At 55.4% G+C, this 57,671-nt stretch carries 53 protein-coding genes and 1 pseudogene (2 of these 54 running past the window's edge); 37 read left to right on the forward strand and 17 right to left on the reverse strand.

Annotation, left to right across the window (positions count from 1 at the left end):
- Positions 1-28, reverse strand: partial view of a DNA-binding transcriptional regulator CytR gene (cytR, locus tag H511_RS0100880; protein ID WP_027250613.1) — the 5' portion only. The gene continues 986 nt to the left of window position 1, outside the view; only the first 28 of its 1,014 coding nucleotides appear in the window; it begins with the start codon at positions 26-28; its stop codon lies beyond the left edge, outside the window.
- A 177-nt stretch (positions 29-205) separates the two neighbouring features.
- Positions 206-2,404 carry a primosomal protein N' gene (priA, locus tag H511_RS0100885; protein ID WP_027250614.1) on the reverse strand — a complete coding sequence of 733 codons (2,199 nt, stop codon included), beginning with the start codon at positions 2,402-2,404 and terminating at the stop codon, positions 206-208.
- Positions 2,405-2,633: 229 nt separating this feature from the next.
- Between priA and rpmE the strand changes: the two genes are divergently transcribed.
- Together rpmE and H511_RS0100895 are read left to right on the forward strand one after the other, a co-directional pair.
- Entirely contained in the window at positions 2,634-2,846 is a 213-nt protein-coding gene (rpmE, locus tag H511_RS0100890) for a 50S ribosomal protein L31 (protein ID WP_027250615.1), read from the forward strand.
- 261 nt (positions 2,847-3,107) lie between these two features.
- Positions 3,108-4,355, forward strand: coding sequence for a malic enzyme-like NAD(P)-binding protein (locus H511_RS0100895; protein WP_027250616.1), 1,248 nt, complete (start codon positions 3,108-3,110; stop codon positions 4,353-4,355).
- A gap of 77 nt (positions 4,356-4,432) precedes the next feature.
- On the opposite strand, the gene metJ is transcribed toward H511_RS0100895, so the two are convergent.
- Positions 4,433-4,750, reverse strand: a complete 318-nt coding sequence (metJ, locus tag H511_RS0100900) for a met regulon transcriptional regulator MetJ (RefSeq protein ID WP_027250617.1) — start codon at positions 4,748-4,750, stop codon at positions 4,433-4,435.
- A gap of 188 nt (positions 4,751-4,938) precedes the next feature.
- Here metJ and H511_RS0100905 point away from each other — a divergent pair, with 188 nt between their 5' ends.
- The 3 genes from H511_RS0100905 (at position 4,939) to metF (ending at position 9,700) form a co-directional block, all read left to right on the forward strand.
- Entirely contained in the window at positions 4,939-6,114 is a 1,176-nt protein-coding gene (locus H511_RS0100905) for an O-succinylhomoserine (thiol)-lyase (RefSeq protein WP_027250618.1), read from the forward strand.
- On the forward strand, positions 6,111-8,516 hold the full coding sequence (locus tag H511_RS0100910) for a bifunctional aspartate kinase/homoserine dehydrogenase II (RefSeq protein ID WP_027250619.1): 2,406 nt from the start codon (positions 6,111-6,113) through the stop codon (positions 8,514-8,516). The genes H511_RS0100905 and H511_RS0100910 overlap by 4 nt, the downstream gene beginning before the upstream one ends.
- 281 nt (positions 8,517-8,797) lie before the next feature.
- Complete coding sequence (metF, locus tag H511_RS0100915) at positions 8,798-9,700, forward strand: methylenetetrahydrofolate reductase (protein WP_027250620.1); 903 nt, start codon at positions 8,798-8,800, stop codon at positions 9,698-9,700.
- Between the two features lie 133 nt (positions 9,701-9,833).
- On the opposite strand, the gene H511_RS0100920 is transcribed toward metF, so the two are convergent.
- On the reverse strand, positions 9,834-10,406 hold the full coding sequence (locus H511_RS0100920; RefSeq protein ID WP_027250621.1) for a PadR family transcriptional regulator: 573 nt from the start codon (positions 10,404-10,406) through the stop codon (positions 9,834-9,836).
- 365 nt (positions 10,407-10,771) lie between these two features.
- Positions 10,772-13,405, reverse strand: coding sequence for a phosphoenolpyruvate carboxylase (gene ppc / locus H511_RS0100925; RefSeq protein ID WP_027250622.1), 2,634 nt, complete (start codon positions 13,403-13,405; stop codon positions 10,772-10,774).
- Positions 13,406-13,967: 562 nt separating this feature from the next.
- Here ppc and argC point away from each other — a divergent pair.
- The 5 genes from argC (at position 13,968) to H511_RS24840 (ending at position 19,243) form a co-directional block, all read left to right on the forward strand.
- Complete coding sequence (argC, locus tag H511_RS0100930; RefSeq protein WP_027250623.1) at positions 13,968-14,981, forward strand: N-acetyl-gamma-glutamyl-phosphate reductase; 1,014 nt, start codon at positions 13,968-13,970, stop codon at positions 14,979-14,981.
- 26 nt (positions 14,982-15,007) lie between these two features.
- Positions 15,008-15,787 (forward strand): acetylglutamate kinase, encoded by a 780-nt coding sequence (argB, locus tag H511_RS0100935; RefSeq protein WP_027250624.1) that lies wholly within the window; start codon positions 15,008-15,010, stop codon positions 15,785-15,787.
- A 144-nt stretch (positions 15,788-15,931) separates the two neighbouring features.
- Positions 15,932-17,140, forward strand: a complete 1,209-nt coding sequence (locus tag H511_RS0100940) for an argininosuccinate synthase (protein ID WP_027250625.1) — start codon at positions 15,932-15,934, stop codon at positions 17,138-17,140.
- Between the two features lie 72 nt (positions 17,141-17,212).
- The gene (gene argH, locus H511_RS0100945; RefSeq protein WP_027250626.1) at positions 17,213-19,090 is read left to right on the forward strand and encodes an argininosuccinate lyase; all 1,878 of its coding nucleotides are present in this window, start codon (positions 17,213-17,215) and stop codon (positions 19,088-19,090) included.
- Positions 19,091-19,105: 15 nt separating this feature from the next.
- Entirely contained in the window at positions 19,106-19,243 is a 138-nt protein-coding gene (locus H511_RS24840) for a hypothetical protein (protein WP_169449964.1), read from the forward strand.
- On the opposite strand, the gene H511_RS0100950 is transcribed toward H511_RS24840, so the two are convergent.
- On the reverse strand, positions 19,209-20,660 hold the full coding sequence (locus tag H511_RS0100950; RefSeq protein WP_027250627.1) for a dihydrolipoyl dehydrogenase: 1,452 nt from the start codon (positions 20,658-20,660) through the stop codon (positions 19,209-19,211). The two genes, H511_RS24840 and H511_RS0100950, sit on opposite strands and share 35 nt — an antisense overlap.
- Before the next feature lie 72 nt (positions 20,661-20,732).
- Positions 20,733-21,461: a glutathione peroxidase gene (locus H511_RS0100955; RefSeq protein ID WP_027250628.1), complete on the reverse strand. Its 729-nt coding sequence runs from the start codon at positions 21,459-21,461 to the stop codon at positions 20,733-20,735.
- 161 nt (positions 21,462-21,622) lie between these two features.
- Here H511_RS0100955 and oxyR point away from each other — a divergent pair, with 161 nt between their 5' ends.
- Positions 21,623-22,522, forward strand: coding sequence for a DNA-binding transcriptional regulator OxyR (gene oxyR / locus H511_RS0100960; protein WP_027250629.1), 900 nt, complete (start codon positions 21,623-21,625; stop codon positions 22,520-22,522).
- A gap of 72 nt (positions 22,523-22,594) precedes the next feature.
- On the opposite strand, the gene H511_RS0100965 is transcribed toward oxyR, so the two are convergent.
- Positions 22,595-25,144 (reverse strand): penicillin-binding protein 1A, encoded by a 2,550-nt coding sequence (locus H511_RS0100965; protein WP_027250630.1) that lies wholly within the window; start codon positions 25,142-25,144, stop codon positions 22,595-22,597.
- 143 nt (positions 25,145-25,287) lie between these two features.
- Between H511_RS0100965 and pilM the strand changes: the two genes are divergently transcribed.
- From pilM to dam, 9 genes are all read left to right on the forward strand, one after another.
- A complete protein-coding gene (pilM, locus tag H511_RS0100970) occupies positions 25,288-26,238 on the forward strand; it encodes a type IV pilus biogenesis protein PilM (RefSeq protein ID WP_081669129.1) in 951 nt (316 codons plus the stop codon).
- On the forward strand, positions 26,232-26,825 hold the full coding sequence (locus H511_RS0100975; protein ID WP_027250632.1) for a PilN domain-containing protein: 594 nt from the start codon (positions 26,232-26,234) through the stop codon (positions 26,823-26,825). The genes pilM and H511_RS0100975 overlap by 7 nt, the downstream gene beginning before the upstream one ends.
- A complete protein-coding gene (locus tag H511_RS0100980) occupies positions 26,818-27,441 on the forward strand; it encodes a type IV pilus inner membrane component PilO (protein ID WP_027250633.1) in 624 nt (207 codons plus the stop codon). Before H511_RS0100975 ends, H511_RS0100980 begins: the two co-directional genes overlap by 8 nt.
- Entirely contained in the window at positions 27,438-27,911 is a 474-nt protein-coding gene (locus H511_RS0100985) for a hypothetical protein (protein WP_027250634.1), read from the forward strand. The genes H511_RS0100980 and H511_RS0100985 overlap by 4 nt, the downstream gene beginning before the upstream one ends.
- A gap of 37 nt (positions 27,912-27,948) precedes the next feature.
- Positions 27,949-29,283 carry a type IV pilus secretin PilQ gene (locus H511_RS22095; RefSeq protein WP_051287651.1) on the forward strand — a complete coding sequence of 445 codons (1,335 nt, stop codon included), beginning with the start codon at positions 27,949-27,951 and terminating at the stop codon, positions 29,281-29,283.
- A 207-nt stretch (positions 29,284-29,490) separates the two neighbouring features.
- Entirely contained in the window at positions 29,491-30,009 is a 519-nt protein-coding gene (gene aroK, locus H511_RS0100995) for a shikimate kinase AroK (protein ID WP_027250635.1), read from the forward strand.
- A gap of 20 nt (positions 30,010-30,029) precedes the next feature.
- Complete coding sequence (aroB, locus tag H511_RS0101000; RefSeq protein ID WP_027250636.1) at positions 30,030-31,103, forward strand: 3-dehydroquinate synthase; 1,074 nt, start codon at positions 30,030-30,032, stop codon at positions 31,101-31,103.
- Positions 31,104-31,117: 14 nt separating this feature from the next.
- Positions 31,118-32,713 carry an SPOR domain-containing protein gene (locus tag H511_RS0101005; protein ID WP_051287653.1) on the forward strand — a complete coding sequence of 532 codons (1,596 nt, stop codon included), beginning with the start codon at positions 31,118-31,120 and terminating at the stop codon, positions 32,711-32,713.
- A 134-nt stretch (positions 32,714-32,847) separates the two neighbouring features.
- Complete coding sequence (dam, locus tag H511_RS0101010) at positions 32,848-33,675, forward strand: adenine-specific DNA-methyltransferase (protein WP_027250638.1); 828 nt, start codon at positions 32,848-32,850, stop codon at positions 33,673-33,675.
- Here the strand turns inward: dam and H511_RS0101015 are convergent.
- A complete protein-coding gene (locus H511_RS0101015; RefSeq protein WP_027250639.1) occupies positions 33,653-33,850 on the reverse strand; it encodes a DUF2970 domain-containing protein in 198 nt (65 codons plus the stop codon). The genes dam and H511_RS0101015 overlap by 23 nt on opposite strands.
- Before the next feature lie 171 nt (positions 33,851-34,021).
- On the opposite strand from H511_RS0101015, the gene rpe reads away from it, so the two are divergent.
- The 9 genes from rpe to H511_RS0101060 all read left to right on the forward strand — a co-directional run bounded on the left by rpe (position 34,022) and on the right by H511_RS0101060 (position 44,851).
- Entirely contained in the window at positions 34,022-34,696 is a 675-nt protein-coding gene (gene rpe / locus H511_RS0101020) for a ribulose-phosphate 3-epimerase (protein WP_027250640.1), read from the forward strand.
- Positions 34,696-35,379 (forward strand): phosphoglycolate phosphatase, encoded by a 684-nt coding sequence (locus H511_RS0101025; RefSeq protein WP_027250641.1) that lies wholly within the window; start codon positions 34,696-34,698, stop codon positions 35,377-35,379. The genes rpe and H511_RS0101025 overlap by 1 nt, the downstream gene beginning before the upstream one ends.
- 104 nt (positions 35,380-35,483) lie before the next feature.
- Entirely contained in the window at positions 35,484-36,488 is a 1,005-nt protein-coding gene (trpS, locus tag H511_RS0101030) for a tryptophan--tRNA ligase (protein WP_027250642.1), read from the forward strand.
- 233 nt (positions 36,489-36,721) lie between these two features.
- Positions 36,722-39,070, forward strand: coding sequence for an ExeM/NucH family extracellular endonuclease (locus H511_RS0101035; protein ID WP_027250643.1), 2,349 nt, complete (start codon positions 36,722-36,724; stop codon positions 39,068-39,070).
- A 105-nt stretch (positions 39,071-39,175) separates the two neighbouring features.
- A complete protein-coding gene (locus tag H511_RS0101040; protein ID WP_027250644.1) occupies positions 39,176-39,751 on the forward strand; it encodes an aminodeoxychorismate/anthranilate synthase component II in 576 nt (191 codons plus the stop codon).
- Positions 39,752-40,172: 421 nt separating this feature from the next.
- The gene (locus H511_RS0101045; protein ID WP_027250645.1) at positions 40,173-41,390 is read left to right on the forward strand and encodes an aspartate aminotransferase family protein; all 1,218 of its coding nucleotides are present in this window, start codon (positions 40,173-40,175) and stop codon (positions 41,388-41,390) included.
- Positions 41,391-41,526: 136 nt separating this feature from the next.
- On the forward strand, positions 41,527-42,543 hold the full coding sequence (gene astA, locus H511_RS0101050; RefSeq protein WP_027250646.1) for an arginine N-succinyltransferase: 1,017 nt from the start codon (positions 41,527-41,529) through the stop codon (positions 42,541-42,543).
- Positions 42,544-42,560: 17 nt separating this feature from the next.
- Positions 42,561-44,018: a succinylglutamate-semialdehyde dehydrogenase gene (astD, locus tag H511_RS0101055; protein ID WP_027250647.1), complete on the forward strand. Its 1,458-nt coding sequence runs from the start codon at positions 42,561-42,563 to the stop codon at positions 44,016-44,018.
- A 38-nt stretch (positions 44,019-44,056) separates the two neighbouring features.
- Entirely contained in the window at positions 44,057-44,851 is a 795-nt protein-coding gene (locus tag H511_RS0101060) for a DUF1338 domain-containing protein (protein ID WP_027250648.1), read from the forward strand.
- A 72-nt stretch (positions 44,852-44,923) separates the two neighbouring features.
- On the opposite strand, the gene H511_RS0101065 is transcribed toward H511_RS0101060, so the two are convergent.
- Positions 44,924-45,133, reverse strand: coding sequence for a hypothetical protein (locus H511_RS0101065; RefSeq protein ID WP_027250649.1), 210 nt, complete (start codon positions 45,131-45,133; stop codon positions 44,924-44,926).
- A 181-nt stretch (positions 45,134-45,314) separates the two neighbouring features.
- The gene (gene crp / locus H511_RS0101070; protein WP_027250650.1) at positions 45,315-45,947 is read right to left on the reverse strand and encodes a cAMP-activated global transcriptional regulator CRP; all 633 of its coding nucleotides are present in this window, start codon (positions 45,945-45,947) and stop codon (positions 45,315-45,317) included.
- A 274-nt stretch (positions 45,948-46,221) separates the two neighbouring features.
- Between crp and H511_RS0101075 the strand changes: the two genes are divergently transcribed.
- The 3 genes from H511_RS0101075 (at position 46,222) to H511_RS0101085 (ending at position 47,898) form a co-directional block, all read left to right on the forward strand.
- Positions 46,222-46,626: an OsmC family protein gene (locus tag H511_RS0101075; RefSeq protein WP_027250651.1), complete on the forward strand. Its 405-nt coding sequence runs from the start codon at positions 46,222-46,224 to the stop codon at positions 46,624-46,626.
- A 53-nt stretch (positions 46,627-46,679) separates the two neighbouring features.
- Positions 46,680-46,901, forward strand: coding sequence for a YheU family protein (locus tag H511_RS0101080; protein WP_027250652.1), 222 nt, complete (start codon positions 46,680-46,682; stop codon positions 46,899-46,901).
- 127 nt (positions 46,902-47,028) lie between these two features.
- Entirely contained in the window at positions 47,029-47,898 is an 870-nt protein-coding gene (locus H511_RS0101085) for a phosphoribulokinase (protein ID WP_027250653.1), read from the forward strand.
- Between the two features lie 41 nt (positions 47,899-47,939).
- On the opposite strand, the gene H511_RS0101090 is transcribed toward H511_RS0101085, so the two are convergent.
- Together H511_RS0101090 and H511_RS0101095 are read right to left on the reverse strand one after the other, a co-directional pair.
- Positions 47,940-48,911 (reverse strand): hydrolase, encoded by a 972-nt coding sequence (locus H511_RS0101090; RefSeq protein WP_027250654.1) that lies wholly within the window; start codon positions 48,909-48,911, stop codon positions 47,940-47,942.
- Positions 48,912-48,922: 11 nt separating this feature from the next.
- Positions 48,923-50,323: an aminotransferase-like domain-containing protein gene (locus tag H511_RS0101095; RefSeq protein ID WP_027250655.1), complete on the reverse strand. Its 1,401-nt coding sequence runs from the start codon at positions 50,321-50,323 to the stop codon at positions 48,923-48,925.
- A gap of 130 nt (positions 50,324-50,453) precedes the next feature.
- On the opposite strand from H511_RS0101095, the gene H511_RS0101100 reads away from it, so the two are divergent.
- Complete coding sequence (locus tag H511_RS0101100; RefSeq protein WP_036758312.1) at positions 50,454-51,056, forward strand: LysE family translocator; 603 nt, start codon at positions 50,454-50,456, stop codon at positions 51,054-51,056.
- A gap of 42 nt (positions 51,057-51,098) precedes the next feature.
- Here H511_RS0101100 and H511_RS22100 read toward each other — a convergent pair whose 3' ends face one another.
- Positions 51,099-51,572 carry a TIGR02444 family protein gene (locus H511_RS22100; protein WP_051287655.1) on the reverse strand — a complete coding sequence of 158 codons (474 nt, stop codon included), beginning with the start codon at positions 51,570-51,572 and terminating at the stop codon, positions 51,099-51,101.
- Positions 51,559-53,487 carry an ABC transporter ATP-binding protein gene (locus tag H511_RS0101110; RefSeq protein ID WP_027250657.1) on the reverse strand — a complete coding sequence of 643 codons (1,929 nt, stop codon included), beginning with the start codon at positions 53,485-53,487 and terminating at the stop codon, positions 51,559-51,561. The genes H511_RS22100 and H511_RS0101110 overlap by 14 nt, the downstream gene beginning before the upstream one ends.
- Positions 53,488-53,728: 241 nt before the next feature.
- Here H511_RS0101110 and kefG point away from each other — a divergent pair, with 241 nt between their 5' ends.
- The 4 genes and pseudogenes from kefG to slyD all read left to right on the forward strand — a co-directional run.
- Positions 53,729-54,304 carry a glutathione-regulated potassium-efflux system ancillary protein KefG gene (kefG, locus tag H511_RS0101115; RefSeq protein WP_027250658.1) on the forward strand — a complete coding sequence of 192 codons (576 nt, stop codon included), beginning with the start codon at positions 53,729-53,731 and terminating at the stop codon, positions 54,302-54,304.
- Positions 54,294-56,099 (forward strand): glutathione-regulated potassium-efflux system protein KefB, encoded by a 1,806-nt coding sequence (gene kefB, locus H511_RS0101120; protein ID WP_027250659.1) that lies wholly within the window; start codon positions 54,294-54,296, stop codon positions 56,097-56,099. Before kefG ends, kefB begins: the two co-directional genes overlap by 11 nt.
- Before the next feature lie 45 nt (positions 56,100-56,144).
- Entirely contained in the window at positions 56,145-56,354 is a 210-nt protein-coding gene (locus H511_RS0101125; protein WP_027250660.1) for a YheV family putative zinc ribbon protein, read from the forward strand.
- Positions 56,355-56,440: 86 nt separating this feature from the next.
- Positions 56,441-56,959: pseudogene (gene slyD / locus H511_RS22105) on the forward strand (peptidylprolyl isomerase); the annotation flags it as partial.
- Between the two features lie 91 nt (positions 56,960-57,050).
- Here the strand turns inward: slyD and H511_RS0101135 are convergent.
- Together H511_RS0101135 and H511_RS0101140 are read right to left on the reverse strand one after the other, a co-directional pair.
- A complete protein-coding gene (locus H511_RS0101135; RefSeq protein WP_027250661.1) occupies positions 57,051-57,275 on the reverse strand; it encodes a SlyX family protein in 225 nt (74 codons plus the stop codon).
- 28 nt (positions 57,276-57,303) lie between these two features.
- Positions 57,304-57,671 carry the final stretch of a WD40 repeat domain-containing protein gene (locus H511_RS0101140; RefSeq protein WP_027250662.1) on the reverse strand. It continues 613 nt past the right edge of the window, so 368 of the gene's 981 nt are visible here — the last part of the coding sequence; the start codon falls outside the window, past its right edge; it ends in the stop codon at positions 57,304-57,306.

Here is a 57,671-nt window from a genome sequence, read left to right on the forward strand (position 1 = left end):
GCTGGGCAACATCCTTCATTGTCGCCATAAATAGTTCCTCTCTAAGACATTTCTCTCAATAATGCTGGAGGATCGCAACCAAATCGGTGCAGAAACCTGGTCCAACAAGCCTGTTATTGTAGGCGCTTTATGCGGGTTTAAACATGTGCCAAATAGCATAAATTACATTGGGCTTGTGATCCAAATCGCATTAATTGTCTTATCTTCAGCTTAAATCCTGAGGTTCAACGTCCAGCGACCAGCGCACTTTCCGTGCCAATGGCAGCAAATTAATGGCAGGACGCGCCACAGACAGCAGAGTTTGCAGGGTTTTCCGGTCGGGCGCCTGCAGCAGTAACTGCCACCGATAGCGGCCGGCGCGGCGGGAGAGGGGCGCCGGATTGGGCCCCAGTACCAGAGTGTGGGACTCAAACAGCGGACTGGCTTCCAGAATGCCGCGCACCTGATGGAGAAACTGCTCGGTCAGCTCACTTTGCGCCGCTTCGGCCCGGAACAGAGCCAGGTAGGTAAAAGGCGGCAGCATGGCCTGATGGCGCTCTGTCAGCGCCTGGGCGGCAAAGTGGTCGTAGCCTTTGTAGAGCAGGGCCTGAAGCAGACTGTGTTCCGGATGGTGGGTCTGCAGCAGTACTTCGCCCGGTTTGCTGGCGCGGCCTGCGCGGCCGGCGACCTGGATGAACAGCTGTGCCAGCCGCTCCGCTGCACGAAAGTCATTGCTGAACAGGGCGCTGTCGACATCGACCAGCGCCACCAGGGTCACATCGGGAAAGTGGTGGCCTTTGGCCAGCATCTGGGTACCGATCAGGATCTGGTACTCCTTGTTCCTGACCGCTTCAAGGTAATTGTCCAGGCTGCCTTTGCGGCGGGTGCTGTCGCGGTCAATACGCACGGTGCGGAACTCAGGGAACAAGCTGGCGAGCTGGTGTTCAAGCTGCTCGGTGCCGACCCCGACCGTCTGGAGCTGGGTCGAACCGCATTGCTGGCACTGCGGCATGACCGGGCGCTGGGTCTGGCAATGGTGGCAGCGCAGCTCGCCGGAGTGCTGATGGTAGGTGTAATAGGCATCGCATCGCTTACACTCCGCCAGCCAGCCGCATTCGTGGCACATCAGCGCCGGCGCGAACCCGCGGCGGTTGAGAAACAGTATCACCTGATTGCCGGCGCTCAGGTGCTGACGCATACGGGCAATCAGCGGGGCGGACAGTCCCGCCTCGAGATGGAGTCCCTTCATGTCCAGCACCCCGTGACGGGCGGCCTGAGCGTTACCGGCGCGGCGGGTCAGGTGCAGGTGGTGGTATTTGCCGGTTCTGGCATTGTGCAGGGTTTCCAGTGCCGGCGTGGCTGAACCGAGCACAATCGGAATGTTTTCTTTGCTGGCCCGCAGTACGGCCATGTCCCTGGCGTGATAGCGCAGGCTGTCCTGCTGCTTATAGGATGAGTCATGCTCTTCATCGACAATAATGATGCCGAGATCGGCAAAGGGGGTGAACAGGGCAGAGCGGGTACCGATAATGATGCCGGCCTGATTGTCGCGCCCGGCCAGCCAGGCGCTGAGGCGCTCGGTATCATTCAGACCGGAATGAATGGTGAACAGCGGCACGTTGAAGCGGCGCTGGAAACGGTTGATGGTCTGCGGGGTCAGACCAATTTCCGGTACCAGCACCAGGGCTTGCTTGCCGGCGGCCAGCACCGGCTCAATCAGGTTGAGATAGACTTCGGTCTTGCCTGACCCCGTTACACCTTCCAGTAAATAACAGGCATAACCCGGGTTGGCATTGACGCTGGCAATCGCCAGCGCCTGCTCCTCGTTGAGGCGGGGCTTTTCTTCGGTGACAGCGAAATCCGCTGGCCAGTGGCCGCTGTGCGCTGTGGTGTGAAAATGCTCGACCCAGCCTTTTTCTGCCAGCGTTTTCAGGGTGGCGCTGTTCACCTCCTGATCGAGTAAGGCATCGTGACTGAGCGCGCCGTGGCGCAGCAGCGTCAGCACTTTTGCCTGCCGCGGTGCCCGTTTGAGCGCCGCCAGAGGTTGTTCCTGCCCTTTTTCTGTCAATTGCCAGTAACGAATCTCGGCATTGGCCGGTCTGCCTTTACGTAAGGCCGATGGCAGGGCATTGGCCAGCGTATCGCCCAGCGGGTACTGGTAGTAGCGGCTGGTCCACTCCAGTAACTGAAACAATGGCGGCTGCCACAGCGGTTCGCTGTCGAGAACCGCCTTGAGGGGCTTGAGCTGATCAAGAGGAAAATCGGACTGCCCGGTCAGGGCAATCACTATTCCGGTGAGCTGCTGACGGCCAAATGGCACCCTTACCCGGCCACCGACCACAGGCCGTTGGCCTGATGGGATCAGGTAGTCGAAGCTTTTGTCCAGCGGAACGGGCAGGGCAACCCTGGCGATGGTGGCAGTCATGGGTATTGGCTGATATCACTTATACTTACAGGTAGAGGGCAGTGTACCTTGCACAAGGGGTGAGGCAAAGCAAGACGACACTGCGATTGCTGGTTGATCTGTGTCGGCTGATTGATTATCATACGCCGCCTATTTGTCCAGCGCCGTTGGCCTGGCAGTATTTATTAACCACGTGTGGTGCCCGGCTTTGGATCGGGAGAGCGACACGGCCTTAGCTTAGAGGTTTCCCATGAAACAAGGTATCCACCCAGAATACACAGCTGTAAACGCAAAATGTTCTTGCGGCAACGCATTTGTCTTTAATTCAACGATGAAAAAAGACATCAACCTGGATGTGTGTGACAAATGTCACCCATTCTACACTGGTAAGCAGCGTCAAGTGAGCACCGGTGGCCGTATCGACAAATTCAACAAGCGTTTCGGCGCTCTGTCTAGCAAGTAATTGCGTTAAGACACTGTCGAAAAAAGGGACGCTCAGGCGTCCCTTTTTGCTATTGGCTGCTGCTTCCTGCCTGTAATGACTGATTTATTTGTTGTCATTGATTCACCCCTGTTATCCCCCCGCATATCTTCTGGCCTGTGATGGTCACTGCCTTGGTATTACCAGCTTGTACGAACTAGGATTTTGTGCTGCTATCGAATATGATTGATTGTTCAATACCGAACCGAACAGAACATCCATCCATTCAGGATTCTAATAATTATGTCTGAAGATTTTCGTCAACAAGCACTTCACTATCATGCTTACCCTGTCCCCGGGAAAATTTCGGTTGAACTAAGCAAGCCTGCCAATACAGTAGAAGATCTCGCTCTGGCCTACAGCCCTGGTGTGGCTGAACCGGTACGGGAAATCGCCCAGAATGCAGAGAATGTGTATAAGTACACGGGTAAAGGCAACATGGTTGCTGTGATTACCAATGGTACGGCCATTCTTGGCTTGGGTAACCTGGGGCCGCTGGCTTCCAAGCCGGTCATGGAAGGCAAGGCTCTGCTGTTCAAGCGTTTCGCTGGCCTGGATTCAATTGATATCGAAGTGAAACACCGCACTATCGACGAGTTCGTTGATACTGTGGCCAATATCGCCGATACCTTTGGCGGTATTAACCTGGAAGATATCAAAGCCCCCGATTGTTTTGAGATTGAAAAGCGCCTGATCGAGCGCTGCCAGGTGCCTGTGTTCCATGATGACCAGCACGGTACGGCGATCGTAACGGCAGCCGGTATGCTGAACGCACTGGAGCTGCAGGGCAAAGATATCAAAGAAGCTGTGATCATCTGCCTGGGTGCCGGCGCAGCGGCCGTCGCCTGTATGGAGCTGTTGATCAAATGCGGCGCCCAGCGTGAAAAAATTTACATGCTGGATCGCAAAGGGGTGATTCACACCCGTCGTGATGATATCAACGAGTATAAGCAGCTGTTTGCTAACAACACTGACAAGCGCACCCTGGAAGATGTTATCGAAGGGGCGGATATCTTTGTCGGTGTCTCCGGCCCGGATCTGCTGGCGCCTGAGTCGCTCAAGCTGATGGCCGACAAGCCGATCGTGTTTGCCTGCTCAAACCCGGATCCGGAAATTAAACCTGAGCTGGCTCATGCGGTTCGCAATGATCTGATCATGGGAACCGGCCGTTCGGATTATCCGAACCAGGTGAACAACGTTATTTGTTTCCCGTTTATTTTCCGTGGTGCGTTGGATGTGCGTGCCAGCGAGATTAACGATGAGATGAAACTGGCAGCGGTCAACGCTATCCGCGAACTGGCCAAAGAACCGGTGCCGGTAGAAGTGGCGAAAGCCGCAGGGGTGGATAAGCTGGAGTTCGGTCCGGACTATATTATTCCTAAACCTATGGATCCGCGTTTGTTGCCACGGGTTGCCAAAGCGGTCGCGGTCGCGGCGGTGGAATCCGGCGTTGCCCGTATCGAGATGCCTGTGGGTTACATGGAAGTGTAATGACACACAGTGTGTGCTTCTGATTGAAAAAACCAGCCATATGGCTGGTTTTTTTTTATCTCAGGGCGTTATGTTGATTATTCGTTGATGTCTTCGTACTCAATACCCAGGCTGTCCATGATGGCCTTGGCTTCTGCCGGTAAATCGTCAGGGCGATCTTTACGGATATCTTCATCCGTTGGCAGTGGCTGGCCGGTGTAAGCATGCAGGAATGCCTCGCACAGCAGTTCACTGTTGGTGGCGTGGCGAAGGTTGTTTACCTGACGGCGGGTGCGTTCATCTGTGAGGATTTTCAACACCTTTAATGGGATAGAGACAGTGATTTTCTTGACCTGCTCATTTTTCTTGCCATGTTCCGCATAAGGGCTGATGTACTCACCGTTCCACTTTGCCATTGTTTACCTTCTCAGCGATATAGGGTTTTGAAATATTGTATGGGGGGAATTTTAGCGGCATTTACTGCCACAAGCAAAGACATATAGACGTCTAGAAGTGTTGACGTCTTTTTTAAATCTCGCTAAGGTTGAGGCATCTTACTCTCGTCGGCCTCTGGCCTGGTCCCGGAAACAAGGAAGCAAATTACATGAGTGACAAGAAAACAGCTACTATCGCTGTTCGCAGCGGCATTGAAACCGATCAGCAATTTCGTGCAGTGGTGCCACCTATTTACTTGACCTCAACCTATGGCTTCCCTGAATTAGGGACTTTACCTCAGTACGATTATTCCCGCTCGGGAAATCCGACCCGTAATTTACTGGCAGACACCCTGGCAGAGCTGGAAGGCGGGGCAGGCGGTGTGGTGACCAGCTGCGGTACAGCGGCGATTAACCTGCTGGCCACGGCGCAACTGGGGCCGGATGATCTGGTTGTGGCTCCCCATGACTGCTACGGCGGCACCTACCGCTTGTTCAATACCCGTGCCGGCAAAGGTGACTTTAAGGTGCTTTTTGTCGATCAGGGCAACCCTCAGGCGCTGGCAGAGGCATTAGCGAAAAAGCCGAAACTGGTGTGGGTCGAAACGCCGTCCAACCCGCTGTTGCGGGTGGTCGACGTCGAGCAGCTGTGCCAGCAGGCGCACGATGCAGGAGCGCTGGTGGCGGTGGACAACACTTTCCTGTCACCGGCGCTGCAGCAGCCGATCGCCCTGGGCGCAGACTTCGTGGTGCATTCCACCACCAAATATATCAATGGCCATTCCGATGTGGTTGGCGGGGTGCTGATTGCCAAAGACAGCGAGCACGCCGAGAACTTGTCTTGGTGGGCCAACTGTATCGGCGCCACCGGTGCCCCCTTTGATGCTTACCTGACTCTGCGCGGTGTGCGGACTCTGATGGCGCGTATGCGTGTCCATGAAGAAAATTCTGCCCGGCTGCTGGCCTATCTGCAAACCCAGCCGCTGGTAGGCAAGATCTATCACCCCAGCCTGGCTGATCACCCGGGCCATGAGATTGCGGCCCGGCAGCAAAAAGGCTTTGGCTCCATGCTGAGTTTTGAGCTGGCCGGCAGCATGCAGCAACTGGAAGTCTTTGTGGCGGCTTTAAACGATTTCTCTCTGGCTGAGTCACTGGGCGGCACGGAAAGCCTGATTGCGCACCCTGCTAGCATGACCCACCGTGCCATGTCGGATGAGGCACAGCGCGAGGCAGGTATCCTGCCGTCGCTGCTGCGTTTGTCTGTGGGCCTGGAAGATGCCGATGATTTGATTGCCGATCTGGCTCAGGCTTTTGCCAAAGCGAAAGCGGCGGAGGCCAGTGAATGACCCTGAAACGTCAGCTGCACAAATTTGGCGGCAGCAGTTTAGCGGATGCCAGCTGTTACCGTAATGTCGCCCATATCCTGGCGCAATACTCCAGCGCCGAGGATCTGGTGGTGGTCTCGGCGGCCGGCAAAACTACCAACCGCCTGATTCAGTGGCTGTCTTTACTGAGTAAAGACGGCCGGCTGGCGCATGAAAGCCTGCAGGATTTGCGCACCTTCCAGCAGCATCTCATCGAAGAGCTGCTGGAAGAAACCGTGGCAGATGAGCTGTTAACCTCGCTGCACCTGGAATTCAGCGAGCTGGGACAGCTCACCGACAGTGACATCACCCCGGCCAGACAAGCCTGGGTACTCGGACACGGTGAACTCTGGTCTTCCCGGTTGCTGGCCGCACTGCTGACCCACAAAGGCATGGCGGCACGGGCGCTGGACTCGCGGCGCTTCCTGCGTGCCGAGCGCGCCGCCCAGCCGGAAGTTGACCGCGGCCGTTCACTGCCGTTGCTGCAAAATGAACTGGCGCAGCACAGTGGCCATCGCATGGTGATCACAGGTTTTATGGCCAGCAATCAAGCCGGTGAAACCGTGCTGCTGGGCCGCAATGGCTCGGATTATTCCGCCACTGTGATCGGCGCGCTGGCCGGTGTCAGCCGGGTGACCATCTGGAGTGATGTCGCCGGTGTCTACAGTGCAGATCCCCGGCTGGTCAGTGATGCTTGTCTGTTGCCTTTGCTGCGTCTGGATGAGGCCGACGAGCTGGCCCGTCTGGCGGCGCCTGTGCTGCACAGCCGCACCCTGCAGCCTGTGGCTCAGAGTGCCATTGATCTGACGCTGCGCTGCAGCCTGCAGCCGGAATCTGGCTCGACCCGTGTGGAACGGGTACTGGCATCCGGTCGCGGTGCCAAAATCATTACCTCGCTGGATGAGGTCTGTCTGCTGGAGCTGTCTGTCTCACGTGCCCAGACACTGGAGCAGGTGGAGCGCGAGCTGGCGACTTTGCTGCCGAAAGCACAAGTGATCCCGCTGGCGCAAGCGGTGGAAACCGACAAAGGACAGATTCTGCTGGCGTATACCGCCGAAGTGGCCAACGGGGTGCTGGCACTGCTGCAGGACAGCGGTTTACCGGCCGAGATCCGTTTGCGCGACGGTTTTACTATGGTGGCCGCGGTGGGGGCCGGGGTGGTGATCAACCCGGTGCACTGCCATGGCTTCCAGCAGCAATTAAAAGGCCAGCCGGTCGAGTTTATTGCCGAAGCCGAATCCGGGCTGAGCCTGGTGGCGGTACTGCGTCAGGCCGATACCCAGGCCCTGGTCCAGCTGATCCATCAACATTTGTTCCAGGCGCAAAAGCGTATCGGTCTGCTCTTGTGCGGCAAGGGCAATATCGGCAGCCGCTGGCTGGAGTTGCTGGAAGAAGAAAAGGTGGCGCTGGAAAAACGTTACGGCATGAGCTTTACCCTGATAGGGGTGGCCGACAGCCGGCGCTACTGGCTGGATCTGCAGGGCATTGAGCCGCTTCAGGCACTGACCCGGTTTGATGATGAAGCCACAGACGGCACGGACTGGCTGCCGGCTCTGGGACAGCATGACTATGATGAGCTGGTGGTACTGGATGTCACCGCCAGTAAAGCGCTGTCTGAGCGTTACCCGGAATTTGCCAGCCACGGCTTGCATCTGATCTCGGCCAATAAAGTCGCCGGCTCTGCAAAAGGTAAAGTCTACCGCGCTGTGGTGGATGCGTTCGAGAAAAGCAGCCGCCACTGGCTGTATAACGCCACTGTGGGCGCCGGATTGCCGGTCAACCATACGGTCAAAGATTTGCGCGACAGCGGGGATACGATTATTGCCGTATCCGGCATTTTCTCGGGCACTCTGTCCTGGCTGTTCCAGCAGTTCGACGGCAGCCTGCCTTTCAGTCAGTTGCTTGAACAGGCCTGGCAGCAGGGGCTGACGGAGCCGGATCCGCGCCACGATCTGGACGGCAGCGATGTAATGCGAAAGCTGGTGATTCTAGCGCGGGAATCCGGACTGGCACTGGAGCCTGAGCAGGTCAAAGTCGAGTCATTGGTGCCCGAAGAGCTGGCAGCTCTGAGCCTGGACGCTTTTTTTGAGCACAGTGATGTGCTTGATGAGCGTTTGCAGGCACGCCTGAGCAAAGCGCAGCGGGAGGGGAAAGTGCTGCGCTATATCGCGCGGCTGGACAAAAACGGTCACGCCGTGGTGGGCCTGGAAGCGCTGGAGCCTGAGCATGCGCTGGCGAACCTGCTGCCGTGCGACAACATCTTTGCGATTGAAAGCCGCTGGTACCGGGACAATCCGCTGGTTATCCGTGGCCCTGGTGCGGGCCGGGACGTCACGGCAGGGGCGTTACTGTCGGATTTGAACCGGCTGGCGCGGCTTTTGTAAGATTTTCCCGTTATGAGATAGATCCAAAGGGTAGCCCTGAGCTGCCCTTTTTGTTTCTTGATTCTGTTTTTTCCCAGCATTGGTGCTGCCTGGCGGGCAATCGACACAGTAAAACGCTGGACTTGAATAAAGTGGATCTTGATGTTGAGAAAAATTCATGTTCATGCGGTTGACATTAATTTGGTTACAAGACATTCTGTGGACATATAGACGTCTAAATGGTTGTTTGGCGTCAGGGTTCAGAGGGAAGGCCGCAGGCCAGCAGCAGGAAGGTTTCAATTATGGGTTATTCTTACGCCAGTCACTTGGATGCGTTAAATCAAAACATCGCCGATCTGAACGGTGCCATCAATGTATCATTTGAATTCTTTCCGCCAAGTTCGCCTGCGATGGAAGAAACCCTCTGGTCATCCATCCATCGTCTGAAGACACTGAAGCCGAAATTCGTGTCTGTGACTTACGGCGCCAACTCAGGCGAGCGTGACCGTACCCACTCGATCATCAAAGACATCAAAGAGCAGACCGGTCTGCTGGCCGCGCCTCACCTGACCTGTATCGATGCTACGCGTGATGAACTGCGTGCCATTGCCCGTGATTACTGGAAAAGCGGGATCCGCAATATCGTGGCGCTGCGGGGCGATTTGCCGCCGCAGGGCGGTAAGCCGGACATGTATGCGGTCGATCTGGTCGAGCTGCTGCGTGCGGAAGCGGATTTTGATATTTCTGTGGCGGCTTATCCTGAAGTGCATCCGGAAGCGAAAAGTGCCCAGGCCGACCTGATTAACCTCAAGCGTAAAGTCGATGCCGGTGCCAGCCGTGCAATCACTCAGTTCTTTTTTGATGTCGAAAGCTACCTGCGTTTTCGCGACCGCTGCGTTGCCGCCGGTATTGATGTTGAAATCGTCCCGGGTATCCTGCCTGTGGTGAACATGAAGCAGGCCAAGCGCTTCGCGCAGGCCAATAATGTGAAAATCCCGAACTGGTTGGAGAAACAATATCAGGGGCTGGATGACGATTTACTGAGCCGTCAGATGGTCGGGGCCAGTAACGCAATTGACATGGTGCGGGTACTGAGCCGCGAGGGAGTCAAAGATTTCCACTTTTACACCCTCAACCGTGCTGAGCTGACTTATGCGATTTGCCACACCTTAGGTGTGCGTGCTGAAGCTGAAGCCATTGCCTGATGGCGGTATCGGACAGGAAAAAGAAAAAGCCGCATTGCGGCTTTTTTTGTATCTGGCTGGTACGTGACGAACCGGCCCCTGAGTGGCTGAGGAGCCGCAGGTCACTGATGCCTGTACATCGGGGGTTGCAGGGTTACTCAGCAGCCATGGCGACATTGCTGTCGGCGCTGTCGATATCTTGCAGTTCCACCAGTACTTCTTCTGCCCAGTCAATCCAGGCCTGTCGGTTATGGATACCGCGACGCAGTGTCAGGCGGTCAAGACGCGACTGACGATCCATTTCCTTGTAATTGGCGAAATGGACTTTTTCCAGCTCGTGGTAATGGTTCATCAGGGTGTGTGATTCCTCGATCAGTGCTTCCAGCTGGCGCTGCATCGGCAGCGAGTTGTGAACACCGCAAACCAGTAGCTTGGCGGAGAATTCATCACGAATGGTCGGATTGCGGGCTGGCTCCTGGAACCACTCAAACAGCGCCTGACGGCCCAGTTCAGTGATAGAGTAGACCTTGCGATCCGGCTTGCCTTCCTGAGGTTCCAGTTTGCAGGTAACCTGGTTGTTGGTGGCCATTTTGTTTAGCTCACGGTAAACCTGCTGATGACTGGCTTTCCAGAAATAGCCGATACTGTGAGAAAACTCTTTTGTTATGTCGTAGCCGGTCGCGTCGCGCGAACTCAGCACGGTCAATATGACGTGTGGTAGTGACATCTCTTCTATCCGTTAAAATACTACAAAAAATAAACCGACCAGGCGTAACGTTACCCTTCCGCTCTCAGGCGTTTTTATAATCGTCTTGTTGCAGTGCCCGGTCGAGATCACATAGGATATCATCAATTTATTCTCTGCAACCACTGGAAGCATAAATATTCTATGATGAACAGTGAGCAATTACTTATCTTGTGACGTTCGTCCAATTATGTAGACTGCGCGCAGTGCACAAAGTTTCAATCAAAGTGATTCACAGCACTCATATAGACCTTAGCTGAAATGAAAAAACTCATGCTGTCTAAATTGTGAACAAAAAAACAGGCCACCTGCCGGTGACCTGTTTGATGTTGCGAAGAGGCGAAAAATTAACCCGTATTGCGCATTCCGGCGGCAATACCGGCAATGGTGACCATCAGGGCTTCTTCCAGAATCGGCGACTCGCTCTCAAGCTGGCGGGTACGGTGCAGTAATTCCGCCTGCAGCATGTTAAGTGGCTCAACATACACATTGCGCAGCCGGATAGATTCTGCCCCCCAGGGATCCTGCTCCATCAGGTGGTCGCTGTTTTCTACGTTGAGCACCACCTTGATATCGCGTTGCAGCTGATCGCGAAGTTCCTGTCCCAGCGGCCATAAACTCTTATCGGTCAGCCGCTGATCATAGTATTCGGCAATCTGGATATTGGTTTTGCTGTACACCATTTCCAGCATACCTAGTCGTGTTGAGAAGAATGGCCATTCACGGCACATTTCTTCCAGCAGCTCAGAATGGCCCTGATCGATGACATGCTGAATCGCTTTACCGGCACCCAGCCAGGCGGGCAGCAGCAGACGGTTCTGACTCCAGGCGAAAATCCACGGGATAGCACGCAAGCTTTCTACGCCACCCTGAGGGTTACGTTTGGACGGGCGTGAACCCAGTGGCAGTTTGCCCAGCTCCATTTCTGGCGTTGCTGCACGGAAATAAGGCACGAAGGAGTCATGGCCGCGGACCACCGAGCGATAGGCTTCGCAGGAAACCTCTGACAGCACGTCCATCACATCACGCCATTGCTGCTTAGGCGCCGGCGGCGGCAGTAGGTTGGCTTCCAGAATGGCACTGGCGTACAGGTTCAGGCTGTTGACGGCCACATCAGGCAGACCCAGCTTAAAGCGGATCATCTCGCCTTGTTCGGTCACACGTAAGCCACCTTTGAGGCTGCGCGGTGGCTGAGACAGCAGGGCGGCGTGCGCAGGTGCACCGCCACGGCCAATACTGCCGCCACGGCCGTGGAACAGGGTCAGCTCAACGCCGGCCTCATCGCACACATTGACCAGGGCTTCCATGGCGCGGTACTGCGCCCAGCCAGCCGCGGTGACACCGGCATCTTTGGCGGAGTCAGAGTAGCCGATCATCACCATCTGATGGTTCTGGATGAAACCGCGATACCAGTCGATGTTCATCAGCTGGGTGATCACCGCCTCTGCGTTATTGAGGTCGTCCAGGGTTTCAAACAGCGGGCAGACATCCAGACGGAAGGTGCAGCCGGACTCTTTGAGCAGCAAATGGACCGCCAGCACATCCGAGGCGGTACGGGCCATGGAAATCACATAGGCTCCCAGCGCCTGACGCGGCTGCTCAGCCACTACACGGCAGGTATCCAGCACTTCCTGTACCGCTTCCGATGGCTGCCAGTTACGGGGCAGCAGAGGACGATTTGACGCCAGCTCGCGCACCAGGAAGGCGACTTTGTCCTGCTCGCTCCACTGATCGTAGTCGCCCAGCCCCAGATAGCGGGTCAGTTCAGAAATGGCATTCGAATGGCGTGTGCTTTCCTGACGTATGTCCAGGCGCACCAGGTGGACGCCGAAACACTGAATGCGACGCAGGGTATCCAGCAGCAAGCCGTCGGCAATGATAGACATGCCACACTCATGCAGTGAGCGGTAACAGGCATGCAGCGGTTGCCACAGCTGATCTATGTCTTCCAGGATCGCCACTTTCGGCACACTGTCGCTGCCTTTGATCTGAGCATCCAGCACATCGCGGGTCTGAGTCAGTAAAGTCCGCAGGCCTTTGATGATTTCACGATACGGTTCGTGGGCACCATTGGCCAGTTCGCGCACTTCGCTGTTGCACTCGACCATAGAGAGTTCGCTGACCAGCTCCTGGATATCATTGAGATACAGGTCGGCCGCTTTCCAGCGCGACAGCAACAAGACTTCGCGGGTAATTTCGGCTGTCACAAACGGGTTACCGTCACGGTCGCCGCCCATCCAGGACGAGAATTTGACCGGTGCTGCGTCCAGCGGCAGGCTCTCGCCCAGGTGCTGGTGCAGTTTCTCATCAAACTGACGCAGAAATTCCGGTACTGCCTGCCACAGTGAATTTTCCACCACGGCAAATCCCCACTTGGCTTCGTCAAGCGGGCTGGGGCGTTGTTTACGGATCACATCGGAATGCCAGGCCTGAGCGATCAGTTGCTCCAGGCGGCGCTCGGCTTTCTGACGCTCACTGTGGGACAGCTCGCTCAGCTCGAGTTTGGACAGGCATTTGTTGATTTGCACCAGCTTGTGAATCATGGTGCGACGCGCAATTTCGGTCGGGTGGGCTGTCAGCACCAGTTCGATATTCAAATCGCGGACTGCTTGCAACGAGTCGAGCTCGCTGATCTTTTCGTCTTTCAGCTTGGCGAACAGCGAATCCATTTCATCCGGATTACACACCAGCTCCTCGCAATGGCGAGAGATAGTGTGGTACTGCTCGGCGATGTTGGTCAGGTTAAGGAACTGACTGAACGCATGAGTTACAGGCAGCAACTGATCGTCCGGCAGGTTCTGCAACTCTGTGATCAGCTTTTCCCGGTCATCGCTGTTGCCGGCGCAGGCCGATTTAGACAGTTTCCGAATGGTTTCTACTTTCTCCAGCAGTTCGCTGCCATGGGCGTCCTTGATTGTATTACCCAGCAAGTGACCAAGCATACTGACATTGCTTTTTAACGCACTGTACTTTTCGTTCATATCGCATCCATATCGTAATTTTGTTACATCCAATCGCCAAGGCGTAGCCAACAATCTAGCCTTCATTGGGGCGAAAGGTCAATAAGTGCACCCTTTTTAGACCAAAATCCCGCCAGTTTCTCCTGCATAAGGCCGCTGTGTGTCTCATTCCTGTAATTTACTTTCTTTACCTTTACCGTTTTAGCGTGCGCTTTAACACTGGCTCCGCGTCAGGAAAGGCATTTTTTCTTCTGCTTCTCTTGACACAAAAGGCAGGAAAAGGTAAATATAAAAATTCACATTAAGTGAATAAAAATATTCTTTGCGGTTTTGGGGTTTGCTCGAACCTTTCCCGGCAGAGAATCACGGCTAACAACGCTTTTATCTCAATGACCAGAGGCCATCAGTAGTAGTATGAACCAGGCGATGAATTACAAGCAGTATTCCTTCCGACGACGCTAAGTCTCTATCGCCTGGTGCCACTGGCACCTTTCTATTGCGCCTGCCCGGCGCCACACGCTGAACACACAGCAGTTATATTTTCTTGATAGTGAATTTCACAACGATGACAACGGGATCCAATATGTTGAACACATCTATCATAGGTGCCAGCGGTTATACCGGCGCAGAGCTGGCCGCTATGGTCCATAAACACCCGCATCTGCAATTGGCCGGACTTTATGTGTCCGAAAACAGTCTGGACGCTAACAAGGCGATCAGTGAGCTGCACGGCCAGCTGCGCGGGCAGGTTGATCTGCCACTGCAACCTTTGACGGATGTGGCCGCGGTGGCACAGGCTTCCGATATTGTGCTGCTGGCAACGGCGCATGAAGTCAGCCATGACCTGGCGCCTGTTTTTCTGGCGGCGGGTTGTCAGGTCTTTGACCTGTCCGGTGCTTTTCGGGTGAAGGGCGATGACTTTTATACGCAGTATTACGGGTTTGCGCATCAGCATGCCGACTGGCTGGATGCGGCGGTATACGGTCTGGCGGAGTGGAATGCTGAATCGATAGCCAAAGCTCAGCTGGTGGCCGTACCGGGCTGTTATCCGACCGCGTCACAACTGGCCCTGAAACCGCTGCTGGCAGCGGGACTGCTCGATACCCAGCAATGGCCTGTGATCAATGCGGTCAGCGGTGTGTCAGGTGCAGGCCGTAAAGCCAGCATGACCAACAGTTTTTGTGAAGTCAGCCTGATGGCATACGGTGTCTTTACCCACCGTCATCAGCCGGAAATTGCCGCGCACCTGGGTACTGATGTCATTTTTACCCCGCATCTGGGCAATTTCAAACGGGGCATTCTGGCCACTATTACCGCCAAGCTGGCACCTGGGGTGACCCCGCAAGCGGTGACAGAAGCGATGGAAGCGGCCTATACCCAGCCGGGCCAGCAGGCGGTGCGTCTGCTGGGCAATAACGCAGCACGTTTGCAGGATGTCGTTAATACTTGCTTCTGTGATATTGGCTGGAAAGTGCAGGGGCAGCATGTGATCCTCACGTCGGCTATCGACAACTTATTAAAAGGTGCATCGTCTCAGGCGATGCAATGCATAAATATTCGTAATGGTTTTGCGCCATTGACTGCGCTGGTTGGTTAAGTCTGGCTGTTGAGAGGAGAACCGGGATGGAACAGTCGCCGTTAGTAATCAAATTGGGTGGAGCAGTGCTGTCGTGTACCGACACGCTGGAAAAAGTATTTGGTGCCATCAATGCCTATCAGGCCAAGGCCAACCGGCCTCTGGTACTGGTCCATGGCGGCGGCTATCTGGTTGATGACCTGATGAAGCAGCTGAACCTGCCGACGGTGAAAAAACAGGGGTTACGTGTGACCCCGGCTGATCAGATCGGCGTGATTGCCGGCGCGTTGGCGGGGACGGCCAATAAAATGCTGCAGGGCCAGGCCATCAAGTCCGGGGTGAAAGCGGTAGGATTAAGTCTGGCAGACGGTGGTCTGTGCCAGGTTACTGAGCTGGACCCTGAGCTGGGCGCGGTCGGCAAAGCCGCACCGGGCGACAGCCACTTAGTGTCCGGCATCATAGCGGCAGGTTATCTGCCGATTGTCAGCTCGATTGGCCTGACGGCTGACGGTGAGCTGATGAATGTCAATGCCGATCAGGCGGCGGTGGCCGTGGCCGCGGCGCTGGATGCCGAGCTGGTGTTGCTGTCGGATGTCAGTGGCGTGCTGGATGGCAAAGGGCATCTGATTGCGTCTTTGAGCGAGCCTCAGGCGGATGCGCTGATCCAGCAGGCCGTGATTACCGACGGCATGATTGTCAAAGTCAAAGCGGCATTTGAGGCAGCCAAAGGGCTGGGACGTGCAGTCGAAATTGCGGGCTGGCGCTACCCGGATCAACTGGTGAATCTGTTTGACGGTGAGCAAATCGGCACCCGATTTGTGCTCTGAACCAGCAGAATTGAGTACAAACGCTGGCGGTAACCCGGTGTTTGGATATAAAGATTACCCTTATTTTGTTTGATGTTTTAAACAGTAAAGATTGATATCGCCTGAACGGGTAGACCGTCGAGCAGGCAACACAGGAGAGTAACAATGAGCAAGGTGAGTAAAGTTGTATTGGCATATTCCGGCGGTCTGGACACTTCGGCCATCATTCCATGGCTGAAAGAGAACTATGACTGTGAAGTGATCGCTTTCGTCGCCGATGTGGGCCAGGGCGAAGAGGAACTGGTCGGTATTGAAGAAAAAGCCCTGGCGTCAGGTGCATCGGCTTGTTATATCGCCGATCTGAAAGAGGAGATGGTCAAAGACTATATCTATCCAAGCCTGAAAACCGGTGCTGTCTATGAAGGGAAATACCTGCTGGGTACCTCAATGGCCCGTCCGATTATCGCCAAAGCCCAGGTGGAATGTGCGCTGGAAGTGGGCGCGGATGCCCTGTGCCACGGTTGTACCGGTAAAGGCAACGACCAGGTGCGTTTTGAAAGTGCCTACGCGGCCCTGGCACCACAACTGACTGTGATTGCCCCGTGGCGTGAATGGGATCTGCGCAGCCGTGAAGCCCTGCTGGATTATCTGGCCGAGCGTAAGATTCCAACCACGGCAACGCTGGAAAAAATCTATTCCCGTGACGCAAATGCCTGGCACATTTCAACCGAAGGCGGCGTGCTGGAAAACACCTGGAACCAGTCTAATGAGCTGTGCTGGGTATGGACCAAAGATCCGGAAGATGCACCGACCACCCCGGAAGAAGTGTCTGTACTGATCGAAAAAGGCGAAATTGTGGCAGTCGACGGCAAAGCCATGTCGCCGTATGAAGCCCTGGTGTATCTGAACAAGAAAGGTGCCGAGCACGGTGTCGGTCGTATCGATATCGTCGAGAACCGTCTGGTCGGTATCAAGTCCCGTGGCTGTTATGAGACACCGGGAGGCACCATCATGATGGAAGCCCTGCGTGCCGTCGAACAACTGGTACTGGACAAAGAGTCGTTTGAATTCCGTGAAAGTATCGGCCTGAAAGCCTCGCACCTGATTTACGATGGCCGCTGGTTCACGCCTCTGTGCCGTTCACTGCTGGCCGCCGCCAATGAGCTGGCGCAGGACGTCAATGGCGAAGTGGTGCTGAAACTGTACAAAGGCCAGGTAACGGCCGTTCAGAAACGTTCGCCGAACAGCCTGTACTCGGAAGAGTTCGCTACCTTCGGTGAAGACGAAGTGTACGACCACAGCCATGCGGGTGGCTTTATCCGCCTGTACTCGCTGGCAAGCCGTATCCGTGCCCTGAACGAACAGAAAAAATAACCTAACTAGCGTAAAGCGCATTACTAATAAAGACATGTGAGCAAGTCGGTCGTACAGCAAAGGAGAAGTACCATGGCACTATGGGGCGGACGTTTTAGTCAGGCAGCAGATACTCGGTTCAAGCAGTTTAACGATTCCCTGCGTTTTGATTACCGCCTGGCGGAGCAAGACATCGTTGGCTCGGTGGCCTGGTCCAAAGCGCTGCGTCAGGTCGGGGTACTGACCGAAGAGGAGCAGCAGAAGCTGGAGCTGGCACTCAATGAGCTCAAGCTGGCTGTGATGGAGGATCCGCAACAGATCCTCCAGTCTGATGCCGAAGACATCCACAGCTGGGTTGAGCAGCAGCTTATCCATCGTGTGGGGGATTTGGGCAAAAAGCTGCACACCGGCCGTTCACGTAACGATCAGGTGGCGACCGATCTCAAGCTGTGGTGCCGTCAGCAGGGACACCAGTTACTCATGATGCTGGATCACCTGCAAAGCCAGCTGACTACGGTGGCCCGTGAACATCAGGCCACTGTGCTGCCGGGATACACCCACCTGCAGCGTGCCCAGCCGGTGACGTTTGCCCACTGGTGTCTGGCTTATGTGGAAATGTTCGAGCGTGACCATTCACGTCTGAGTGATGCGCTGCACCGGTTAGATACCTGTCCGCTAGGGTCCGGTGCACTGGCCGGTACGGCTTACCCGATTGACCGTGAAGCCCTGGCTCACAGTCTGGGTTTCCACCGCGCCACCCGCAACAGTCTGGATTCTGTGTCGGACCGTGACCATGTGATGGAGCTGCTGTCGACGGCGTCGATTTCCATGCTGCATCTGTCCCGTCTGGCAGAAGACATGATTTTCTACAATTCGGGCGAGTCCAACTTTATTGAGCTGGCCGATACCGTCACCTCAGGCTCATCGCTGATGCCGCAGAAAAAGAATCCGGATGCGCTGGAGCTGATCCGTGGTAAGTGTGGCCGGGTCTACGGTTCGCTGGCGGGCATGATGATGACGGTTAAAGCGCTGCCGCTGGCGTACAACAAAGACATGCAGGAAGACAAAGAAGGCTTGTTCGACGCACTGGACACCTGGCACGAATGCATGGAAATGGCCGCGCTGTGCTTTGACGGTATCAAGGTCAACAAAGACCGGACACTGGAAGCAGCGATGCAGGGCTATTCCAATGCCACCGAGCTGGCCGATTACCTGGTGGCCAAGGGCATTCCGTTCCGTGAAGCACACCATATCGTCGGCGTGGCTGTCGTGGCGGCTATCGAGAAAGGCTGTGCGCTGGAAGAGCTGTCGCTGGAGGAGATGAAAGCCTTCTCGCCGGTGATTGCTGAGGATGTGTATCCGATCCTGACCATTGAATCCTGTCTGGAGAAACGCTGTGCTCTGGGTGGTGTGGCGCCCAATCAGGTCGATCACGCCATTGCGCAGACGGAGAAACGCTTGTCGAAACGCCATGCGCCGGGAGTGAAGGTACGGGGGGCGCGGCTGACCGATCTGGATGCCATTGAAGGCATGGTGGCTTACTGGGCCGGACTGGGCGAGAACCTGCCGCGTCCGCGGAACGAACTGGTGCGTGATATCGGCTCATTTGCGGTGGCAGAAACCCAGGGGGTGGTCACAGGCTGTGCGTCGCTTTATGTCTACGACTCAGGGCTGGCGGAAATCCGCTCGCTGGGTATTGAGGCCGGCTGGCAGCACCAGGGGCAGGGCAAGGCACTGATTCAGCATTTGCTGGAAAAAGCCAGTCAGATGGCCATCAAGCGGGTGTTTGTGCTGACCCGTGTGCCTGAATTTTTCATGAAGCAGGACTTTATTCCGACCTCAAAATCTTTGTTGCCGGAGAAAGTGATGAAAGACTGCGATATGTGCCCGCGTCAGCATGCCTGTGACGAGGTGGCACTGGAAGTCAGATTGGATCAGCAGCATGTGATTCCGAGCGTCAACGTCGCCTGATCGTCAGGTGTTTGAATGAAACATAAAAAAGCGCCGGTGATCCGGCGCTTTTTTGTCACCCCTAAACCACCGCCTATGGCGGTGGTGATTGTTTCCCGTCAGTGTCATTGGGACTGCATTAACAGCCTGGACCACAGTCCATGCAGTGCTTGATCATTTCTGGCCCCAGATGCAGTTTGGCGTTGAGATCACGCAGTGCGGTTCGGACACCTTCCTCGATCACCGGATGGTAGAAGGGCATATCCAGCATTTGCGCCACTGTCATCTTGCTCTGGTGTGCCCAGGCCAGTAAATGCGCCAGGTGCTCAGCGTTGGGCCCCATCATCTCAGCGCCCAGAAAACGGCCTGTGCCATGTTCGCCGTACAGGTTCAGTATGCCTTTATTGCGCAGCATCACTCGCGAGCGGCCTTGATTTTCAAACGAAACAGTACCGACCTCAAAGCAGCCGCAGTTACCCAGCCGCTCAGTGATTTCGCGGCGACTTTCCCCCACCATGGCAATTTGCGGTTCGGTGAACACCACGGAAATTTTCGAGCGACGCAGCCCGGCGCGAATATCCGGGAAGCGGCCGGCGTTGTCACCGGCGATCCGGCCCTGATCGGCCGCTTCATGCAGCAGAGGCAACTGGTTGCTGGCATCACCGGCAATGAAAATCGACGCCACCGAGGTTTGCAGGGTGAAATGGTCGGCAATCGGTACGCCGCGTTCATCCAGCGCCACACTGGTGTTGTCAAGCGCCAGCTTGTCGGTATTCGGCCGACGGCCCGTCGCAGCCAGCACATAGTCGAACGTCTGGGTTTCCAGCTCGCCCGATTTGTTGAGGAACTGAATCTCAACATGGTCGCCAACACGCTTCATGCTTTCGACCCTGACATCGGCATCCAGGTACAGCTCGTCATTGAAGGCGGTATTGGCATACGCCATGACTTCATCGTCGGTCAGCGGGCCGACCTGACCGCCGAGACCGAAGATTTTGACCTCAACCCCGAGGCGGTGCAGCGCCTGACCCAGCTCCAGTCCGATCACACCCGGACCGAAGACTGCCACCGAGGCCGGCAGATCATCCCAGGCAAAGACATCATCATTGATCACCAGGCGATCACCCAGCTCATGCCATGCGCCCGGATAGGCCGGACGGGAGCCGGTGGCAATCACAATGCGCTGGGCTTCAATGCGGGTGTGGCCGTCGACCTCGAGCGTTGTGTCATTGATAAATCTGGCATAGCCGCTGATTTTGTCTTCTGCGGCAATCTCATCGACGCTCTCCAGCACGAAGCCGACGAAGCGGTCACGTTCGCGCTTGACCCGTGCCATGACTTCACGGCCGTTGATCTGAATCTCGCCTTGCGGATGAATACCAAAGGCGGGGGCTTTTTCAATGTTGTGGACGCTTTCGGCCACCGCAATCAGCAATTTTGAGGGCATGCAGCCCACACGGGCACAGGTGGTACCGTAAGGGCCACCTTCTATCATAACCACGCTGTCTGTGTGCGCTTTGGCGGCGCGGTAAGCGCCCAGACCTGCCGTACCACCACCAATGACGGCTACATCCACGGTTAAGGTTTTCATCTTTTCTCTCCAACGACATTCAGTTCAGGGGCATACCGGCAGGGCGCTCAGCCCTGCCTTTGGAATGGGGGATTAACCCAGGTAGGCTTCCAGCTCTTCGCTGCCACCGATGTGCTTGCCACCAATAAACACCTGAGGCACAGTGCTGCGGCCAGAGACAGCGCGCAGGCTGACCGTGGTGGCATCTTTACCCAGGATCACTTCTTCAAACTGCAGGCCTTTGTCGATCAGGTTCTGTTTCGCCTTGGCACAGAAAGGACAGCCGGGTTTAGTGAAAATGGTGACCGACTCCTGCAGTTTATGGTCAGGGGCGATGTAGTTCAGCATAGTATCAGCGTCAGAAACATTGAACGGGTCGCCCGGTTCATCGTTCTCAATAAACATTTTTGCGACCACGCCGTTTTTCACCAGCATGCTGTAGCGCCATGAACGGTCACCGAAGCCCAGATCGTTTTTCTTCACCAGCATCCCCATGCCTTGCGTGAACTCTCCGTTGCCGTCCGGGATGAAAGTGATGTTGTCTGCATCCTGATCGGCTTTCCAGGCATTCATCACAAAGGTATCGTTGACCGAGACACACAGGATGTCATCCACACCGTGCGCGGCAAAGACAGAAGCCAGCTCGTTGTAACGCGGCAGGTGGCTTGACGAGCAGGTCGGCGTGAACGCACCCGGCAGGCTGAATACGACAACGGTTTTGTTGCTGAACAGCTCATCGGTGGTGACATCAACCCACTGATCGCCCTGACGGGTACGGAAAGTAACCTGTGGAATCGTTTGACCTTCTTTTGATGTAAACATGTTGTTCTCCTGATGGATGTTTTGATTTCAATATTTTGTGGAACATTTTTGTCTTGTTCCTGTTGATGGAGCCAGTATGCAAAATTTGGATTGATAGCTCTAATCGTTTACTGTTATCTTATTAATCGTTAATTTCTATTAAATGAAATGGGAACCGATCGATGAATATCCGAGATCTCGAATATCTGGTGGCGCTGTCAGAGCATCGTCATTTTCGTAAAGCGGCAGAGGCGTGCTTTGTCAGCCAGCCGACCCTGAGCGGGCAGATCCGTAAGCTGGAAACCGAGTTAGGGGTGTCTTTGCTGGAGCGGACCAGCCGTAAGGTGCTGTTTACGGATGTCGGGCTCAGTCTGGTGACTCAGGCAAGGAAGGTACTGCACGAGGTCAAGGTACTGGCAGAAATGGCCAGTCAGCAGGGGGAAAGCATGGCCGGCCCGCTGCATGTCGGCTTTATTCCCACGGTCGGGCCTTATTTGCTGCCCCTGATTATCCCGGCGCTTAAAGCGGCGTTTCCCCAGTTAGAGTTGTATCTGCATGAAGCACAGACGCAGGTACTGGTGCAGCAATTAGAAGAAGGCAAACTGGACTGCATCATTCTGGCTGCGGTAAAAGAAAGCGAGCATTTTAAAGAGCTGTCTCTTTACCATGAGCCTATGGTGCTGGCGGTGCCAGAAGGGCATCCCTGGGCGGACAAAAGTGAACTGCCAATGCAGGAGCTGAATGGTCATACCCTGCTGATGCTGGGTGACGGACACTGCCTGCGCGATCAGGCGATGGGGTTTTGTTTTGCCGCCGGCGCGAAGGAAGACGGCAGTTTCAAGGCGACCAGTCTGGAAACCCTGCGCAATATGGTGGCGGCCGGCAGCGGCATTACCTTGCTGCCTAAGCTGGCAACACCTCACACGGCCAAACGTGATGGTGTGTGCTACCTGAAAGCCTGTGATCCTGAACCGAGCCGTTTGATTACGCTGGCGTACCGTCCCGGCTCACCGCTCAAAGGGCGTTATGAGCAGCTGGCGGAGCAAATCAGGCGCAGTATCAGTCTGCATCTGGACAGTTAATTCACAAAAAACAAGCGCGCCCAGAGGCGCGCTTGTTTTTCCTTATTCAGAATCCCTGTTCCGCACAGTGGGTCAGAACAGTTCGTCCGAGCTGTCGGATTCAAACAGACCGCCGTCGCTGCCCCCTTCACCGACATACTCTTTCGGTTCACTTCCCTGAATGAAGTACTCGAACATAGAGGTAAAGTCATTTTTCTTGGTCAGCTTGCCCGTGTCACGGTCGATACGCACCTGAACAATGTTGGGCGGCAGCTGCTTGCGTTGTTCAGGCACATCCTGCAGCGCCTGCTCCATAAAGCCAATCCAGGCGGGTTGCGCCGTTTTGGCTCCGGCTTCCGCGCCGGCGGTTTGATCATCAGTAATGTTGGGGTTAGTGCTGGTGCGGCCCAGTTCGCGGCTGTGATCATCAAAGCCGACCCAGGCGGTGGCGACGATACCCGGCCCGAAGCCTGTATACCAGGCATCTTTGGAATCGTTGGTGGTGCCGGTTTTCCCCCCGATGTCACGGCGTTTCAGTACCTGGCCCCGCCAGCCTGTGCCGTTCCAGCCACTGCCGTGGCGCCAGTCGCCGCCGCCCCAGATATTGCTTTCCAGCATTTCACGGACCAGAAAAGCATTCTGCTCGGTGACGACCTGGGGTGCGATGCGAATCGGCTGCTGATCCGCAGCCGTTGCATTACCCGTCGGGCCCAGCTCTTCTTCACTGATGGCGATGTCATGCATCACAGCACGGCTGGCTACCACATGGTTGCCGGCCAGCTGTTCTTTGCGCTGGCAATCATCATTACAGACCACATTCGGATGGGCCTGATACACCAGATTACCGTAGGCATCTTCCACCCGTTCGATGAAATAAGGCTCAACAAAGTAGCCGCCGTTGGCAAACACAGAGAAGCCCTGCGCCATTTCCAGCGGAGTCAGGCTGCCGGCACCCAGAGCAATAGCTTCTGCCCGGGGGATATCTTCACGCTTGAAACCAAAACGGGTCAGGTAGCTGATGGTATCGTCGAGCCCGACGTCCTGCAGGACGCGGACCGCCATCACGTTTTTCGACTGTGCCAGGCCGATACGCAGGCGGGTCGGGCCATTGTAGGTCGGTGGTGAATTTTTCGGACGCCAGGCGGTGCCCATGCTTTTATCCCAGCTGTTCACCGGTGCATCGTTGATCAGAGTCGCCAGCGTCATGCCCGAGTTCAGGCCGGCCGAATAGATAAACGGCTTGATGCTGGAACCTACCTGGCGGATGGACTGGGTGGCACGGTTAAATTTGCTGTGTACGAAGTTAAACCCGCCCACCATGGCCTGCACGGCACCATTGTATGGCGAAATGGCCACAAAGGCGGTGTTGGCATCGGGCACCTGGCTCAGCACCCAGTGCTCGCCTTTGTGCTGTACCCAGATCTGCTGGCCGGGTGCCAGGATCTCTGTGGCCGACTTCGGTGCCGGGCCCTGACTGGAGTCGGTGATGAAGCGGCGTGCCCACTTCATGCCGTCCCAGTCCAGACTCTGGTGCTGGCCGCTGCGCAGGATGACCTCCGCGTTGTTCGCGCCGACCTTAACCACCACAGCGGGTTCCAGCTCGCCGTAGCTTGGCTGTTTGGCCAGATGATCCAGGATCATCTGCTCATCCCATACCGCCTGTTCCGGCATCCACAGAGTGGCCACTGCACCACGGAAACCGTGGCGCTGGTCATAATCCATCAGGTTTTGTACGGCGGCATGTTGTGCCGCCTGCTGCAGCTTGGGATTGACAGTGGTGAAGACCTTCATCCCGGAGGTATAGGCATCTTCGCCGTAGCGATCCAGCATCCAGGCTCTGGCGCGTTCGGCAAAGTAAGGGGCATTGAGCGCAATTTCCGCCCCGTGATAGCGGGCTACGATTGGCTCCGCTTTGGCCTGTTCGAATTCTGTGCGGGTGATGTAGCCTTCATCCAGCATACGGCTCAATACCACATTGCGGCGTGTGGTTGCCCGATCCAGCGAGTAGATAGGGTTCATGGTGGACGGTGCTTTCGGCAGACCGCCAATGATGGCAATTTCACTCAGTGTCAGCTGGCTGACGTCTTTACCAAAATAGACCTGTGCCGCCGCACCGACACCGTATGCCCGGTAACCGAGGTAAATTTTGTTCAGGTACAGCTCCAGGATTTCATCTTTGCTCAGCAACTGTTCAATGTGAACGGCGATGAAAATCTCTTTGATTTTACGCATGATTTTTTTCTCATTGCTGAGGAAAAAGTTACGCGCAAGCTGCTGGGTAATGGTACTGGCGCCTTGCTTGGCCGATCCTGAGGTCGCCACCACAAAGGCCGCGCGGGCGATGCCGATCGGGTCAATGCCCGGGTGGTCATAATAGCGGCTGTCTTCAGTCGCGATCACCGCGTTGATCATCTGCTGAGGAATTTGATCCAGAGTCAGCGGGATACGGCGCTTCTCACCAAACTGGGAAATCAGCTGGCCGTCAGCACTGTAGACCTGCATAGGTGTCTGTAACTCAACGTTTTTAAGCGTTGCGACATCAGGGAGATCCGGTTTCAGATACAGGTAGAAACCAAAAATCGTGCTGACTCCAAGAATGATGCAAATGATTGCAAAAATAAATAATCGCTTTATGAACTTCACTTGAGAATTCCCGTTACACCTTCGTTTGGCCATCCGCGCTATTTCAGTCAGTAGTATAAAGATAACTCAAATAAATTTAACGCCGTCAGAGGTGTTTAATCGAATAATTTTGCCTTGTCTTTACCAGAGGAGCATACCACGCCATGTTGCACAAGCCAGTCTGGACCGGGATAGATATCGGCCACCATAGTGTAAAGGCGGTCGTGCTTAAGCAAAATAAAGGGCGGCTTGCGTTATTGCATTACGCTGAAGTCGCTTTGTCTTCTGCAGAACATACCGGGGCGTCCCCCGGTGGCGGGCTCCATCACAATAGCCTTTCCGGACCTATCTTGTTGTCAGCCTTGCGTAAAATACGGACGCTGCTTCCAAAGCGATCTGCCCGTACTGTGCTGTCACTGCCTGACAGCGAAGTGGTGCAGCAAGAACTTACGCTGGAGCAACGCTGGGGACAGGATATCGGAACCGAACTGGCAAAGATACTGGCGGGTACCTTGTCGATGGAGCCCGAAGCACTGAGCCTGGACTATTATCCCGCCCCGCTTTCCGAGCAGGGGGAGACGGACAGCGGATTGCGCTTTCAGGTCTTTGCGGCAAAAACCTCAGCGCTTGAAGCCCGGACCCAGAGTGTGCGTGAGGCCGGTTTTGATCCTGTGATCATGGAATTGCAGGCGCGTGCACTCTTGTGGCTGCTGGCATACTGTCACCGGCAGGCAATCACGGCAATGGGAGTAAACCCGGCGCTGGTTTGTTTGGGGGGTGAGGAAGCGGATCTTGCCGCCGGCTTTTCGCACAGTCTGCCGCTGCATCGCACCTTTATGCTGAGCCGCTCTGGTAATGCACCCTCATCGGAACTGCTCCGGCAACTGCTGCATTATCATTCCCTGTCGCCGTTAACCGGGCTGTGGCTGACAGGACGCGCTTTGTCTGATGAGGAACTGGCCTGGTGGCAGCAAGCGTGCGGACTGCCCGTTGCTCTTTTAACCCCCGGGCAGGTATTTCCTTTGCAGCACCGCTCACCGGCGGTGGCTGTGCCGCACGATACCGCCTGGGCCAGAGCGGCGGCTCTGGCTGTCAGAGGGGCGCTCTCATGCTGATCCCGGTCAATCTCTTGCCCTGGCGTGACGCACAGTTTATTGCACATGCCCGCCGGTTTTGGTGCTGCCTGACGGTGACTGTGGTGCTGGCGGTGCTGATCATGGGGAGCTTACGGCTTTATCACGGAGAACGGGTGGCGCACCAGAAAAGCAGTAACGAGCGTATCCAGCAGCAAATACTCGCGCTGGCGCCCGATCTTGCCAAACTGGCTGATTATCAGCACCAGCATCAGTTGTATCAGTCTCGCTTGGCGGCGGTAAGCCGCTGGCATCATGCGCGTTTTCCCTTGATTTATCTGCTCAATGACTTGCCAGATCTCCTGCCGCTGTCCGCCGGGCTGGAGAGGCTGACACTGAAAGACAATGCCATAGTGCTGGCCGGTCAGACCCGGCAACTGGCGGTTTTACCGGACTTGCTGGCCCGGATCGAGCGCCAGGAGTGGGTGAGCCACAGTCAGCTGCATTCAGTGCAACGCGATAATCCGGCGGGACTTAGTGATCCGCTCACAGCCGGCGACGGAGCCTTTCAGCGATTTTCCGTCACTATGACTTTAGTTTCGCCGCTGTTGGAGGATATTCATGACTGACTGGCGGGATCTGACACTGGAGTCTATGCCCAACTGGCCACTGCGTTATCAGCTGGCGGCCTGCCTGGGGCTGCTGGTGATCTTATGTCTTCTGAGTTGGCATTGGAGCATTAAAGCGCTGATCCAGCAACAGCACGGGTTGCAAGATCAGGCCCGGTCACTGAGGGCGCAGCTTACCCGGCAGCGCACACAGGCGGAGTTATTGCCGGACTGGGCGGCGCGGACAGATAAGATGATGACCCTTTACCGGCAGCAATCGGCCCGGTTGCCAGATACATCGGCCTGGCCGCAAGTACTGGCTGATATTGAAGCACTCAGTGTGGAGGCCGGCGTAGCCTTGCAGCACCTCATGTGGGGAAAAAGGGAAAATCACCCGTGGTACAGTGTGCAGCCTGTGCGCTTTGCCTGGCAGGGCAGCTATGACTCATCAGGGACATTGTTAGCCCGGCTGGCATCCATGCACCGGCTACTGCTGGTCAATGAACTGACGATGCAGCCTGTCGACAGGCAATCGGCTGAGCTGCGGGTTACAGGAAGTGCGCACCTGTATCAGATGCCGGTGCCGTCCGGTGATCCGATTCTGACGGATGACCAGAGACAGGAGAGAGGACAGTGATCAGTTTTTTCCTCCGCCATTTTTCCCTTCACCCCTTTTTTTACAGCATGGGCCGCGTTGCTTTGCTGTTGGTGGCTGTGCCTGCCACAGGGTTCAGTCTGGCAGACGCACCTGTGTTTAGCCCCAGTCTGCTAGGTTCACCGTTTCAGCGCTTTGAGGTGATGGAGGCTGAATCCGTCGCGTGTCAGAGAACGGCTAAAGACATGCTGGTTAAGGGACTGATGATGAAGGGCAGCGTCAGGGATGAGCACGGATGGGCGGCGCTGCTGAGCGCTGAGGACGGGCGACTGTTCAAAGCCAGGCCCGATCAGGTTATCGGACCCGGAGTCAGGGTGCTCAGCGTGGATGCCGGGCAAACAGGACTGATTTTACAGACCCGCGGCGTGCCCGGCTGCCCGGCTGTGACTCATCATATTCTTCAGCTGTCCCGGCGGGGTGTGCGGTTGAGCGCGCCAGACAGCCTCGCCTGACTCCGGTCTGAGCAGCATTATTCAGGAAAGAAAAAACATGCAGATTTTTTGTGCACTGTTCATGCTGACATACTGCATGATCTCTGTGCTTGGTACTGGCTTGGCTATGGCAGAGTCTGAGGGTGTATCTCCAGCGAATGGCAAGCGATTGTCGCTTAACTTTCAGGATGTTCCGGTGCGTCAGCTGTTACAGGTGATGGCCGATCACCAGCAGCATAACTTGGTGGTTTCCGATGAAGTACAGGGCAATATTACCCTGAACCTCAAAGATGTACTCTGGTCTCAGGCGCTGGATACTGTGCTGCAGATGAAAGGGCTGGCCTACCAGCGTCATGGCAATATTATGGTGGTGGCACCAAAAGCAGCAATGGCCGCTCAGGAGCCGCAGAGTATCCGCCAGCCCCCGCAGGGCAGGGAGCTCAAAACCGAAGTGATTCTTATCCGGTACGCCAAAGCCACGGATCTGGCGGACATGCTGGCAGGTAAACCCGGGCAGTCGGGGTTGCTGACCGAGTATGGCGCTTTGCATGTGGACGACAGAACGAATGCTCTGGTGGTCAAGGAAGTGGCGGACAGCATGGATAACCTGCTTGCTATCATTGACGCCCTGGATAAACCGGTCAAGCAGGTGCAGATAGAAGCGCGCATTGTCAGTATGAATGAAAAGGATATCACGGATCTTGGCGTACGTTGGGGGATGTTAGACACCAGTGGCAGCGTGACGCTCGGGGGTTCCATTGAAGGAAACCTGGCGGCGTTGGGAGCCGATAACCCTGAGCCGGATGTCAGTGATTATCTCAATGTGAACCTCGGCGCTCAGGCTGGCGCCGCCAGAATCGCCTTTCAGGTGGCAAGATGGGGCGATCAGCTGCTGGATCTGGAATTGTCGGCTCTGCAGGCTGAGGAGAAGGCTGAAATCATTTCCAGCCCCCGACTGGTCACGACAAACAAAAAAATGGCCTATATTGAGCAAGGGACAGAGATCCCCTATCTCGAAGCCTCGTCAAGTGGTGCGGTGTCTGTCTCCTTCAAGAAAGCGGTGCTGAGTCTGATGGTGACGCCGCAGATCACCCCGGATGACAAGCTGGTACTGGATCTTGAGGTCACGCAGAACAAGCCCGGCGAGACGGTGATGACAGGCACAGGGGAAGCGGTGGCGATTGATACCCAGCGGATTGGCACCCAGGTGCTGGTGGACAACGGCGAGACCATAGTGCTGGGCGGCATTTTTCAGCACCAGTTCAGTCAGGCCGTTCGCAAAGTGCCTCTGCTGGGGGATATCCCCCTGCTGGGCAGTTTGTTCAGGCAAGAGCTCGACCGTGATACCAGACGTGAATTATTAATTTTCGTGACCCCGAAAATCCTCCGATAGTGAGGCCGGGCGCAGGCGCAGGGGGTGTTTATTTTGCTGAGATTAGACGCTTGACTGAGACTGGCTATTGCCAAACAGCAGTGAGTCCTGAGATAATTTTCGGTCTTATCACGAATGAAATGTGAGGAAGTTGGCGCCTCAGGCATGCAAATCAATAGCCTGTGGGCGGTTTTGTCTATTTTTTAATCGCGCGTATATTTGCTAAACATGGCTGAAAAACGAAATATTTTCTTGGTAGGACCAATGGGAGCCGGTAAGAGCACCATTGGCAGACACCTTGCACAGCAGTTACATATGGAGTTTCTTGACTCAGATACTGTGATCGAAGAGCGTACCGGCGCCGACATCAGCTGGGTCTTCGACGTAGAAGGCGAGGAAGGCTTCCGTGCCCGTGAAGAAGCGGTCATCGACGATCTTACCCAGGAGCAAGGCATAGTCCTGGCGACCGGGGGAGGCTCGGTGAAAAGCAAAGAGAGCCGAAACCGTCTGTCAGCTCGTGGTATCGTGGTGTATCTGGAAACCACCATTGAGAAACAGCTGGCACGTACTCAGCGTGACAAGAAGCGCCCTCTGCTGCAAACCGATAAACCTCGTGAAGTGCTTGAAGCGCTTGCAGAAGAGCGTAATCCATTGTATGAAGAAGTAGCGGATTACACAGTACGTACCGACGACCAGAGTGCTAAGGTCGTTGCTAATCAAATTATCAAAATGCTGGAAGAGCGTTAACGACGGAGAAACAACGAGTCATGGAGCGGATTACAGTCAGTCTGGGTGAGAGAAGTTACGATATTTCAATTGGCACCGGATTACTGTCTGATCCGGACTATTTTACCTCTGTGACTGGCCGGCGGGTTGTTATCGTCAGTAATGACACTGTCGCCCCTCTTTATGCCGACACACTGCAGGCCACGCTCAGTCCACTGGCAAAGGACGTGGCCCTGCTCAACCTCCCTGACGGCGAGCAGTACAAAACCCTCGATACTTTTAATCAAATCATGACATTTCTGCTGGAAGGCAGTTATGGCCGCGACGTGGTGCTGGTGGCACTGGGTGGGGGCGTGATTGGCGATGTCGTGGGTTTTGCCGCTGCCTGTTTCCAGCGTGGGGTGGATTTTATTCAGGTTCCGACCACCCTGCTGGCGCAGGTGGACTCATCGGTCGGCGGTAAAACGGCCGTCAATCACCCTTTGGGTAAAAACATGGTCGGGGCATTTTATCAGCCTCAGGCGGTGATCATTGACACCGACTGCCTGAAAAGCCTGCCCGCCCGCGAGTTTGCAGCCGGGATGGCGGAAGTGATCAAATACGGCATTATCGTTGATCAGGATTTCTTCCAGTGGCTGGAACAGCATCTGGATCAATTGCGTGCGCTGGATGCCAACGCACTGAGCCAGGCGATTGCCCGATGCTGCCAGATCAAAGCAGATGTGGTTGCCGCTGACGAGAAAGAGTCAGGTGTGCGCGCGCTGCTGAATCTAGGTCACACTTTTGGTCATGCGATTGAAGCTGAGATGGGGTATGGTAATTGGCTTCACGGTGAAGCTGTTGCTGCCGGTACGGTACAAGCGGCGCAAACGGCTTGTCTGTTAGGTTTGATGACATCAGCAGAAGCGGAAAAAATCCGTTCATTGCTGGTGCAGGCTGACCTGCCGGTCGTTGCACCGGAAACTATGAACTTTGACCATTATATCAAGCACATGATGCGGGATAAGAAAGTGTTGTCAGGTAAGCTCAGGCTGGTATTACCGACTGGAATTGGTCGTGCCGAGGTCGTTTCTGATGTACCGAATGACATCCTGCGTCAGGTGATAGAACCCTGATGTTGTAATAATACATGACGATAGCCGCTTCTCTGACGTCTTTGGATCTGGACAGCCAGATCCAATTGCTTTCCCGGGTACAGTTTCTGACCCGATTCAGCTCCCATTTGATCCAAATCAGCGGCGAACCCGGGGCCGGTAAATCCTGGCTGGCACAACGTTATCTTGAGCAATGGGCCGACTCGGACGGTATTACCCATACCCGACAGGCCTTGCTGATGTGTCACCCGGCACAAAATGACAGCCAGCACAGAACCATATTGCTTAACCAGCTGATTCCGGGCGCCGTGTTTAACGAGAGTGATCCCCTGCATCAGAGTGTCGAGCGTCTGCTGGCCGGGAAACCGGTTGAGTTGCTGCTGGTGATCGATGATGCGCATATGCTCAGTCCGGCACTGATTGGCGAGCTGTGGGCTTTGGTGGTGAAAGCACAAGAATCAGCAGACTGGCAGGTGAATGTACTACTCTTTAGTCAGACTGGCCGGTTAACCAAAGCCTTGCATCAAGTCTCTCATGGTCAGGGGCAGACGCCGCTGGAGCTGGAAATTCCAATGCTGCCTGAACAGGAAGTACAGGCGTTTCTGGAGTTGGTTCTGGCCGCCCATTCCCTTGATGCCAATCAACGTCGGGCGCTCAAAGCGCAGGCGGCTGATGTGGCGCCGACACCCGGTGCATTATCGGCACTCAATCACACGGAGGTGGCGAATATGACCAATACACACTCCCGAGCCTTTTCCCCGGCCGCACTCTTGCTGCTGTTGCTGGTTATTGCAGCGGCGGGCCTGGTGTTCTGGTACTTCCCCGATCAGACAGCATCATCTCAATCTGATACGGAATCACTCAGCCCTGAGATGGCGGCAGCAGATGAAACACTGGCACAATCGGCTGATGGCCTTGCGGCGTTACCGGATGGGAATACCGCAAGGCCACTTTCAGCGGATAGCCTGACTGATGGGCCTGCAGACAATAGCGATAGCCAGGTAGCAGAACCGGGATCGACCGCCTTTGCCGGGGAAAACGCGGAGACCTTACCCGAGCCGGTCACCATTGAAGGATTGACCGTTGGCCGCAGTAATACCGCCGGCCAGCGCGTGGTGGTGCCCTCGGATGTGGTGGATGCCATGATCACCGAGCAGGAAACCGGTGGCTCAGGCGAGCTGGCAGTGGCCGCCCAGGAGGCTCTCAGTCAGGCGGCTGACACTCCCGCGGCTTCGGCGCCCGAGCAAACGCAAGGTGCTGAACCTGTCAGTACAGCACCGGCAGAAGCGGCTCCAACAGCACCGCAACTGACCGGCCTGCAGGCAGCCATGGCTGAAGATAAAGATACCCTCAAGGCGGTCAATAGCCGTCATTATGCGCTGCAGCTGGCCGCTATGCATTCGCTGGATGCCACCCGCAGTTTCCTCAATGAATACGGGATTGCTGATATCGCCCAGGTGTATCAGACTCAGCGGCAGGGCGTGCGCTGGTATATTGTGGTCACTGGCGATTACAGCAGCGTGGCTGCCGCCCGCCGGGCACAGGCGCAATTACCGGCGAAAGTGCAATCGGTGCAGCCCTGGGTGAAATCTTATACCCAGATCCACCGCGAAATTGACCGGGTTCAGTAACCGCATGGCGCCCGGTCGGCAGTAATTGAGTTGTTGGGGGGATAATTGTCCCCAAGCAGTATGGGTCAGGTGAGAAATAGGTTACAATCCGCCACCTTTGAAAAGACAGTCGTTATGGGTGGTAGGTTAACCAAATGAAAAAGCAGCGTGCCTTTCTGAAATGGGCCGGAGGCAAGTTTTCTCTGGTCGAGGACATCAGACGACATCTGCCACCTGCACGAAAACTGGTTGAACCTTTTGTCGGTGCGGGTTCTGTATTTCTTAACACGGACTACGACGACTATCTGCTGGCTGATATCAATCCGGATTTAATCAATCTTTACAATGTGATTAAGCACGAACCCGAGCGTTATATCGAAGATGCGCGGCAGTATTTCACCCCGGAATATAACCAGAAAGGTGCCTATCTGGCTATCCGCGAAGCGTTTAACCAGACTCAGGATACCTACCTGCGTTCTCTGTATTTTCTTTATATGAACCGCCATGGCTTTAATGGCTTGTGCCGTTACAACAAGAAAGGCGGCTTTAATGTGCCGTTTGGTTCGTATAAAAAGCCTTACTTCCCGGAAGCTGAAATGTACCACTTTGCAGAAAAGGCCAAAAAAGCGACCTTTATCTGTGAAGGCTATCATCAGACCTTTTCCCGCGCCCGCAAAGGCAGTGTGATTTATTGCGATCCGCCTTATGCGCCGCTGTCCACCACGGCCAATTTTACCTCCTATTCCGGTAATGGTTTCAGTCTGGACGATCAGGCAGCATTGGCCGATGTGGCAGAAAAAGCGGCGACAGAAAGGCAGATCCCGGTACTGATTTCCAATCACGACACCACACTGACCCGCCGCCTGTATCACGGTGCGGAATTGTCAGTGGTGCGGGTGAAACGCACGATCAGCCGAAATGGCGGTGGCCGCAATAAAGTGGACGAACTGCTGGCGCTGTTCAGCCCGCCACAAAACGACTGATGATCACCAGCATTCCGACAAACAGCACAATTGCGACCAGTCCGGCCAGAATGAAGGGCAGGGCACTGGGCTGGCTGAAATCCTGTTGCCGGCTGTGATCGGACTGAACACCCAGCAGAGCAGCGCCTACGCTGCGCCACAGGTTGGGTTTCTTGGATGCGGGTTTGTGCTTCATGAATAACTCCTGTCGTCTGCGCTTCCTTATGCTTAGCTTAGCCTGTAAACCCAGAAAGGACCGCGGAACAAATCGGTAAGACATCGGGGTGGAGATCGGGTAGAATTTTGCCCATTTACTGCCCCGTATAGGTATACCGCGCGGGAACCCATTCAAGTACAGAGGCTGAACATGACGGATTTTCTGATCGCTCCCTCCATTTTGTCTGCCGATTTTGCCCGTTTGGGTGAAGAGGTTGAAAAAGTGCTGGCCGCCGGTGCCGATGTTATCCACTTTGATGTAATGGATAACCACTACGTCCCTAACCTCACCTTTGGTGCCCCCATCTGTAAAGCACTGCGTGATTATGGCATTACTGCGCCGATTGATGTGCATTTGATGGTCAAGCCGGTGGATCGCATCATTCCGGATTTTGCCAAGGCCGGCGCGACCATGATCACCATCCATGCCGAAGCGACAGAGCATCTGGACCGAAGCCTGCAGCTGATCAAAGACCACGGCTGTCAGGCCGGTGTGGTCTTCAATCCGGGCACACCGCTGCATTACCTTGATCATGTGATGGACAAGCTGGACATGATTTTGCTGATGTCGGTCAATCCGGGTTTTGGCGGACAGTCTTTCATTCCGCATACCCTGGACAAGCTGCGCCAGGTGCGCGAGCGAATTGAGGCCTCTGGCCGTGCAATCCGGCTGGAAATCGACGGTGGGGTGAAAGTGGAGAATATCCGTGAAATCGCTCAGGCCGGTGCCGACATGTTTGTGGCCGGCTCGGCGATTTTTGGTCAGCCGGATTATAAAACCGTGATTGACGAGATGCGGGCAGAACTGGCCAAGGTGAAGCGTTAATGAAAATTGAAGGTATTAAATTCATCACGTTTGATTTGGACGGCACCTTGCTCGACAGTGTACCGGACCTCGCCGATGCTGCCGATAAGACCATGCAAGCGCTGGGCTTACCCGGCGTGACCGAAGCGCAGACCCAGACCTGGATAGGCAATGGTGCTGAGACTCTGATTGGCCGCGCCCTGAGTCAGAGCATTGAGCTGGACCCGGCGCTGGATCCCGAGCTGCACCAACAAGCACTGGTGATGTTCAACCGTTTTTATCGCGAGGGCGGCCACAAAAAGACAGTGCTGTACCCGGGGGTGACAGACACGCTGGAAACCCTGCATCAGGCCGGGATCCCTATGGCGATTGTTACCAACAAACCCTCACAGTTCGTGCCGCACATTCTTGCAGAGTACGGGATCAGTCAGTATTTTACCGATGTGATCGGCGGCGATACCTTCCCGAAGAAAAAGCCGGACCCTTACGCGCTGCACTGGCTGATGGAAAAACATTGCCTGAGTTGCAGCGAGATGTTGATGGTCGGCGACTCCCGCAACGATGTTCTGGCAGCTCAGGCGGCCTCATGCTATGTTGTCGGCCTGACTTATGGCTACAACTATGGCCTGCCGATCAGCGACAGTCACCCGGACCGGGTGCTGGATCAGTTCAGCCAGTTGCTGGATGTGGTGGCTATCGCCTAACCGCAGCGTTGACCCGATCGGCGTCAGGTTTAGCCGGTCACTTATTGTTTTCAGGCGGCACAGGTGCCGCCGGATATGTTTAGGAAAAACAGGAATATCCCATCATGAGTAAACCCATTGTATTTAGTGGCGTACAGCCTTCCGGTGAGTTAAGTATTGGTAACTACATGGGTGCGCTGCGTCAGTGGGAACAAATGCAGGATGAGTACAACTGCCACTACTGTGTGGTGGACCTGCATGCCATCACAGTCCGTCAGGATCCGGTCGCGCTGCGAGAAGCTACGCTGGATGCGCTGGCGCTGTGTCTGGCGGTGGGTGTCAGCCCGGAAAAGAGCACCCTGTTTGTTCAGTCTCATGCTCCTGAGCATGCGCAGCTGGCCTGGGTACTGAACTGCTACACCCAGATGGGTGAGCTGAACCGGATGACGCAGTTTAAAGACAAATCACAGCGCCATTCGGAAAACATCAATGCCGGTCTGTTTTCTTACCCTGTGCTGATGGCGGCAGATATCCTGCTGTACGGCGCGCACCAGGTGCCTGTGGGTAATGACCAGAAGCAGCACCTTGAGCTGGCCCGTGACATCGCGATTCGCTTCAACAACCTGTACGGCGATACCTTTGTGGTGCCTGAACCTTACATTCCGCCAGTTGGCGCGCGCGTCATGAGCCTGCAGGATCCGCTGAAGAAGATGTCCAAGTCAGACGACAACCGCAACAATGTGATTGGTCTGCTGGAAGACCCGAAAGCGATCACCAAGAAGATCAAGCGCGCGGTGACCGATTCCGAAGAGCCGCCACGCGTGGTGTTTGATATCGAGAACAAGCCTGGGGTGTCGAACCTGATGGGCATTATGTCGGGTGTGACAGGCAAGAGCCTGGCCGACATTGAAGCCGAGTACAGCGATAAGATGTACGGCCATCTGAAGAAAGATACCGCTGAGGCGGTGGTGGCGATGCTGGAGCCGCTTCAGGCGCGCTATCACGCATACCGTGAAGATCGTGCTTTCCTGGATCAGGTAATGAAAACCGGTGCCGAGAAAGCCTCTGCGCGTGCCGCCGAGGTGCTGAAGAAGGTCTACCAGGCCGTGGGTTTTGTCACCCGCCCGTAATCGCCAATCTCATTAAGCGTACAAATGTAAGCAGAAGGCAGCACCTTCTGCTTTTTTGTCTCCGTTTGCCGCAAATTCCCCCTGCTGATTTTTAGAGTAAGATCACTAAAATGACGTCACATGATGCATATGTGTGGTGTTTGTTAATGCTGTCACATTTATGAGATGTATAAGTGTTAAATAATGCATTCCTTTTTAGATATAGCTCTCAATAAATGTAAAGGATTGCAGACATGTTACGAACCACACTTTTGCCATTGGCGGCTGCCATGGGCTTATTGCCTGTGCCGGCAATGGCCGACACCTTTAGCTGTGACACGCAAACCCTGACCCCGATTTATCAGCTTCAGGGAGACGGCCTCAAGAGCCCAGTGATCCCTGACGGCCAGTACACCAGCTCAGAGGCCTATTACGTGCGCGGGGTGGTGACGGCCAAAACGGACAGCCTCTATAAAGGCTTCTTCATGCAGGACCTGCAGGGTGATGACAACCCTGACACTTCTGACGGTATCTTTGTCTACACCGGCACTAAGGTGGCGGCGGACGTGCAGCCGGGCATGACGGTGTGCCTCAAAGCCAGGGTTAAAGAGCATTACGACCTGACGCAGTTGCTGGCCGAGCAGGACCAGCTGGCGATTGAGGCCCCGGGCGTTGTACCGGCACCCGTTGCCATTAGCGTCAGAGACGGTGAGCAGCTGGCCGATGCCATGGAGCGCTATGAAGGCATGCGTGTCCGGCTGGTGGCAGACAGCCAGCTGAAAGTGACCCGCAATTTTGGTTTCGATTACTCCTCGTACCGTAACAATATGGTGCTGTCACACGCGGCGCCGTTAATGAAACCCACTCAGCTCTATGTGGCCGGCAGCGAGCAAGCCAAAGCCCTGGCGGCAGCGAATGTCCGCAATCAGCTCTACATTGATACGGATGCCAAGGCACCGGATGGCGTGATGCCTTATTTCCCGGCACTGGATGCCGAGCAGGGCTATATTCGGGTGGGCGATACTGTCGTGAATCTTGAAGGGGTGATTGGCTACAGCTACGGCGAGTACCGTCTGCTGCCCACCAACACCCTGTCGGCAGCAGATTTTATCCACCATCAGGATCGTACCCCGGCCCCGCAGGCGGTGCCGGATACGCAGCTGAAAGTCGCCAGTTTCAATGTGCTCAATTTCTTTACCAGTGACAGTGACATAGGCGGCGCGCTGAATGCGATGTGTAAAGATCAGGCCGATGCCGATGCGGCCAGTGGCTGCAACCGCGGTGCTAAAACCCTGAGTGATTTCCAGCTGCAGCGCAGCAAGATAGTCAATGCGCTGACGGCCATGAATGCCGATATCGTCGGTATCATGGAAGTGGAAAATAACGGCTTTGATGATGACAGTGCGCTGGCCAATCTGGTCACTACGCTGAACCAGCAGTTCAGTGATCCGGCGGATCACTATAGCTTCATCACTATTGAGCAGGCTGACATGCACCAGGGCCGGTTTCTGGGCTCGGATGCCATCACAGTGGCGCTGATCTACCGTCCGGGCAAAGTACAGCCGGCGTCAGCGGCGCAGGTGATCCGCATGCCGGAGCAGCACCTGTCCGGGGTGAATCCTCAGGGCGAGACGAAACAGCTGGATAAGTACCAGCGTGACAGCCTGATGCAGACTTTCGCGGTGCAAGGCGCGGCGGACGCGCAGCCATTAACCGTAGTGGTGAATCATCTGAAATCCAAAGGCTCAGGTTGCTATGAAGACTGGATCAATGGCGAGTTTGACAGCGATCCGGCGGATTTGCAGGGCCACTGTAATGCGTTCCGGGTCTCTGCCGCTATGGTGCTGGCTGAGACGCTGAATACTATCGACGGCGATCTGCTGGTGCTGGGCGATATGAATGCGTACGCCAAGGAAGATCCTATCCGTGTCCTGACCGACTATGATCCGGCCAGCGCAGAGCGCAAGATACTGTCGGCGTCCGGCACCTCAGTGGCCGGCAAAGTGCTGCATGAGCAGGGCGTCGAAGCGGGCAAAGGGCTGGGCCTGGTGAATCTGGCCGACAAAGGCCATGACGCGCCGGCTTATTCCTACAGCTATGAGGGCGAGCTGGGCAGTTTGGATCACGCGCTGGCTAACCTGTCGCTGGCCGGGAAAGTGGCGGGTATCGAAGAGTGGCACATCAATTCACTCGAAAGTACCTTGTTTGAATACTCAGATAAGCACACAGGGGATCTGGTGAAATCGGCCGGGCCTTATTCTGCCTCAGACCATGATCCTGTGGTGGTCAGCCTGCGCTATCCACAGCCGGCCCCCCGCCGTTTCCAGCTGACCTTCAAAAACAAGAGTGCCCATCCTGTCTATCCGGTATTTAATCGCTGGTACTGGGACAGCACGCAAACATGGCTGATGCCGGGCAAGCAGCGTCGCTACCGTGAGGACAATGTGTTCTTAAACCATGTCGGCATTGCTGCCGGCGATCAGGTCAGTCTGAGCCTGCTGGCTTACGGGGTGTTCGAAGTGCCTTGCAGCTACACGCCGCTGCGCTTAACCGGCCGCCTGAAAGCGGTGTATAACGGTGACAGCTGTCAGATGAAGCACTGATCCCGCGCTTTTGACGTGAAAAAGGCCGGCAGGAGGCAATCCTGCTTGCCTTTCTCCCTCCCTGTTGCAAAATAGGGCGCCGATTTTGCCAGGGCAGGGAGACTTATGCTGTTGATCATTGATAATTACGACTCTTTTACCTACAACCTGTATCAGTATTTCTGTGAACTGGGTGCTGAGGTGAAGGTGGTCCGTAATGACGAAATTGATCTGGCGGGGATTGCCGCGCTGGCACCGTCCCATCTGGTAATTTCCCCCGGCCCGTGCACCCCGGATGATGCCGGTATTTCCCTGGCGGCGATTGCCCATTTTGCTGGCAAACTGCCGATCCTCGGGGTCTGCCTGGGGCATCAGTCGATGGCGCAGGTCTTTGGTGCCAAAGTCGTGCGCGCCCGGCAGGTTATGCACGGCAAAACCTCCCCGGTGCGGCACAATAACCACAGTGTGTTCCGCGGTCTGAACAATCCCCTGACGGTGACCCGTTATCACTCGCTGGTGGTGCAGGCCGATAGCTTACCTGACTGTTTCGACGTCACGGCATGGACAGAAAAAGACGGCGAGCCGGATGAGATTATGGGTATCAGCCATCGCACTCTGCCGCTGGAAGGGGTTCAGTTCCACCCGGAAAGTATTCTTACTGAGCAGGGTCATCAGTTGCTGGCCAATTTTCTGCGTCGCTGAAACCGGCTTTTATCCCTCCTGTTACCTGCCCCTTTCTTTCTCTTTTTTCGCTGCCAGGCCTTGTCAAATGTGGCCTGGCTAATGAGTCATTAGTCTTTCTAATGGGTGTTTTTGGCGATTTTGGCTGTCTCACAAGCGCGATCTGCATCACTTTTCTTAACATTGGCCGAAAAATATTCATCCGTCCTTTGTCGCAAGCTTATGCACTTGGCCAAATCATGAACAGGGGCATTGATTCCTACAGGGAAAAACACCTTTCCTTAAAATCGTCTTAATAAGTTTTCCTTACTCGCGCATAAATATGTATCCATCGCAGTTATATGACGCACTTTCCGCAAAGGAAAAACATTTTCTGCTATTGGAATCGGTTAAAATTATGTAAATACTATGCGCAAAGCGATATACACAGAAGGAAAGTATAATGGCGACGGATCAAAAAGTAGGACGTCAAACCTTTGATGAGGTCATGGTACCTTGTTATGCCCCAATGCAAATCATCCCGGTGAAAGGTAAAGGTGCCCGTGTGTGGGACCAGGATGATCGTGAGTACATCGATTTCGCCGGTGGTATCGCGGTGAGCTGCTTGGGCCATTGTCACCCGGCTATGGTGTCAGCACTGAAAGAGCAGGGTGAGAAAATTTGGCACCTGAGCAACGTCATGACCAATGAGCCGGCACTGCGCCTGGCGAAAAAACTGACGGAAGTCAGCTTTGCCGAGAAAGTCTTCTTTGCCAACTCTGGCGCCGAAGCAAACGAAGCCGCGCTGAAGCTGGCGCGCCGTTACGCGGCCGACAAATTCGGTCCGGAAAAAGACGAGATCATCGCCTTTAAACAAGGTTTCCACGGCCGTACTTTCTTCACCGTGACCGTAGGTGGCCAGGCGGCCTACTCTGACGGTTTCGGTCCTAAGCCTCAGGCGGTGACGCACCTGCCTTACAACGATCTGGATGCGCTGGCCGCACACATCTCTGACCGCACCTGTGCTGTGATGATGGAGCCGCTGCAAGGCGAGGGCGGTATCGTCTCTCCGACCCAGGAATTTATCCAGGGCGTGCGTGAGCTGTGTGACAAACACAACGCACTGCTGGTTTTCGATGAAGTACAAACAGGTAACGGCCGTACCGGTGAGTTCTACGCGTATCAGGGGCTGGGCGTGACGCCTGACATCCTGAGCACAGCGAAATCGCTGGGTGGCGGCTTCCCGATTGGCGCCATGCTGACCACCACTGAGCTGGCACAGCACCTGAAAATCGGTACCCACGGTTCGACTTACGGCGGTAACCCGCTGGCCTGTGCCGTGGCCGAGGCTGTGGTTGAGGAAGTCAGCAAGCCGGAAGTGCTGGCCGGTGTCAAAGAGCGTGAGCAATGGTTCCGCGACGGGATTGAGAAAATCAATGCCCAGTACCCTATCTTCTCCGAAGTACGCGGTAAGGGCCTGTTGCTGGGCGCAGCCCTGAATGCTGACTGGCAGGGCCGTGCACGTGATGTGCTGCTGGCGGCCGGCGAAGAAGGTCTGATGGTGCTGGTAGCCGGTACCAATGTCGTGCGTTTCACGCCTTCTCTGGTGATTGAAAAATCGGATGTCGAAGAAGGTCTGGCCCGTCTGGAACGTGCCATTGCCAAGCTTTACAACCAATAATAAGACAAGGGCAGGCACCATCGCTTGCCCTGCTTGCTGCCCCGGGTGTCACCCGGGGTAGTTTTTAGAAGAGAAAGAAATAACAGATATTCAGAGTTAGCAACCTGTGTTGCTACCTGCATCAGGAGGGAGTTCGATGCTGGTTATACGTCCCATTACAAAAGCTGATTTACCTGCACTGATGATGTGCGCCGACGAATCAGGTCACGGCTTCACATCATTGCCGGTTAACGAGGAGATCCTCAGCAATCGGATTGCGCATTCAGTGGAAAGCTTTAATAAAGACGTCACTGCACCGGGTCCGGAAGGCTACCTCATGGTGGCGGAAGACACTGAGACAGGCGAAATTGCTGGTACGACCGCCCTGGAAGCGGCAGTCGGACTGGATAACCCATTCTATACTTATCACCTCAGCACCCTGGTCCATAATTCACATCATCTGGATGTGCACAAAGTGCTGAAGGTACTGACGTTCGGTAATGACTACACGGGTGTGAGTGAACTGTGCACCTTATTCCTGCGTCCTCAGTGGCGTCAGGGACTGAACGGCAAGCTGCTGTCCAAGTGCCGTTTCCTTATGCTGGCCGAGCACAGCCACCGTTTTTCTGACACTGTGATTGCCGAAATGCGCGGTGTATCAGATGAGCAGGGAAATTCCCCGTTCTGGGAATGGCTGAAAGAGCACTTTTTCTCGATTGATTTCGTCGAAGCCGATTACCTGACAGGGATCGGCAAGAAAGAATTTATTGCCGATCTGATGCCGAAATTGCCCATTTACGTCAACCTGCTGAGCAAAGAGGCCCAGGCCGTGATTGGACAGGTGCACGACAATACGCGCCCGGCGCTAAAATTGCTGGAAGCGGAAGGTTTCGTCAACCGTGGCTATGTCGATATTTTTGATGCCGGCCCCACGGTGGAGTGCGATCTTCGCCATATCGAGTCGGTCCGTGCATCTCAGCGCTGTACAGTTGAGATCGGCGAACATCACAGCTCGCATAATTACATCATCAGTAATACCCGTTTTGCCGGTTTCCGTGCAACGGTAGGTAAAGCGGCACTGGATGGTGAACGTAATCTGGCCATCATTTCTCCGGAAATGGCCAAGGTGTTAGAAGTGAAAAACGGGGATCAGGTTCGCCTGATTGCTCAATAACTAGGGTGGAATACAAAATGACACAATGGATTGCAGGCAACTGGCAAGCCGGTCAGGGCGAAGCGATGCAGTCGCTGAACCCATTCAGCGGTGAAGTGATCTGGGAAGGTAAGAGTGCCACAACCGAGCAGGTTGAGCAGGCTGTGGCCAGCGCACGTCAGGCACTGGTGACCTGGCGTCATACCCGCCTGGAAGAGCGTCAGGCTATCGTTGAGCGCTTCGCTGCCCTGGTCAAAGACAACAGCGAGCACATTGCCCGCACTATCGCCGAAGAAACCGGTAAACCGCTGTGGGAAACGCGCACTGAAGCCGGCGCCATGGTGGGTAAGATTGCCATTTCTCTGCGTGCTTACAATGAGCGTACCGGTGAGCGTGAAAAAGACGTGGCCGGAACCAAAGCCGTACTGCGTCACCGTCCGCTGGGCGTGATGGCGGTATTCGGTCCGTATAATTTCCCTGGCCACCTGCCAAATGGCCATATCGTACCTGCGCTGCTGGCGGGTAACACTGTGGTGTTTAAGCCCTCTGATCTGACGCCGAAAGTGGCGGAAGAAACCATCAAGCTGTGGGAACAGGCGGGTCTGCCAGCCGGTGTGCTTAATCTGGTTCAGGGTGCGCGGGCGACCGGTGAAGCCCTGGCACAGTCGGCCGGTATCGACGGCCTGCTGTTTACCGGCAGCGCCAATACAGGTCATATCCTGCACCGTCAGTTTGCCGGTCAGCCGGGCAAAATGCTGGCACTGGAGATGGGCGGCAACAACCCTATGGTCATCTCCAAGGCCTACGGCGACCTGAAATCCACTGTGTACACCATTATCCAGTCGGCTTTCATCAGTGCCGGACAGCGTTGTACCTGTGCCCGTCGTCTCTATGTTCCTGCAGGGGCAGAAGGTGATGCCCTGATTGCGGCGCTGGTCGAAGCGGCCAAAGCCATCAAGGTGGACGGCCCGTTTGCCGAGCCGCAACCTTTCATGGGCCCGCAAATCTCGACGCTGGCCGCCGATAATATCGTGGCAGCCCAGCAGCGTCTGATTGATATGGGCGGTGAGCCGCTGCTCAAAGCCGAACGCGGCCAGGGCGCCATCGTGACCCCGGGCATCATTGAAGTCAGTAAGATTGCCGAACTGCCGGACGAAGAATACTTCGGACCACTGCTGCAGGTGGCACGTTACCAGGAGCTGCCTCAGGCGGTCGAGATGGCCAACAACACCCGTTACGGATTGTCAGCCGGTCTGGTCTCTACTGACGACAGTGAGTGGGAATACTTTATCGATCACATCCGTGCGGGCGTCGTCAACCGTAACCGCCAGTTGACCGGTGCCAGCGGCGATGCGCCGTTCGGTGGTCCGGGTGCCTCGGGTAACTTGCGCCCGAGTGCTTACTACGCGGCGGATTATTGTGCATACCCAATGGCATCTATGGAAGGTGAGGCAACCGAATTGCCGGCACAGCTGTCTCCAGGGATCCAACTGTAACTCATACTTAACCCGTATTTTCGAAGGGGAACCGCATCATGGAAAGAGTGGAAAAATTGTTTGAGGCCCTGTGGCAGGACTTTACGACCCGTCTTTGCCCGTCGGCGGCGCAGGTACACGATCTGCTGACAGAGGAAGAGCCTCTGCAAAATGATCATATTGCGCTGCGTACCTTTAATCTGCCTGGGGTCAGCCTGGATGTTCTGGCTGCGCCTTTTATTGCCATTGGCTACAAGCCGTGCGGCACCTACCATTTCGAGCAGAAGAAACTGTACGCTGAGCACTTCGAGCACCCGAATCCGGCTGCCCCGAAAGTGTTCATCAGTGAACTGCTGGTCGGTCAGTGCTCTGCACAATTGCAGAACACGGTACGTGCGCTGGTCAAGCAGATCCCTGACGGGGCAATGAATGATGCGTCCTTCCTCTATAACGGCCGTTTATGGGAGCTGGATTTTGCGACCTATGAAATGCTGGCCGCGGAAAGCGAGTATGCCGGCTGGGTGGCCGCTCACGGTTACGGTGCCAATCACTTTACGGTGAGCGTCAATCAGCTGGAGCAGTTCACGGAAGTGGCGGCGGTTAACAGCCTGCTGCGCCACAACGGGTTCAGCATCAATGAAGCCGGCGGCGAAGTGAAAGGCAATCCGGAAGTGATGCTGGAGCAGTCATCCACTATGGCTGATCGTGTGGATGTGTCCTTCACCGACGGCGTACGTACTATTCCAGGCGGTTTTTATGAGTTCGCCAAGCGCTACCATCAGGCAGACGGGGAACTCTATCCGGGCTTTGTCGAAGCCTCAGCCGACAAAATCTTCGAAAGTACCAATATGTGATGCAGCCTGGCTGACAAACACCTTAAACAGCGGCCTTCTGGTCGCTGTTTTTTTAGCTTTGGTATCTTGGTGTCAGTGCTGCTGATCCAAAGGCAGCATCCAGGCATCACTGTCACGACTCAGGATCCCGGCGTGCAGACCGGCTTCCTGTTCCAGTAACTGGCGCGGCGACTGAAACCCTGTCATCTCCACTGATGCTGTGAGAAAACGGCCCATAGTGACCACAGGGCGGGTTGGCAGCTGGCTGTGCTGCGCATTCGGGGCAAAACGTTCGATATCCATATCGCGACATCCACATAAAACTGATATGCCAAATGTAGCAATCGGAATGAGGAAGGCAACTGAAAAACTGTGAGGTGACTAGAGGAACCTGATGCAAAGCCGGGGGATGGTGTGCAAATGCAAGAAAAGCCGCACGGGCGGCTTTTCTGATACTCACATTGGCTGCATCACAGCTGAGTGATCAGCGAGTGCCGTAAACCACTATGGTTTTGCCGTGGGCAGAAATCAGGTTCTGCTCTTCCAGCATTTTCAGGATGCGGCCAACGGTTTCACGGGAACAGCCAACGATTTGACCGATTTCCTGACGGGTGATTTTGATTTGCATCCCGTCCGGGTGGGTCATGGCATCAGGTTGTTTGGCCAGATTCAGCAGCGTCTGGGCAATACGACCGGTCACATCCAGGAACGCCAGGTCGCCAACTTTCTGGCTGGTGACTTGCAGACGGCGCGCCATCTGAGCAGACAGTCGCATCAGAATATCCGGGTTGACCTGGATCAGCTGACGGAATTTCTTAAAGGAAATCTCTGCCACTTCACATGGTGTTTTTGCACGAACCCAGGCAGTACGCTCCTGGCCTTCTTCAAACAGGCCAAGCTCACCGATGAAGTCGCCCTGGTTGAGGTAGGACAGAATCATCTCTTTGCCTTCTTCGTCCTTGATAAGAACGGCAACGGAGCCTTTAACGATGTAGTAGAGGGTCTCTGCTTTCTCGCCAGCGTGGATCAGTGTACTCTTTGAAGGGTACTTATGAATGTGGCAATGAGAAAGGAACCACTCCAAGGTTGGATCTGTTTGCGGTTTACCTGGAACCATATTACTAACTTCCTCTGCAGTGTATTGCCCAACAACGTCATTCCTTGAATTGGGGTTGGGTATAACAATATCATTGTTTGCCAACTAGGATATTCAGTCAACGGCTGGGCTGCAAGCGCATGTGAACATTCAGTCCAAGAGTTTAACTTTTTTCGACACGCATTGCTTGATATTGGGTGACGATAAATGCACATTTTGGACGCATTACTGTGCACATGATCACACAGTTGTGACTTAGTTTTTAAATGCGGGTTTGAGTAGTAAGGAGCATCGCATGCAATCACGTGTTAAATGGGTAGAAGGTTTGACTTTTGTCGGCCAGTCAAACTCGGGCCACAGTGTGGTCATGGACGGCAACGGCGGCAATACGGCACCGAGTCCGATGGAACTGGTGCTGATGGCAGCCGGCGGTTGCAGCTCTGTTGATGTGGTCGACGGCCTGAAAAGTGCCGGCCAGGCCATCACGGCCTGCGAAGCCAACATGACCTCAGAGCGCCGCGAGCAGGCGCCGCGTTATTTTACCTCGGTCAATCTGCATTTCGTGGTGACTGGCCATGATCTTGATGAAGCGCTGGTGGCCAAAGCGGTCGGTGATTCGCTGGAAAAATATTGCTCTGTGTGCCTGATGCTGGGCAAAGGTGTCACGCTGACACATTCTTATGAAATCGTCGCCGCTTAATGGTGTTTCGGGAAAGCCGCGCCGGTTTTCCCCCTTATTTTTCGGTGAGCAGTATGATCATCCCCTGGCAAGAATTGGACTCAGAGACACTCGATAATTTGATAGAACACTTTGTCCTGCGCGAAGGCACGGACTATGGCGAGCGCGAGCTGAGTCTGGCGCAGAAGGTCGCCAGAGTCAGGCAGCAACTGGATAGTGGCGAGGCAGTGATTATGTTCTCTGAACTCCATGAAACGGTTGATATTAAACTGCGCCGTTCACTGAGCGCAGAATAAAGCTGCCATAATGAAAAGCGGCAGCAGAAAACGGAAGCTGACGCCGATGCACGGGCCCGTGAAACTTGACTGCTTTCTCTGGCCCTGTTACTAACTGATTCCGTTAGGATTAACGACAAGGTATGTCATGTCTGCAAAACACCCGATCATTGCAGTAACAGGTTCCTCCGGAGCAGGAACGTCCACCACCTCAGAAGCCTTCCGTAAGATGTTTAACATGTTGAACATTCATGCGGCCTGGCTGGAAGGGGACAGCTTCCACCGGTTCACCCGCCCTGAAATGGATGTGGAGATCCGCAAAGCCAAAGAGCAAGGCCGTCATATCAGTTATTTTGGCCCGCAGGCCAACGACTTTGCTCAGTTGGGCAACTTTTTCCGCCAGTATGGCGAAGACGGCAGCGGCAAGTTTCGCCGTTACCTGCACACCTTTGACGAGGCTGTGCCGTATAACCAGATGCCGGGCACATTCACCCCCTGGCAGGATTTGCCGGAAAATACCGACCTGCTGTTTTATGAAGGACTTCATGGCGGTGTGGTGGACGGCGATGTCAACGTGGCACAGCATGTGGATCTGCTGATTGGCATGGTGCCTATTGTCAACCTGGAGTGGATCCAGAAGATCGTCCGTGATACCCGGGATCGCGGCCATTCCCGCGAGGCGGTGATGGAGTCGATTGTCCGCTCAATGGATGATTACCTGAATTACATCACGCCGCAGTTCTCCCGTACCCATATCAACTTTCAGCGTGTGCCGACAGTCGATACCTCGAACCCTGTCAGTGCCAAAGCGATCCCCAGTCTGGACGAGAGTTTTGTGGTGATCCGTTTTCGCGGCATCAAGAACGTGGACTTCCCGTATCTGCTGGCGATGATCCAGGGCTCGTTTATGTCGCGCCACAATACTCTGGTGGTGCCGGGCGGTAAAATGAGCTTTGCGATGGAGCTGATCATGCGACCACTCATCCAGCAGTTAATTGACACCGGCAAGATCGGTTAATACTGACGACACAACAACGCCTGCTTGCAGGCGTTGTTGTGTTATGCCCCCAGTTTGTCCCGGAACCAGGCCGGCACAGTGTGATCCAGCCAGAAGCTCGGCGCCCGCCAGGTGCCGCTGACAAATCCGACGTGGCCGCCATGCCGGGTCAGGTGGTATTCAATGTGCGGCGGCAGCGGTTGCCTGGGGATCACGGCCTCGGTCATAAAGGGATCGTCGGCGGCATGAATCACCCGCAACGGCGTCGTGACCTGGGCCAGTTTGCCCAGTCCGCTGCAGCGCTGGTAGTAATCTTCGGCATTGCTGAAACCATGCAGGGGCGCGGTGACGGCATCGTCAAACTGACGCAGCGAGCGCAGCGCCGTGATCTGCTCACTCTGAAATGGCAGCACGTCAGGTAAGGACGCCATTTTTTTCAGCATATTCTTCTTCATCGAACCCAGCAGATAGCGCTGGTAGACCCGCGAAAATCCTTGCTGTATCCGGTCTGAGCAGGCCGCCAGATCCAAAGGCGGTGAGATGACCTGAGCGGCAGTGAGTTCCGACGCGGCGCCGGTTTCGGCAAGATAATTGACCAGCATGTTCCCGCCCAGCGAGACACCGACCGCCAGCAGGGGATTGTGGGGAAAACGCTCACGCAGATGGCGGATAAAAAAGGTGGCGTCAGAAGTTTCCCCCGAATGATAGCTTCTCGCCTGACGGTTAATTTCGCCGCTGCAGCCGCGAAAATGCATCATCACTCCCAGCCAGCCCTGCTGTCTGGCGGCAAACAGCAGGCTGTGGGCGTAGGGACTGCGAAAACTGCCTTCCAGGCCGTGAAAGAGGATCATGACGGGTTTCTCCGCCGGGTGATGAGACGGTGTGCCGGTCCAGGCCAGATCGAGAAAATCATCATCCGGGGTCTGAATGCGCTCTGTCAGCGGCTCGAACCGGGCCTGACGGCGGATGATCCGCGGCAGAATGGTTTGTATATGGGCGTTACGCAGGCCAGCGGCGGGCTCAAAATGATGCATCAGCTTCTCTCTCACAGCGGAAAATCAGGGTATGGCTCCTGAGCCAGCAGCTCAGCCAGGATCGCCAGACCTTGTTCAAGTTTATCATGACTGTGCGGCGCGCTGATGGCCAGACGCACCGCCTGGGGTATAGTGCTGCCCGGCGGCGTAAACAGCTCGGCCGATTTGACTATCACCTCTCTGGCTTGCGCCGCGGCGACAAAATCACTCAAGCGCCAGTGGTCCGGCAAGGTGAGCCAGGCATGGAAGCTCTGCGCGTGATGCTGAATGTGATAAGGGTGCAGATAGCGCTCGAGCAACAACTGTCGCTGGGCTATGTCTTGCCGGATCGCGGTCAGCAGCCGATCGGCATCGCCCTGGTGGATCAGCTCGCAGGCCAGAGCACTGAGCAGCGGACTGATCATCAGGCAGTGATGGTGTAGCGCCGTGTTCAGTCTGTCCTGATGCTTGCCCGGCACCTGGATGTAACCCAGCCGCAAGCCCGGCGCGAGGCATTTCGACAGGCTGCCGAAGTGGATCACCAGTTCACTGTCGAGATTGACCAGCGGCGGCGGGGCGTCGACCGGCAACAGGCCATTGACATCATCTTCAATCACCAGCACCTGATGACGGCGGCACACTTCCAGAATCGCTTCGCGCCTTTCCCGGCTCATGACGGCCGTTGTCGGATTTTGCAGGGTGGGCGTGCAGTAAAGCATCCGCGGCTGATACAGGCGGCAGGCGGTATCCAGACTCTCGGGGAGCAGGCCTTGCTGATCCATTTCCACCGCTTTGACATTGAGCTGCATCTGGCGGGCCAGCCCGAGAAAGCCGGGATAGACCACTTGTTCGGTCAGCAGAGTATCGCCGCTGCGGCAGAACACCGACAGTACCAGCTGAATGGCATGCTGCGCCCCAGAAGTGAAATGCATACGTGCCGGGTCGAGCTGAATGCCATAGCGGTTGAGCCAGCGGCAAATCATGTCTCTGTGTTCGCTCAGTCCTTGCGGATCCTGATACAGCATCAGGTGGTTGAGCTGATCCGCCTGCTGCGCGAGCGTCTGCATCGCCTGCGCCAGCGGCGCTGATCTGTCGAGATAAGGCGGGATGTTATAGCCGAAATTGTACTCATCGGGTGCCTGAGTGGGGTAACTGAACACCCAGTCCGGACGGTTACTCTGGCAGACGTACGTACCAGCGCCCACTCTGGCTTCCACCAGTCCCCGGCGTTCGGCTTCGGCATAGGCGCGGGTAATGGTCCCGACCGTAACCCCCAGCTTATCGGCCATGGCTCTGTGCGTCGGCAGCTTGCTGCCGGCTGTCAGCAGGCCGGATTCAATCAGATGTGCCATGGTGTCGGCCAGGCGCCGGTATTTGGGCAGGCCATCGTCACACCGTGCGAAAAAATCTTGCTGAATGGTCTCGATTGTCATGGTGACAATAAATCCTTTGATCGTAAATCTTCCCCTTGATAGTCTGCATTTTGACCGCTTAACGGTGGTAAAAGCAAGTAAAACCTAAAATTGTACCGATACAATTATGATGTGAATCACGGAGTGACAGATGAACCTGGAATGGCAATTTTTGATATCTCTGGCTGCATTTGCGGCCACTATGACCGGGACACCCGGGCCGAACAATATGATGGTGACGGCCTCAGGGGCCAATTTTGGCTACTGGCGCACCGTGCCGCACATGCTGGGCATTGGCGGGGGGCTGGTGAGTATGATTCTGCTGGTAGCGGCCGGGCTGGGGGTGCTTTTCGTGCGCTACCCTGTGCTGCATGAAGCCCTGCGCTGGCTTGGCAGTGCCTATTTACTCTATCTGGCCTGGAAGATTGCCTCGTCCGGGGGCAGGGTGCAGGCTGAAGACAGTGACGCCAGACCTATGTCTTTCTTAGCGGCGGCCCTGTTTCAGTATGTCAATCCCAAAGCCTGGATGATGTCGGTGACCGCGATCAGTACTTTCACCATGAGCGGAGAGGGGTACTGGCTGTCAGCGGCGGCGGTTGCCCTGATTTTCTTTGTGGTGGGTTTTCCCTGTGTCTCACTCTGGGCCGGATTTGGCACTATGATTGGCCGCTGGCTGAACCAGCCTAAAGCCAGACAGATTTTCAATCTGGTGATGGGAACGCTGACTGCCGGTTGTGTGGTGATGATATGGTAAGGCAGCCGGGCTGCCTTGATCATGCTGCTGTTACCGCGGTGGTCAGCCGCGAATCGCTGCTGTCAGGCTGGCGGCATTCAGATGCTGGCAGTACTGGGCCAGGTTGTCGGCAGGCGGCGGCAGCGCGGCTCTGGCCTGCTGCGCCTGATGGTTCAGGCAGCGAATCAGATCCTGCTGCTGGCTTTGTTCCAGCAGCAGCTCAAAGTCCAGCATCTGCTGATAACCTGGCTGATCCAGCTGAGGTTTCAGCGCGCGGCGCAACTGGCGATAGGCTTTGAGCTGGCTGTCACTCGCGGCCAGCGCCTTATCCAGCTGGCGGATTTCTGTCTCGGACAATGGATACTGCTGGCTGTCAAGCCAGAGCAGTAACAGGGCCAGATTGACGTTGCCCCGGAAATCGTCCTGAAGCTGCAGACAGGCCTGGCTGACGCCACCCAGACTGTAGTGCTGCAGACAGAAACGCCAGAACTGATCAGGCTGAAAAGGCTGACGTGTGGTGTGTTCAGAATTTGACATTGAATTCCTGTTCCATACTTTCTAACTGCTCATGCAGTTCCATCCATTCCATTTCAACCTCTTCCAGGGCGGCTTTGGCCTGACTCTGGTCAAGCAAGGTCTGGTTCAGTCGGGCTTTGTTGTCCGCTTCATAGATGCTGGCATCAGACAAGGCGGCTTCCGCTGTTGCCAGTGACTGGCTGAGCTTTTCCATCTTCGCTTCCAGTTTGTCGACCTGCTTGCGCAGCGGTGCGGTTTGTTTGCGGAACTCAGCTTCCAGGCGTTTGAGCTCTTTGCGCGAAGCGGCACTGTTGTCTTTACTGGCGGTGTCCGGTTTACCGGCTTGCTGCTCGCGGCGCTCACTGCGCTGCTGCTCTGCCAGCCACTTGTGGTAATCATCAAGATCGCCGTCGAACGGTTCGACCTTCCTGTCATGCACCAGATACAGATCATCTGTGGTGGCGCGTAGCAGATAGCGGTCGTGGCTGACGATGACCATCGCCCCTTCAAAGGACTGCAGGGCCAGCGTCAGTGCCTGGCGCATGTCAAGATCCAGGTGGTTGGTCGGTTCATCGAGCAGCAGCAGGTTCGGACGCTGCCACACGATCAGCGCCAGTACCAGGCGGGCTTTTTCCCCTCCGGAGAAGGGGCCGACCTGATCCAGGGCTTTGTCGCCTTTGAAGCCAAAACTGCCGAGGTAGTCGCGCAGTTGCTGCTCTGTGGCTTCCGGTGCCAGGCGGTTCATGTGCTGCAGCGGGGTTTCATCCAGGCGCAGGGTTTCCAGCTGGTGCTGGGCAAAATAACCGATTTTCACCCCTTGCGAGTACGTCAGCTCGCCGGCCTGGACCGCCAGTTCACCTGAGAGCAATTTGATCAGGGTGGATTTACCGGCACCGTTACGGCCCAGCAGACCAATCCGGCTGCCCGGTACCAGGTTAAGACGGATCTTATCCAGGATTGGGGTCTCGCCATAACCGGCCGCGACCTGATCCATCATCATAATCGGGTTAGGCAGCGACTCCGGCTCGCGGAATTCAAAGTTGAACGGGTTATCGAACTGGGCCGGCAGCACCTTTTCCAGCCGCTCCAGCGCTTTGATCCGGCTTTGCGCCTGCCGGGCCTTGCTGGCTTTATAGCGGAAGCGATCGATATAGGACTGCATGTGCGACATTTGCTTTTGCTGCTTCTGATACATCGACTGCTGCAGAACCAGTTTTTCCGCCCGCTGGTTTTCAAACGATGAGTAGTTGCCTGTGTATTCGTTCAGGCGCTGGTTTTCGACATGAATAATGCGACCGACCACAGGATCGAGAAAATCGCGGTCGTGCGAAATCAGTACCAGGGTGCCCCGGTAATTCTGCAGCCATTTTTCCAGCCACAGTACGGCATCCAGATCCAGGTGGTTGGTCGGCTCATCGAGCAGCAGTAAATCGGAACGGCACAGCAGGGCCTGGGCAAGATTAAGGCGCATCCGCCAGCCACCGGAAAACTGCGTCAGGTTCCACTCCATCTGGGCCTGCGAAAAGCCCAGGCCATCAAGCAGCTCGGACGCCCGGGCTTTGATGCTGTAACCGCCAATCGCGTCGAGCTTGTCGTGCAGCAGGGCCACCTTGTTGCCGTCATCGGCCAGCTCTGCCGCCTGCAGTGCCTGCTCCAGCTGGCGGTATTCCCGGTCACCGTCAATCACATAATCCAGCGCGGTACGTTCTAAAGCCGGCGTTTCCTGTGCCACCCAGGCCAGTTCCCAGTGCGATGGAACAGAATGTTGTCCGGCATCGACAGTCAGCTCGTTTTTGATCAGCGAAAACAGGGTGGATTTGCCACAGCCATTCTTGCCCACCAGCCCGACTTTATCGCCAGGGTGAATAGTGGCAGTTGCCTGATCTAAAAGGACATTTCCGCCCCTGAGTAATTGAATATCAGAAAAAGTGATCATCGCCTGTTACTACCGGCTGTTGCCGCTCCACAACAAATAGGTTTCTGGTGCGGCAGTCTATACTAAACCTCGGTGAACTGCGAACAAGGCCGAAGACCCAGAAACGGGCAGCGATGTATTTTGCTATTGAAATCTCAGGAATTAAGCGATCTTTTGGCGTCAGAATTCGGTATGATGTTTCAAGAGCCGGGACATCCCGTTAATGCTCATGATGTTACTCAGGGAAATGAGGACCAGGCCTATGGAGCACGCCCCACCACGCATTCTGCTGATTTACGCGCATCCGGATCCCGATGCGTCTGTTGCCAACAAAGCCATGCTATCGGCGGTGACTAATCTGTCTCATGTGACATTTCACGATCTGTACGGCAAGTACCCGGATTTTTTTATCGATATCGCTTATGAGCGCGCCTTGCTGGCCCAGCATGATATTGTGGTTTTTCAGCACCCTCTTTATATGTATTCCTGCCCTTCGTTGCTCAAGGAATGGATTGATGTGGTACTCAGCAAAGGGTTTGCCCACGGGGATGGTAAGGCCACCAAGGGCAAATACTGGCGTTCAGTGATCACCACGGGCGGGGCGGCGGAAGCCTATACGCCGGATGGTTATAACCGCAGCAGTGTGGGTGACATCCTCAAACCGTTCGAACTCACTGCCGAGCTGTGCCAGATGCACTGGATACCGCCACTGGTACTGCACTGGGCGCGGCGGGTGCCGGATGCCGAACGGCGCGAACATGCGCAGTTGTACCGGGAGTGGCTGCTCTCGCCATTGGCCGATATGGATACCACTGAGGAGCAGCGTTATGGCGTCTGATGTATTGAGTGCCGGTGTGGTGTTTCTGGCGGCGGCCGTTGTGGCTGTGCCTGTGGCCCAGCGTCTCGGGCTGGGGTCGGTTTTGGGTTATCTGCTGGCCGGGATCTGCATTGGCCCCTGGGGGCTGGGGCTGATCAATGATGTGGAGGAAGTGCTGCATTTCTCCGAGTTCGGGGTTGTTCTGCTGCTGTTTCTGATTGGACTGGAGCTGAACCCCAGCAAACTCTGGCAGATGCGGCAGCCTATTCTGGGCTTAGGCGGCAGTCAGGTGGTACTGACCAGTTTGGTGATTGCCTCTCTGGTGCTCTTGTGCGGGCAATTCGTCGGGGCGGTGGATTGGCGGGTAGCTCTGGTGATCGGGATGGGACTGGCGTTATCGTCCACCGCGATAGCGCTGCGGATCATTGAAGAGCAGGGCATCGGCGGCTCGCAAACCGGGCAATCCGGCTTTGCGGTGCTGCTGTTTCAGGATATTGCCGTGATCCCTATGCTGGCGGTGTTACCTCTGCTGGCGGGCAGCGATGGCGGCAGCTGGCTGGATTTGGCCGCCATGGTGGCAGGCATAGCTGTGTTGCTGGTCGGCGGCCATTTTCTTCTGCGGCCGCTGTTCCGCTGGGTCGTGATGTCCGGGGTGCGCGAGCTCTTTACCGTCACGGCTTTGCTGCTGGTGATAGGTATTGCCCTGGGCATGGAAATCCTGGGTCTGTCTATGGCGCTTGGTACCTTTCTGGCCGGGGTGCTGCTGGCGGAAAGCGAATACCGCCATGAGCTTGAAATCGCCATCGAGCCGTTTAAAGGGCTGCTGCTCGGGCTGTTCTTTATCTCAGTCGGTATGGCGGTCAATCTCGGCCTGCTGCTGGAATACCCGTTACAAATTCTCGCGGCTGTGGTGGCTTTGGTGACGGTTAAGGGCTTAATCCTGTATCTGCTGGCCCGCCTGTTCGGTATTCAGGCCAAGTCGCGCAGCCAGATGGCGGCGATTCTCAGCCAGGGCGGAGAATTTGCTTTTGTACTCTTTACTGCTGCACGCAGCGAAGGGCTGTTAGAGGCGGATCTGAGCAGTTTCTTACTGGTGGTGGTGAGTCTGTCTATGATGACCACGCCTTTGATCTTACGGTTGCAGGACAAATGGTTCGTACGCACTTTTAAGGCTGAAGCCAGCGATGAGCCGGAAGCCGATGTGGTCGATCGCGAACCCAGGGTGATCATTACCGGGTTTGGCCGTTTTGGCCAGGTCGTCGGCCGGTTGCTGTTTGCCAATAAAATCCGGGTCACTATCTTAGAACGGGATCCCAGTCAGATTCAGTTCCTGCGTAAGTTTGGCTATAAGGTGTATTATGGCGATGCCAGCCAGCTCGATTTACTGCGTGCGGCAGGCGCGGAAAAAGCAGAAGCTATCATTATCTGTACTGATAATCCGGAAGAGGTGATGCAGGTGGTGGCCCTTTGTCAGCAACATTTCCCGCGCCTGAAAATACTGGCACGCGCCCGCAGCCGGGTGGAAGCGCATCAGTTGCTCAGCCACGGCGTGGACAGGTTTTCTCGTGAGACCTTTGCCGGCGCGCTGGATCTGGGACGCCAGGCACTGGTTGCACTGGGCATGCACCCCTACAAAGCCAAACGGGCAGAAGCACATTTTCGCAAATTAGATACCACCGCTTTGCGGGACTTGTTACCCCAGCACTCGGAAGATGTCCACTTAGCCACCCGGGCCAGAGAAGCCCGTAAAGAGCTGGAAGAGATCTTCGATCGGGAAATGCGGGGTGAACGCGAGCGGCACAATGGCTGGGACTGACCGGCCCTCGGATTAACAGAACCTGGCAGTAGCAGGAAAGGAACCATGAGTAAGAAACGTTTTATCGCCGGGGCGGTATGCCCGGCATGCCAGCAGCAAGACACCCTTCGCTGGTGGCTGGAAAATGAGGTAGAGAAAGTCGAGTGTGTGGCTTGCCACCATACCGACACGCGCCTGCCTAAATCGGTTGAAGACAGTAAACATGTTGCGGGCTCGACATCAGAGCAGGTGATCGGCATTTTCAAGCCGGAATAAAACCGCCGGCGCGAACAAAATTGGCGTCATAGCGGGCAGATCCGGTATGATGGCGGATTAAATCCCTGCTCAAATTCGGAGTAAACATGAAAGTCGCTAAAGACACAGTAGTAAGCCTGGCTTATCAAGTGAAAACTGAAGAGGGCGTCGTTGTTGACGAGTCAACCACTGAGGCGCCGCTTGATTACCTGCACGGCCACAACAACCTGATCGTTGGTCTGGAAAATGCACTGGAAGGTCGTGAGGTTGGCGACAAATTCGAAGTGACTGTGGCGCCGGAAGATGCTTACGGCGAGCACCATGACGAAATGGTTCAGCGTGTACCGGCTGAAGTCTTCCAGGGTGTGGATGAAATTACTGTGGGAATGCGTTTCCTGGCAGATACCGATCAGGGCCCTATCCCTGTTGAAGTCACCGAAGTGGATGGTGATGAAGTGGTGGTTGACGGTAACCACATGCTGGCGGGTCAGACACTGACTTTCAACGTTGAAATCGTTGCTACCCGTGCGGCGACCGAAGATGAGGTTGCTCACGGCCATATCCATCAGGAAGGCGGTTGTGGTCATGACCATGATCACGACCATGATCATGATGGCGGTTGCTGCAACCACTAAGTCATCTTGTCATGACGGCAAAACGGGAAGCCTGGGCTTCCCGTTTTTGTATCATCAGTTTATCAGTGCCTTCTGCGCGGCATCAGTAATGCGGTGGCGGGGTCTCTTCACTTTCACTGGCGATATTGGACACCTGAGAGCCTTGCACTTTGCCCGCTATATAGCGCACCTGTACCAGCAGTTTGTCGAGCAGAAACTGCTGCTGGGTCAAGGCGCTGTTCAGCTCTTCAATGGTCTGTTCCTGAAAAGCCTGTTTCATTTCCAGCTCATCAATCTGAGCCTGTAGCTTTTGTTCGATATCTGTCATTGTCAATGTCGGCTGCTGTTTACTGTGTTCAGTCAGTGAGATACCAGTCCTGGGCGATGCCGGCTGAGCTGCCTGAGCGAACGTCACCGTCTGGTGTGATGGCGACATCATACACCACCGCCGACCCCGGACGCTCGTTTTCTTGTGTGGCGGCTTGCCAGTAAGCTTCTCTCTCACCGCTTGCAGTGTGCCACAGTTCTACCCGTTTGGAAGGGGTACCTGTTGCCAGATAGCTGCCGTCATCAGAAAAACGTGCGCTGGAAAAGTTCTGCTGTCTCAGGCGTATGGCCAGGGCCGACTGTTGATGGCCGTCGGACAGATCCCAGAGAACCGCCTGATTACCGCTGTCTGCGGTGAAAGCCAGCTTGCCGTCTCGCTGCAGGGCGACCTGGTTGA

Origin of the sequence: Photobacterium halotolerans DSM 18316 (genome assembly GCF_000425165.1) — a bacterium.
Lineage (GTDB): Bacteria > Pseudomonadota > Gammaproteobacteria > Enterobacterales > Vibrionaceae > Photobacterium > Photobacterium halotolerans.

Coding starts and splice junctions, on each gene's coding strand:
- H511_RS22095 (WP_051287651.1), top strand. CDS start 27,949: ATGCAGATTTTTTGTGCACTGTTCATGCTGACATACTGCATGATCTCT.
- H511_RS0101090 (WP_027250654.1), bottom strand. CDS start 48,911: ATGCATCATTTTGAGCCCGCCGCTGGCCTGCGTAACGCCCATATACAA.
- H511_RS0101035 (WP_027250643.1), top strand. CDS start 36,722: ATGTTACGAACCACACTTTTGCCATTGGCGGCTGCCATGGGCTTATTG.
- argB (WP_027250624.1), top strand. CDS start 15,008: ATGGAACAGTCGCCGTTAGTAATCAAATTGGGTGGAGCAGTGCTGTCG.
- H511_RS0101075 (WP_027250651.1), top strand. CDS start 46,222: ATGCAATCACGTGTTAAATGGGTAGAAGGTTTGACTTTTGTCGGCCAG.
- ppc (WP_027250622.1), bottom strand. CDS start 13,405: ATGAACGAAAAGTACAGTGCGTTAAAAAGCAATGTCAGTATGCTTGGT.
- H511_RS0101045 (WP_027250645.1), top strand. CDS start 40,173: ATGGCGACGGATCAAAAAGTAGGACGTCAAACCTTTGATGAGGTCATG.
- metF (WP_027250620.1), top strand. CDS start 8,798: ATGGGTTATTCTTACGCCAGTCACTTGGATGCGTTAAATCAAAACATC.
- rpmE (WP_027250615.1), top strand. CDS start 2,634: ATGAAACAAGGTATCCACCCAGAATACACAGCTGTAAACGCAAAATGT.
- H511_RS22100 (WP_051287655.1), bottom strand. CDS start 51,572: ATGTCAAATTCTGAACACACCACACGTCAGCCTTTTCAGCCTGATCAG.
- H511_RS0101100 (WP_036758312.1), top strand. CDS start 50,454: ATGAACCTGGAATGGCAATTTTTGATATCTCTGGCTGCATTTGCGGCC.
- H511_RS0100905 (WP_027250618.1), top strand. CDS start 4,939: ATGAGTGACAAGAAAACAGCTACTATCGCTGTTCGCAGCGGCATTGAA.
- aroB (WP_027250636.1), top strand. CDS start 30,030: ATGGAGCGGATTACAGTCAGTCTGGGTGAGAGAAGTTACGATATTTCA.
- H511_RS0100975 (WP_027250632.1), top strand. CDS start 26,232: ATGCTGATCCCGGTCAATCTCTTGCCCTGGCGTGACGCACAGTTTATT.
- astA (WP_027250646.1), top strand. CDS start 41,527: ATGCTGGTTATACGTCCCATTACAAAAGCTGATTTACCTGCACTGATG.
- H511_RS0101065 (WP_027250649.1), bottom strand. CDS start 45,133: ATGGATATCGAACGTTTTGCCCCGAATGCGCAGCACAGCCAGCTGCCA.
- H511_RS0101135 (WP_027250661.1), bottom strand. CDS start 57,275: ATGACAGATATCGAACAAAAGCTACAGGCTCAGATTGATGAGCTGGAA.
- pilM (WP_081669129.1), top strand. CDS start 25,288: ATGTTGCACAAGCCAGTCTGGACCGGGATAGATATCGGCCACCATAGT.
- H511_RS0101110 (WP_027250657.1), bottom strand. CDS start 53,487: ATGATCACTTTTTCTGATATTCAATTACTCAGGGGCGGAAATGTCCTT.
- kefB (WP_027250659.1), top strand. CDS start 54,294: ATGGCGTCTGATGTATTGAGTGCCGGTGTGGTGTTTCTGGCGGCGGCC.
- dam (WP_027250638.1), top strand. CDS start 32,848: ATGAAAAAGCAGCGTGCCTTTCTGAAATGGGCCGGAGGCAAGTTTTCT.
- H511_RS0101080 (WP_027250652.1), top strand. CDS start 46,680: ATGATCATCCCCTGGCAAGAATTGGACTCAGAGACACTCGATAATTTG.
- oxyR (WP_027250629.1), top strand. CDS start 21,623: ATGAATATCCGAGATCTCGAATATCTGGTGGCGCTGTCAGAGCATCGT.
- aroK (WP_027250635.1), top strand. CDS start 29,491: ATGGCTGAAAAACGAAATATTTTCTTGGTAGGACCAATGGGAGCCGGT.
- metJ (WP_027250617.1), bottom strand. CDS start 4,750: ATGGCAAAGTGGAACGGTGAGTACATCAGCCCTTATGCGGAACATGGC.
- H511_RS0101015 (WP_027250639.1), bottom strand. CDS start 33,850: ATGAAGCACAAACCCGCATCCAAGAAACCCAACCTGTGGCGCAGCGTA.
- kefG (WP_027250658.1), top strand. CDS start 53,729: ATGGAGCACGCCCCACCACGCATTCTGCTGATTTACGCGCATCCGGAT.
- H511_RS0101125 (WP_027250660.1), top strand. CDS start 56,145: ATGAGTAAGAAACGTTTTATCGCCGGGGCGGTATGCCCGGCATGCCAG.
- H511_RS0100895 (WP_027250616.1), top strand. CDS start 3,108: ATGTCTGAAGATTTTCGTCAACAAGCACTTCACTATCATGCTTACCCT.
- H511_RS0101095 (WP_027250655.1), bottom strand. CDS start 50,323: ATGACAATCGAGACCATTCAGCAAGATTTTTTCGCACGGTGTGACGAT.
- H511_RS0101085 (WP_027250653.1), top strand. CDS start 47,029: ATGTCTGCAAAACACCCGATCATTGCAGTAACAGGTTCCTCCGGAGCA.
- rpe (WP_027250640.1), top strand. CDS start 34,022: ATGACGGATTTTCTGATCGCTCCCTCCATTTTGTCTGCCGATTTTGCC.
- priA (WP_027250614.1), bottom strand. CDS start 2,404: ATGACTGCCACCATCGCCAGGGTTGCCCTGCCCGTTCCGCTGGACAAA.
- astD (WP_027250647.1), top strand. CDS start 42,561: ATGACACAATGGATTGCAGGCAACTGGCAAGCCGGTCAGGGCGAAGCG.
- H511_RS0101040 (WP_027250644.1), top strand. CDS start 39,176: ATGCTGTTGATCATTGATAATTACGACTCTTTTACCTACAACCTGTAT.
- H511_RS0100910 (WP_027250619.1), top strand. CDS start 6,111: ATGACCCTGAAACGTCAGCTGCACAAATTTGGCGGCAGCAGTTTAGCG.
- argH (WP_027250626.1), top strand. CDS start 17,213: ATGGCACTATGGGGCGGACGTTTTAGTCAGGCAGCAGATACTCGGTTC.
- H511_RS0101060 (WP_027250648.1), top strand. CDS start 44,057: ATGGAAAGAGTGGAAAAATTGTTTGAGGCCCTGTGGCAGGACTTTACG.
- crp (WP_027250650.1), bottom strand. CDS start 45,947: ATGGTTCCAGGTAAACCGCAAACAGATCCAACCTTGGAGTGGTTCCTT.
- H511_RS0101025 (WP_027250641.1), top strand. CDS start 34,696: ATGAAAATTGAAGGTATTAAATTCATCACGTTTGATTTGGACGGCACC.
- argC (WP_027250623.1), top strand. CDS start 13,968: ATGTTGAACACATCTATCATAGGTGCCAGCGGTTATACCGGCGCAGAG.
- H511_RS0101005 (WP_051287653.1), top strand. CDS start 31,118: ATGACGATAGCCGCTTCTCTGACGTCTTTGGATCTGGACAGCCAGATC.
- H511_RS0100950 (WP_027250627.1), bottom strand. CDS start 20,660: ATGAAAACCTTAACCGTGGATGTAGCCGTCATTGGTGGTGGTACGGCA.
- H511_RS0100955 (WP_027250628.1), bottom strand. CDS start 21,461: ATGTTTACATCAAAAGAAGGTCAAACGATTCCACAGGTTACTTTCCGT.
- H511_RS0100920 (WP_027250621.1), bottom strand. CDS start 10,406: ATGTCACTACCACACGTCATATTGACCGTGCTGAGTTCGCGCGACGCG.
- H511_RS24840 (WP_169449964.1), top strand. CDS start 19,106: ATGAAACATAAAAAAGCGCCGGTGATCCGGCGCTTTTTTGTCACCCCT.
- H511_RS0100980 (WP_027250633.1), top strand. CDS start 26,818: ATGACTGACTGGCGGGATCTGACACTGGAGTCTATGCCCAACTGGCCA.
- trpS (WP_027250642.1), top strand. CDS start 35,484: ATGAGTAAACCCATTGTATTTAGTGGCGTACAGCCTTCCGGTGAGTTA.
- H511_RS0100940 (WP_027250625.1), top strand. CDS start 15,932: ATGAGCAAGGTGAGTAAAGTTGTATTGGCATATTCCGGCGGTCTGGAC.